Origin of the sequence: Variovorax sp. Varisp41, assembly GCF_047325085.1 — a bacterium.
Taxonomy (GTDB): Bacteria; Pseudomonadota; Gammaproteobacteria; order Burkholderiales; family Burkholderiaceae_C; genus Variovorax.
This window is the reverse complement of sequence record NZ_CP168540.1, coordinates 5,241,232-5,295,373: the sequence shown is the minus strand read 5'-3', so window position 1 is coordinate 5,295,373 and position 54,142 is coordinate 5,241,232. Positions and strand designations below refer to the sequence as shown.

Annotated in this window: 54 protein-coding genes, 1 tRNA gene and 1 riboswitch (1 of these 56 cut by a window edge); of the genes, 32 read left to right on the top strand and 23 right to left on the bottom strand. The window is 71.0% G+C overall.

Annotation, left to right across the window (positions count from 1 at the left end; translation table 11 throughout):
* Window positions 1–800 carry the final stretch of a M61 family metallopeptidase gene (locus ACEN9J_RS24470; protein ID WP_413762292.1) on the top strand. Its footprint begins 1,075 nt before the window's first position, so only the last 800 of its 1,875 coding nucleotides appear in the window; the start codon falls outside the window, past its left edge; it ends in the stop codon at window positions 798–800.
* Here ACEN9J_RS24470 and ACEN9J_RS24465 read toward each other — a convergent pair.
* Entirely contained in the window at window positions 797–1,408 is a 612-nt protein-coding gene (locus tag ACEN9J_RS24465; protein ID WP_057590885.1) for a DUF2325 domain-containing protein, read from the bottom strand. The genes ACEN9J_RS24470 and ACEN9J_RS24465 overlap by 4 nt on opposite strands.
* A gap of 157 nt (window positions 1,409–1,565) precedes the next feature.
* Between ACEN9J_RS24465 and ACEN9J_RS24460 the strand changes: the two genes are divergently transcribed.
* Window positions 1,566–2,345 carry an enoyl-CoA hydratase gene (locus ACEN9J_RS24460; RefSeq protein WP_019656299.1) on the top strand — a complete coding sequence of 260 codons (780 nt, stop codon included), beginning with the start codon at window positions 1,566–1,568 and terminating at the stop codon, window positions 2,343–2,345.
* Window positions 2,346–2,396: 51 nt separating this feature from the next.
* Here the strand turns inward: ACEN9J_RS24460 and ACEN9J_RS24455 are convergent, their stop codons facing one another.
* Both ACEN9J_RS24455 and ACEN9J_RS24450 read right to left on the bottom strand, forming a co-directional pair.
* Complete coding sequence (locus tag ACEN9J_RS24455) at window positions 2,397–3,497, bottom strand: hypothetical protein (RefSeq protein ID WP_413762291.1); 1,101 nt, start codon at window positions 3,495–3,497, stop codon at window positions 2,397–2,399.
* Complete coding sequence (locus ACEN9J_RS24450) at window positions 3,494–4,180, bottom strand: sigma-70 family RNA polymerase sigma factor (protein WP_413762290.1); 687 nt, start codon at window positions 4,178–4,180, stop codon at window positions 3,494–3,496. Before ACEN9J_RS24450 ends, ACEN9J_RS24455 begins: the two co-directional genes overlap by 4 nt.
* 140 nt (window positions 4,181–4,320) lie before the next feature.
* Here ACEN9J_RS24450 and ACEN9J_RS24445 point away from each other — a divergent pair, with 140 nt between their 5' ends.
* The gene (locus ACEN9J_RS24445; RefSeq protein WP_413762289.1) at window positions 4,321–5,832 is read left to right on the top strand and encodes a vWA domain-containing protein; all 1,512 of its coding nucleotides are present in this window, start codon (window positions 4,321–4,323) and stop codon (window positions 5,830–5,832) included.
* Between the two features lie 35 nt (window positions 5,833–5,867).
* A tRNA-Met gene (locus ACEN9J_RS24440) sits at window positions 5,868–5,944 on the top strand.
* Between the two features lie 89 nt (window positions 5,945–6,033).
* Here the strand turns inward: ACEN9J_RS24440 and ACEN9J_RS24435 are convergent.
* Complete coding sequence (locus ACEN9J_RS24435) at window positions 6,034–6,264, bottom strand: hypothetical protein (protein ID WP_057598046.1); 231 nt, start codon at window positions 6,262–6,264, stop codon at window positions 6,034–6,036.
* A 186-nt stretch (window positions 6,265–6,450) separates the two neighbouring features.
* Between ACEN9J_RS24435 and ACEN9J_RS24430 the strand changes: the two genes are divergently transcribed.
* Window positions 6,451–6,666, top strand: a complete 216-nt coding sequence (locus ACEN9J_RS24430) for a hypothetical protein (RefSeq protein ID WP_057596915.1) — start codon at window positions 6,451–6,453, stop codon at window positions 6,664–6,666.
* A gap of 15 nt (window positions 6,667–6,681) precedes the next feature.
* Here the strand turns inward: ACEN9J_RS24430 and ACEN9J_RS24425 are convergent, their stop codons facing one another.
* Window positions 6,682–7,383, bottom strand: coding sequence for an SDR family NAD(P)-dependent oxidoreductase (locus ACEN9J_RS24425; RefSeq protein WP_413762288.1), 702 nt, complete (start codon window positions 7,381–7,383; stop codon window positions 6,682–6,684).
* 131 nt (window positions 7,384–7,514) lie between these two features.
* Between ACEN9J_RS24425 and ACEN9J_RS24420 the strand changes: the two genes are divergently transcribed.
* Window positions 7,515–8,438 carry a LysR family transcriptional regulator gene (locus ACEN9J_RS24420; RefSeq protein WP_413762287.1) on the top strand — a complete coding sequence of 308 codons (924 nt, stop codon included), beginning with the start codon at window positions 7,515–7,517 and terminating at the stop codon, window positions 8,436–8,438.
* A gap of 12 nt (window positions 8,439–8,450) precedes the next feature.
* Here the strand turns inward: ACEN9J_RS24420 and ACEN9J_RS24415 are convergent, their stop codons facing one another.
* Entirely contained in the window at window positions 8,451–9,320 is an 870-nt protein-coding gene (locus tag ACEN9J_RS24415; RefSeq protein ID WP_057596912.1) for a UDP-2,3-diacylglucosamine diphosphatase, read from the bottom strand.
* A 94-nt stretch (window positions 9,321–9,414) separates the two neighbouring features.
* On the opposite strand from ACEN9J_RS24415, the gene ACEN9J_RS24410 reads away from it, so the two are divergent.
* Window positions 9,415–11,145, top strand: coding sequence for a lysoplasmalogenase family protein (locus ACEN9J_RS24410; protein WP_413762286.1), 1,731 nt, complete (start codon window positions 9,415–9,417; stop codon window positions 11,143–11,145).
* A gap of 21 nt (window positions 11,146–11,166) precedes the next feature.
* Here ACEN9J_RS24410 and dmeF read toward each other — a convergent pair whose 3' ends face one another.
* Window positions 11,167–12,129: a CDF family Co(II)/Ni(II) efflux transporter DmeF gene (gene dmeF / locus ACEN9J_RS24405; RefSeq protein ID WP_057590786.1), complete on the bottom strand. Its 963-nt coding sequence runs from the start codon at window positions 12,127–12,129 to the stop codon at window positions 11,167–11,169.
* A gap of 13 nt (window positions 12,130–12,142) precedes the next feature.
* Window positions 12,143–13,207, bottom strand: coding sequence for a Holliday junction branch migration DNA helicase RuvB (gene ruvB, locus ACEN9J_RS24400; protein ID WP_057590785.1), 1,065 nt, complete (start codon window positions 13,205–13,207; stop codon window positions 12,143–12,145).
* A gap of 180 nt (window positions 13,208–13,387) precedes the next feature.
* On the opposite strand from ruvB, the gene ACEN9J_RS24395 reads away from it, so the two are divergent.
* The 7 genes from ACEN9J_RS24395 to ACEN9J_RS24365 are packed head-to-tail and all read left to right on the top strand — an operon-like array spanning window position 13,388 to window position 19,926.
* Window positions 13,388–14,032 (top strand): CDP-alcohol phosphatidyltransferase family protein, encoded by a 645-nt coding sequence (locus tag ACEN9J_RS24395; RefSeq protein ID WP_057590784.1) that lies wholly within the window; start codon window positions 13,388–13,390, stop codon window positions 14,030–14,032.
* A complete protein-coding gene (locus ACEN9J_RS24390; RefSeq protein ID WP_261211549.1) occupies window positions 14,029–15,834 on the top strand; it encodes a bifunctional alpha/beta hydrolase/class I SAM-dependent methyltransferase in 1,806 nt (601 codons plus the stop codon). The genes ACEN9J_RS24395 and ACEN9J_RS24390 overlap by 4 nt, the downstream gene beginning before the upstream one ends.
* A gap of 8 nt (window positions 15,835–15,842) precedes the next feature.
* Entirely contained in the window at window positions 15,843–17,207 is a 1,365-nt protein-coding gene (locus tag ACEN9J_RS24385; RefSeq protein ID WP_413762285.1) for a phosphatase PAP2/dual specificity phosphatase family protein, read from the top strand.
* Window positions 17,200–17,640 (top strand): hypothetical protein, encoded by a 441-nt coding sequence (locus ACEN9J_RS24380; RefSeq protein ID WP_413762284.1) that lies wholly within the window; start codon window positions 17,200–17,202, stop codon window positions 17,638–17,640. Before ACEN9J_RS24385 ends, ACEN9J_RS24380 begins: the two co-directional genes overlap by 8 nt.
* Entirely contained in the window at window positions 17,637–18,350 is a 714-nt protein-coding gene (locus ACEN9J_RS24375; RefSeq protein ID WP_413762283.1) for a lysophospholipid acyltransferase family protein, read from the top strand. The genes ACEN9J_RS24380 and ACEN9J_RS24375 overlap by 4 nt, the downstream gene beginning before the upstream one ends.
* Window positions 18,347–19,303: a phosphatidate cytidylyltransferase gene (locus ACEN9J_RS24370; protein WP_057590780.1), complete on the top strand. Its 957-nt coding sequence runs from the start codon at window positions 18,347–18,349 to the stop codon at window positions 19,301–19,303. The genes ACEN9J_RS24375 and ACEN9J_RS24370 overlap by 4 nt, the downstream gene beginning before the upstream one ends.
* Window positions 19,300–19,926: a YdeI/OmpD-associated family protein gene (locus ACEN9J_RS24365; RefSeq protein WP_409976536.1), complete on the top strand. Its 627-nt coding sequence runs from the start codon at window positions 19,300–19,302 to the stop codon at window positions 19,924–19,926. The genes ACEN9J_RS24370 and ACEN9J_RS24365 overlap by 4 nt, the downstream gene beginning before the upstream one ends.
* Before the next feature lies 1 nt (window position 19,927).
* On the opposite strand, the gene ACEN9J_RS24360 is transcribed toward ACEN9J_RS24365, so the two are convergent.
* Window positions 19,928–20,542, bottom strand: a complete 615-nt coding sequence (locus tag ACEN9J_RS24360; protein ID WP_261211554.1) for a Crp/Fnr family transcriptional regulator — start codon at window positions 20,540–20,542, stop codon at window positions 19,928–19,930.
* A gap of 270 nt (window positions 20,543–20,812) precedes the next feature.
* On the opposite strand from ACEN9J_RS24360, the gene ACEN9J_RS24355 reads away from it, so the two are divergent.
* The 10 genes from ACEN9J_RS24355 to ACEN9J_RS24310 all read left to right on the top strand — a co-directional run bounded on the left by ACEN9J_RS24355 (window position 20,813) and on the right by ACEN9J_RS24310 (window position 34,685).
* On the top strand, window positions 20,813–21,877 hold the full coding sequence (locus ACEN9J_RS24355) for a porin (protein ID WP_057590778.1): 1,065 nt from the start codon (window positions 20,813–20,815) through the stop codon (window positions 21,875–21,877).
* A 20-nt stretch (window positions 21,878–21,897) separates the two neighbouring features.
* Complete coding sequence (locus ACEN9J_RS24350; RefSeq protein WP_413762282.1) at window positions 21,898–24,033, top strand: acetate--CoA ligase family protein; 2,136 nt, start codon at window positions 21,898–21,900, stop codon at window positions 24,031–24,033.
* Window positions 24,030–25,004 carry a Bug family tripartite tricarboxylate transporter substrate binding protein gene (locus ACEN9J_RS24345; protein ID WP_261211557.1) on the top strand — a complete coding sequence of 325 codons (975 nt, stop codon included), beginning with the start codon at window positions 24,030–24,032 and terminating at the stop codon, window positions 25,002–25,004. Before ACEN9J_RS24350 ends, ACEN9J_RS24345 begins: the two co-directional genes overlap by 4 nt.
* 47 nt (window positions 25,005–25,051) lie before the next feature.
* Window positions 25,052–26,440, top strand: coding sequence for a DUF1254 domain-containing protein (locus tag ACEN9J_RS24340; RefSeq protein WP_413762281.1), 1,389 nt, complete (start codon window positions 25,052–25,054; stop codon window positions 26,438–26,440).
* A gap of 4 nt (window positions 26,441–26,444) precedes the next feature.
* The gene (locus ACEN9J_RS24335; RefSeq protein WP_413762280.1) at window positions 26,445–27,782 is read left to right on the top strand and encodes a DUF1254 domain-containing protein; all 1,338 of its coding nucleotides are present in this window, start codon (window positions 26,445–26,447) and stop codon (window positions 27,780–27,782) included.
* Window positions 27,779–29,035 (top strand): alkyl sulfatase dimerization domain-containing protein, encoded by a 1,257-nt coding sequence (locus ACEN9J_RS24330; RefSeq protein ID WP_413762279.1) that lies wholly within the window; start codon window positions 27,779–27,781, stop codon window positions 29,033–29,035. Before ACEN9J_RS24335 ends, ACEN9J_RS24330 begins: the two co-directional genes overlap by 4 nt.
* Before the next feature lie 22 nt (window positions 29,036–29,057).
* Window positions 29,058–30,041 (top strand): Bug family tripartite tricarboxylate transporter substrate binding protein, encoded by a 984-nt coding sequence (locus tag ACEN9J_RS24325; RefSeq protein WP_261211562.1) that lies wholly within the window; start codon window positions 29,058–29,060, stop codon window positions 30,039–30,041.
* Window positions 30,042–30,168: 127 nt separating this feature from the next.
* A complete protein-coding gene (locus tag ACEN9J_RS24320) occupies window positions 30,169–31,131 on the top strand; it encodes a helix-turn-helix domain-containing protein (RefSeq protein WP_057590771.1) in 963 nt (320 codons plus the stop codon).
* Between the two features lie 72 nt (window positions 31,132–31,203).
* Complete coding sequence (tynA, locus tag ACEN9J_RS24315; protein ID WP_413762278.1) at window positions 31,204–33,507, top strand: primary-amine oxidase; 2,304 nt, start codon at window positions 31,204–31,206, stop codon at window positions 33,505–33,507.
* An 11-nt stretch (window positions 33,508–33,518) separates the two neighbouring features.
* Window positions 33,519–34,685 carry a serine hydrolase domain-containing protein gene (locus tag ACEN9J_RS24310; RefSeq protein WP_413762277.1) on the top strand — a complete coding sequence of 389 codons (1,167 nt, stop codon included), beginning with the start codon at window positions 33,519–33,521 and terminating at the stop codon, window positions 34,683–34,685.
* A gap of 3 nt (window positions 34,686–34,688) precedes the next feature.
* Here ACEN9J_RS24310 and ruvA read toward each other — a convergent pair whose 3' ends face one another.
* On the bottom strand, window positions 34,689–35,261 hold the full coding sequence (gene ruvA, locus ACEN9J_RS24305; RefSeq protein ID WP_261211569.1) for a Holliday junction branch migration protein RuvA: 573 nt from the start codon (window positions 35,259–35,261) through the stop codon (window positions 34,689–34,691).
* 103 nt (window positions 35,262–35,364) lie between these two features.
* Between ruvA and ACEN9J_RS24300 the strand changes: the two genes are divergently transcribed.
* The 3 genes from ACEN9J_RS24300 to ACEN9J_RS24290 are packed head-to-tail and all read left to right on the top strand — an operon-like array spanning window position 35,365 to window position 37,386.
* Window positions 35,365–36,318 (top strand): PhoH family protein, encoded by a 954-nt coding sequence (locus ACEN9J_RS24300; RefSeq protein ID WP_261211570.1) that lies wholly within the window; start codon window positions 35,365–35,367, stop codon window positions 36,316–36,318.
* Between the two features lies 1 nt (window position 36,319).
* Window positions 36,320–36,778 carry an rRNA maturation RNase YbeY gene (gene ybeY, locus ACEN9J_RS24295; protein WP_057590767.1) on the top strand — a complete coding sequence of 153 codons (459 nt, stop codon included), beginning with the start codon at window positions 36,320–36,322 and terminating at the stop codon, window positions 36,776–36,778.
* Between the two features lie 14 nt (window positions 36,779–36,792).
* Entirely contained in the window at window positions 36,793–37,386 is a 594-nt protein-coding gene (locus ACEN9J_RS24290) for a class I SAM-dependent methyltransferase (RefSeq protein ID WP_413762276.1), read from the top strand.
* Between the two features lie 18 nt (window positions 37,387–37,404).
* On the opposite strand, the gene dtd is transcribed toward ACEN9J_RS24290, so the two are convergent.
* Window positions 37,405–37,845, bottom strand: a complete 441-nt coding sequence (gene dtd, locus ACEN9J_RS24285) for a D-aminoacyl-tRNA deacylase (RefSeq protein ID WP_057590765.1) — start codon at window positions 37,843–37,845, stop codon at window positions 37,405–37,407.
* Window positions 37,842–38,771, bottom strand: a complete 930-nt coding sequence (locus ACEN9J_RS24280; RefSeq protein ID WP_413762275.1) for a cation diffusion facilitator family transporter — start codon at window positions 38,769–38,771, stop codon at window positions 37,842–37,844. Before ACEN9J_RS24280 ends, dtd begins: the two co-directional genes overlap by 4 nt.
* 147 nt (window positions 38,772–38,918) lie before the next feature.
* Between ACEN9J_RS24280 and ACEN9J_RS24275 the strand changes: the two genes are divergently transcribed.
* Window positions 38,919–39,434: a FecR domain-containing protein gene (locus ACEN9J_RS24275; protein WP_261211573.1), complete on the top strand. Its 516-nt coding sequence runs from the start codon at window positions 38,919–38,921 to the stop codon at window positions 39,432–39,434.
* Window positions 39,434–40,063, top strand: a complete 630-nt coding sequence (locus tag ACEN9J_RS24270) for an OmpA family protein (protein WP_057590792.1) — start codon at window positions 39,434–39,436, stop codon at window positions 40,061–40,063. Before ACEN9J_RS24275 ends, ACEN9J_RS24270 begins: the two co-directional genes overlap by 1 nt.
* Window positions 40,064–40,126: 63 nt before the next feature.
* Here ACEN9J_RS24270 and tyrS read toward each other — a convergent pair whose 3' ends face one another.
* On the bottom strand, window positions 40,127–41,359 hold the full coding sequence (gene tyrS, locus ACEN9J_RS24265) for a tyrosine--tRNA ligase (RefSeq protein WP_413762274.1): 1,233 nt from the start codon (window positions 41,357–41,359) through the stop codon (window positions 40,127–40,129).
* Window positions 41,360–41,517: 158 nt separating this feature from the next.
* On the opposite strand from tyrS, the gene ACEN9J_RS24260 reads away from it, so the two are divergent.
* Together ACEN9J_RS24260 and ACEN9J_RS24255 are read left to right on the top strand one after the other, a co-directional pair.
* The gene (locus ACEN9J_RS24260; protein ID WP_057590762.1) at window positions 41,518–42,867 is read left to right on the top strand and encodes a M23 family metallopeptidase; all 1,350 of its coding nucleotides are present in this window, start codon (window positions 41,518–41,520) and stop codon (window positions 42,865–42,867) included.
* Window positions 42,868–42,929: 62 nt separating this feature from the next.
* Complete coding sequence (locus ACEN9J_RS24255) at window positions 42,930–44,060, top strand: anhydro-N-acetylmuramic acid kinase (protein ID WP_413762273.1); 1,131 nt, start codon at window positions 42,930–42,932, stop codon at window positions 44,058–44,060.
* Window position 44,061: 1 nt separating this feature from the next.
* Here the strand turns inward: ACEN9J_RS24255 and mdtD are convergent, their stop codons facing one another.
* From mdtD to ACEN9J_RS24225, 6 genes are all read right to left on the bottom strand, one after another.
* Window positions 44,062–45,504 carry a multidrug transporter subunit MdtD gene (mdtD, locus tag ACEN9J_RS24250; protein ID WP_413762271.1) on the bottom strand — a complete coding sequence of 481 codons (1,443 nt, stop codon included), beginning with the start codon at window positions 45,502–45,504 and terminating at the stop codon, window positions 44,062–44,064.
* Between the two features lie 88 nt (window positions 45,505–45,592).
* Window positions 45,593–45,958 carry an iron-sulfur cluster insertion protein ErpA gene (gene erpA / locus ACEN9J_RS24245; RefSeq protein ID WP_007827949.1) on the bottom strand — a complete coding sequence of 122 codons (366 nt, stop codon included), beginning with the start codon at window positions 45,956–45,958 and terminating at the stop codon, window positions 45,593–45,595.
* Between the two features lie 203 nt (window positions 45,959–46,161).
* A complete protein-coding gene (gene rpsI, locus ACEN9J_RS24240; RefSeq protein ID WP_057590759.1) occupies window positions 46,162–46,554 on the bottom strand; it encodes a 30S ribosomal protein S9 in 393 nt (130 codons plus the stop codon).
* Between the two features lie 12 nt (window positions 46,555–46,566).
* Window positions 46,567–46,995, bottom strand: a complete 429-nt coding sequence (gene rplM, locus ACEN9J_RS24235) for a 50S ribosomal protein L13 (RefSeq protein WP_057590758.1) — start codon at window positions 46,993–46,995, stop codon at window positions 46,567–46,569.
* Window positions 46,996–47,172: 177 nt separating this feature from the next.
* Entirely contained in the window at window positions 47,173–48,393 is a 1,221-nt protein-coding gene (locus ACEN9J_RS24230) for a S1C family serine protease (protein ID WP_413762270.1), read from the bottom strand.
* Window positions 48,390–48,980 carry a hypothetical protein gene (locus tag ACEN9J_RS24225; protein WP_413762269.1) on the bottom strand — a complete coding sequence of 197 codons (591 nt, stop codon included), beginning with the start codon at window positions 48,978–48,980 and terminating at the stop codon, window positions 48,390–48,392. Before ACEN9J_RS24225 ends, ACEN9J_RS24230 begins: the two co-directional genes overlap by 4 nt.
* Window positions 48,981–49,147: 167 nt before the next feature.
* Here ACEN9J_RS24225 and ACEN9J_RS24220 point away from each other — a divergent pair, with 167 nt between their 5' ends.
* A complete protein-coding gene (locus ACEN9J_RS24220) occupies window positions 49,148–50,098 on the top strand; it encodes a 23S rRNA (adenine(2030)-N(6))-methyltransferase RlmJ (RefSeq protein ID WP_057590757.1) in 951 nt (316 codons plus the stop codon).
* Between the two features lie 5 nt (window positions 50,099–50,103).
* Here the strand turns inward: ACEN9J_RS24220 and ACEN9J_RS24215 are convergent, their stop codons facing one another.
* Genes ACEN9J_RS24215 through ahcY form a run of 4 tightly spaced genes read right to left on the bottom strand, consistent with a single transcriptional unit; the run spans window position 50,104 to window position 53,898 of the window.
* Complete coding sequence (locus tag ACEN9J_RS24215) at window positions 50,104–50,772, bottom strand: septal ring lytic transglycosylase RlpA family protein (RefSeq protein WP_413762268.1); 669 nt, start codon at window positions 50,770–50,772, stop codon at window positions 50,104–50,106.
* 53 nt (window positions 50,773–50,825) lie between these two features.
* Window positions 50,826–51,650 (bottom strand): methylenetetrahydrofolate reductase [NAD(P)H], encoded by an 825-nt coding sequence (metF, locus tag ACEN9J_RS24210; RefSeq protein WP_057590756.1) that lies wholly within the window; start codon window positions 51,648–51,650, stop codon window positions 50,826–50,828.
* A 10-nt stretch (window positions 51,651–51,660) separates the two neighbouring features.
* Complete coding sequence (locus ACEN9J_RS24205) at window positions 51,661–52,449, bottom strand: TlyA family RNA methyltransferase (protein WP_057590755.1); 789 nt, start codon at window positions 52,447–52,449, stop codon at window positions 51,661–51,663.
* A gap of 9 nt (window positions 52,450–52,458) precedes the next feature.
* Window positions 52,459–53,898 (bottom strand): adenosylhomocysteinase, encoded by a 1,440-nt coding sequence (gene ahcY / locus ACEN9J_RS24200; protein ID WP_057590754.1) that lies wholly within the window; start codon window positions 53,896–53,898, stop codon window positions 52,459–52,461.
* Between the two features lie 70 nt (window positions 53,899–53,968).
* A riboswitch (S-adenosyl-L-homocysteine riboswitch) is annotated at window positions 53,969–54,037 on the bottom strand.
* Window positions 54,038–54,142 lie beyond the last annotated feature (105 nt).

The window sequence follows — 54,142 nt, the reverse complement described above, 5'->3', positions numbered from 1 at the left end:
GCGCCGGACTGATCGACGACGCGGCCTACCTGCGGCTGGTCAACAAGACCATCAACCAGGTGCAGCAGACGCCGGGGCGCCAGGTGCAGTCGGTGGCCGACGCGAGCTTCGACGCCTGGGTCAAGTACTACCGCCAGGACGAGCAGACGCCCAACGGCACCGTCAGCTACTACACCAAGGGCGCGCTGGTCGCGCTGTGCCTCGACCTCAAGCTGCGCGCCGAGGGCCGCGGCTCGCTCGACGACGCGATGCGCCACCTGTGGAGTGCGAGCGGCGGCGGGCCGGTGAGCGAAGCCGATATCGCGGCCGCGCTCGAGGCCGCCGGCGGCCGCTCGTATGCGGCCGAGCTCGCGGCCTGGGTGCATTCGACCGCCGAGCTGCCGCTGTCCGAGCTGCTGCGCCTGCACGGCGTGGCCACGCTCGACGATCCCTCGCAGCCCGCGCAGACGCTGGGCCTGCGCGTGGCGGAAAGCGGCGGCAGCGTGCAGGTCAAGGTGGTGCTGCGCGGCGGCGCGGCCGAGAAGGCCGGCTTCGCGGCCGGCGACGAATGGATCGGCATCGAGCTGCCGGCCGCGGGACGCAAGAGCGCGCAGGGCTGGCGCATCGGCCGGCTCGACGATCTCGCGCTCTACCTCGGCGCGGGCAAGCGCTGCACCGCGCTGGTCGCGCGCGACCGCAAGCTGGTGAAGCTGCCGCTGGTGCTGCCCACGGGTGTCACGACCTGGCGCCTGCTCGCGCAGGACACGGGCCGGGTCTCGAAGTGGCTGGCGCCGGTGGCGATCGCGGCGACGAAGGCTTAGCCCGCGGGCAAGGCCCGTTCGGCCGCGGCCTCCTCGGCCGTCTCGCGGCGCACGAAATGGATGGGCTGCGGCTCGCCCACCATCACGCAGGGCTTGCCGGTGCGGCGGCAATGGTCCTGCACGCGCCAGCAGGCATCGTGGCTCAGGCAACCGGTCTGGCAGATGACGAGGTCGGCCGCGCGCAGGCTGGCCTCGAACGCGGGATCGTCGGTGCCGTCCGCGCCTTCGAGGTGCAGGAAGCGGCCGCCCGCGATCTCGACCAGTTGGCGCGCGAGCGAGGGCGTGCGCTCGTCGCCGCCCACGCAGAGCACGGACTTCTCGCGCAAGTCGGCGGGCACCGGTGCCTGCACCGGAACGGCCAGGCGGCGCGCGGCGCCCGGCGCGAGCAGCGCATGCAGCCGCTTGGGCAGGGCCGCGCCGACGGCCGCGCGCGCGGCCAGCTCCTCGCGCACCATCGCCATCGCCGAATCGCGCGCCACCAGCGCGCCACGCAGGCGCACGATCTGCGCCTCCAGCCGCTCCACCAGCGCGGCCTGCTCTGCCAGCAGCTGCGAGCAGCGCTCCTGCACGCGGGCATAGGCCCGCAGCAACACGGCATGTTCTTGCATCGGGAACTCCATGGCCGCGGATTCTAGTTGAGAACAATTCTCAACAAAGCCATGCAGCGGGAAGGGCGAAGGCCGCGGCCAGCAGCCCCGTGCCACGGTGGCGCACGGCACCGTGGGTATAGTGAAGCGCGTTTTTCTTCCCTTCCCCGGAGACACCATGAGCTACGAGAACATCGAAGTGCGGACCGAAGCTGGCAAGGTCGGCATCATCACCCTCAACCGCCCGAAGGCGCTCAACGCGCTCAACGACGCGCTGATGACCGAGCTGGGCCAGGCCCTGAAGGCCTTCGACGCCGACGACGCCATCGGCTGCATCATCCTCACCGGCAGCGAGCGCGCCTTCGCGGCCGGCGCCGACATCGCGGCGATGGCCAAGTACAGCTTCATCGACACCTACAAGGGCGACTACATCACGCGCAACTGGGAGACCATCCGCTCGATCCGCAAGCCGGTGATCGGCGCCGTGGCCGGCTTCGCGCTCGGCGGCGGCTGCGAGCTCGCGATGATGTGCGACTTCATCATCGCGGCCGACAACGCCAAGTTCGGCCAGCCCGAGATCAAGATCGGCGTGATCCCCGGCGCCGGCGGCACGCAGCGCCTGCCGCGCGCGGTGGGCAAGAGCAAGGCCATGGACATGGTGCTGACCGCCCGCATGATGGACGCCGCCGAAGCCGAGCGCGCGGGCCTCGTGAGCCGCGTGGTGCCGTTCGAGAAGCTGGCCGACGAGGCGCTGGGCGCCGCGCTGGTGATCTGCGGCTTCTCGCAGATCTCGGTGATCGCGGCCAAGGAGTCGGTCAACCGCGCCTTCGAGAGCGGCCTGAGCGACGGCGTGATGTTCGAGCGCCGGCTGTTCCATGCGCTGTTCGCGACGCAGGACCAGAAGGAAGGCATGGACGCCTTCCTGACCAAGCGCCAGCCGGACTTCAAGAACGCCTGAGGGCGGGCGGGCCGGACGGCCCGCTTTTTTTTGCCCCGAAACCCGACGCCTTCAACGCCGCGGCGTCGAAGGCATTTCGCGTGCGCGCTCGAGCGCGGCGCGCAGCGAGGCGAGCGCCTGCGCGGGCGGCGTGCCGACGAAGGCCGCGCCGCCGGGCTGCGGCGACCAGCGCACCTGGTCGCCCGCGATCTCGAGCACCGCGACCAGGCTGCGGCCGCGATGGAGCGCGATGCGCGTCTCGACCGGCGCGGCCAGCGGCGCATCGGGCGCGGTGGCCGAACGCGCGACCGCGCCCAGCAGCGCGGGGAAGGCCTCGATGGCATCGCGGGCGTGGCCGCCGGCGGGGTCGTCCGTCGTGGACCAGGTGGTCCAGCGCTCCAGCACGGCAAAAGGCGTGGCGCTCGGCGCGGCCGCCAGGCGTGCTCGCGGCGCCGCCGAAGGCGCAGCGAGTTCGGCCTGCGGCGCCGGCGCGTACGCCAGGGGCGGCGGAGGCGCGGGCCGCGCGAGGGCGCCGGCCGCGTCATCGGCATCGCGACGGACGGCGGCGCGTTCGCTCTCGCTCTTGCGGAACGACTCGGCCGCCAGCGGAGCGGTCTCGGCGGCCGGTTCGCGCGGCTTGGCCGCCGGCTCGTCCGGTGCGCGCCGCTTCTCGGGCAAGGGCGTCGGCGCACGCCGAGGCGCCACGGCCGATTCGGCCTGCTTGCGCACCGCGTCGGCGGTCGGTGCCTCGGGCGCCGGGCTTGGGGCGTCGACGGAAGCGGCAGGCTCGGCGGGCGCGGCGGCATGCGCGGGAGGGGGCGCCGACGGCGCTTCCGCCGCCGCGCCACCCACGCGCGCCTCGCCATCGAGCCGCGCATCGGGCACCGGCTCCTGCCGCCACAGCACGGTGACGAAGCCGACCACCAGCAAGGTCGCGAAGGCCGCGTTCCATGGCATGCGACCGCGCGGGCCGCCGCCGCCGAAGAGCCGCCGCCACCAGGGCTGTGCCGTGGGCGCGGCGGCCGGCGGCGTCGCTGCCACGAGGTTGTGCGCCATCTTGCGGATCGCCTCGCGCGTGCGCGGATCGGGCAGCGCCCCGGCGTCCGGCGCATGCTCGAGCGCGCGGCGCAGGCGCGCGTCGCGCAGCTCGTCGTCGTCGAATCCCGTGCTCATCGCGCGCCCTCCAGCACCGCGAGGTAGCGTTCCATGCAGCCACGCAGCTTCTGCAGCCCGTAGCGCAGCCGGCTGCGCACCGTCTCGAACCCGATCTGCAGGCTGGCGGACAGCGCCTCCACCGTCAGGCCGTCCTCGTGGTGCAGCAGGAAGGCCGCGCGCTGCTCGGCGGGCAGCTCGTCGAGGCAGGCCAGCAGGCGCCGGCCCGCGGCGCGCCAGAACGCGAGCTCCTCGGCCGAGGGATGGGTGGCCACGTCGTCCGAAGCACCGTGCACGCCGCGCTCGAGCGCCGGAATGGCCTCGTCGTCCTCGCCCGCGTGGCCGTCGAGCGCGACTTCGCGCCCGCTCACGCGCAGCCGGTCCATCGCGAGGTTGTGCGCGATCGTGAAGGCCCAGGTGCGCCAGGCCGCGCCCTGCGGCGAGAAGCTCTCGCGCGCCGTGATGATCCGCACCCAGGTGTCCTGGAACACCTCGTCGGCCTGCGACGCGAGTCGCGCGCCCAGCAGCCGCCGCACGAAGCGGAACAGACCGCCCTCGTGGCGCGCATAGAGCACGTCGAAGGCGGCGGCGTCGCCGCGCGCGTAGGCCAGCATCAGCTGATCGTCGGGCATGGCGTCGCGGCCGGTCGCATCGGGCGCGGCCGGGCTGGCGGTGGCGGAACGGGCGCGGGGCAGCGCGGACATCGGTGGATTCTCACCTCGACTTGTACGCATGGCTGCGCGGCGCGGGGTTGGCGCGGCCCGAAAAAAGATGCAACGGCTTAACCCCGCTGGCGGCGGCGGGCCGTAACAGCCTGCACCGATCACTCCACGGAGCCGCTTTCATGATCCCGATCCGAGCCTCTCGCCTTCGCCGCCCCCTCGTCGCGCTGTTGTGCGCGTCGCTGTTCCTGGGCGCCTGTGGCGCCACCGAAGCGCCCATCCGCCGCGACGACGGCGCCACCGCCGCGCGCTGGCCGGCCCCGGCCGTGCCGGCGACCGAAGCGGCGACCCCGGCGCGCCGCATCGAACCGGCGATGCCGAACTTCGAGGCGCCATCGGCGAAGCATTGCGCGCGGCCGATCCAGACCAGCGAGACGCCGGGCACCGGCCGGATCGCGCAGCACCGGCCCGTCGTGGGAGCTGTCGCCAAGCCGGCGCTGCGGTCCGCGCCCGCCATGGAAGCCCTCGCGTCCAGAACGGCGCCCATGGCCGACGCCAGCGCCAGGCTGGCAAGCCCGTCGACCATGGAAGCCCCGCCGCCGCCCGCCCCGGCCCCGATCGCCGTCGCCCCACGCCCCGCGAACGAGCCCGTCACGGCAGGCATGGTCGACGACAACGCCGACTTCGGCGAGTACCTGGCCTTCCGCCAGCGCACCCGGGTCGCGCACCGCGAGCGCGACGTCGGCGAGCGCTACCTGCTGCAGGTGCGCGATGCGCAGGGCAACGTGGTGCCCGATGCCGAGGTCGCCGTGCAGGCCGCGAACGGCGCCGCGATGTGGGCCCGCACCGATGCGGGCGGACGCGCCTGGCTGCATCCCAGGGCCTTCGATGCCGAGCCGAGCGCGGTCTACGAAGTGACCGTGCGCAAGAACGGCCGCCAGGCGAGCTCGTTCCTGCGCCGCGGCCAGAAGAACGCGGTCGACGTGGTGCTCGAGCGCCCCGGCGCCCGTCCCGCGCGCGCGCAGCTCGACCTGGTGTTCCTGATCGACGCCACCGGCTCGATGGGCGACGAGATCGCCCGCCTGCGCAGCACGCTGCGCGACATCGCCGGCCAGGTCGCGCGCCTGCCGAGCCGGCCCGACACCTGCTTCGGCCTCGTCGCCTACCGCGACATCCACGACGAGTTCGTGGTGCGCCGGCACGACTTCACCAACGACCTCGATGCCTTCCAGGGCGTGCTCGACGCGCTGCAGGCCGCGGGCGGCGGCGACTATCCCGAGGCGATGAACGAGGCCCTGCACGAGACGGTGCAGCGCATGAACTGGCGCGGCGACGACACCACGCGGCTCGTGATGCTGCTGGCCGACGCGCCGCCGCACCTGGACTATCCCGGTCCGCAGTACGACGACAGCATGGTCGCCGCGCTCGGCAAGGGCATCAAGGTGCTGAGCGTGGGCGCCTCGGGCCTCGACAGGCAGGGCGAATACATCCAGCGCCAGATCGCGCAATACACCGGCGGGCGCTTCGTGTTCCTGACCTACCGGAACGCCGCCGATCCCGCGAGCGGCCCGGGCACGCAGACCGTGCACGACGTGGGCAACTACTCGGTGCAGACGCTCGACAAGCTGGTGGTGCGGCTGGTGTCCGAGGAGCTCGGCAAGCTGCCGGGCGCACAAGCTTCGCGCGGTGGTTGAACTGTGCGAAAAGCCTGGGCTATAATCACAGGCTCGGCTCTTTAGCTCAGTCGGTTAGAGCGATGGAATCATAATCCACAGGTCCGCGGTTCGAGTCCGTGAAGAGCCACCACACAAAGCAAAGCCCGCTGTCCATTGGACAAGCGGGCTTTTCCTTTGCGGGGTTCTTTGGGGGCTTTTTCCTCGGCGCCTGCCGGCGCGTCAACTCATGTCGGGACTGCGCTTCGACGCATCGCCAAGGCCCTGGGATTTTCGATCGACGGGGCGTCCCCCCGAATGGCGCGCAACCCTCGAGGTATGCGCCGCCAGCGCTTCGTCGACCGCCCGCTTCGACAGCAGCTGAACCTTGCCGCAGCGGCTGCACTGGTAGGCGCGCAGCCAGGGAAAGAAACGCATCCAGGTGCTGCGCTGGATCCGGTTCAGGTGGGTCACACTGCATTGGCAGCAGGTAAAAACCGACATTTGTTGATACCTGCGTATTAATGGTGAACCCGTATTATTGCGCCACCATGTGACAAAAGTCACGGCATGAATGCCATCCAGACGTAAAGTCTGTTTCGCGACGCTCGAGTCACTTTTCGTGCATTCGGTCTGTGTCACAGCCTTGGAGACCTGAAAATGCCCATGGAGCTTCTTCGCCGCATCGAAGACGCCTCGTTCCCGCTGGTCATCGCCGACGAGAAGGACGTCCGCAGCGCCATCGTCCTGGAGGCCGCCGGGATGATCAAGGCGCAGTTGCCGAGTCCGGAACGGCCGGATGGCCGCCCCGCGGTGATCTTTGCCATCACGCCGCTGGGACGTCGCAGGCTCAACGAAGGCAGCGCGCAACCCTAGCGCGGCGCACCCGCCTCACCACGCCACCGTGCGCCCCCGGTAGTCCAGGTACTCGAGCCCGGGCCGCCCACGCTTCGCGAGCATCACTTCGACCAGGCTCGGCACGCTCTGCTCGATCGTCAGCCGGCCCTCGGGCCCGCCCAGCTCGGTGCGCACCCAGCCGGGCGCCATCGCCAGCAGGGCACGCGGCGTTCCGGCCTGCCGCGCGGCGAAGCTGCGCAGCAACTGGTTCAGCGCCGCCTTGCTGCCGCGATAGACCTCGCGCTGGCCCGTCTCGTTGTCGGCGATGCTGCCCTGCCCCGACGACATGACGCCGATCAGGCCGTCCGGCGGGACGTTGCCCGCGAGGCTTTCGACCACCCGCATCGGGCTCAGCGCATTGGCGACCATGAGGTTCACGAAGTCCTCGGTCGAGACCTCGCCGATGGTCTGGGTCGGATCGGGATTGGTGGTGCCGGCATTGACGAACAGGATGTCGAACCGGCGGTCGGCCAGCCGCTCGCGCAGGGCCTGGATCTGCCCGGGGTCCGTGATGTCGAGCGACTCGATCTCGACGCGGCCGGGATGCGCATCGGCCAGATCGTGCAGCAGGGTGCGGGCCGTTCCCCGGACCGTGCCCATGACCTTCCAGTCCTTCTTGAGGAATTCGGCCGCGATGGCATGACCGAGGCCGCGCGAGGCGCCGACGACGAGGATGCTGTGTGGTGGGTGGGACATGAGGCGTGCTCCTTGTTGGCTGCGATGCCTCGAATTCTGGGAACGCCCTGTCATTTGCACCAGACGCCTGGACTGCAACCAATGATTGCGCCAGACGCCACGCATGGCCGCTCCTGCCCTATGCTGGCGCCATGCCCCGCGTCGACCTCAACCTGTTGCCCGCCCTCGATGCCCTGCTGACCGAGGGCAGCGTGACCGGCGCGGCGCGGCGGCTCGAGCTCAGCGTGTCCGCCATGAGCCGCACGCTCACGCGCCTGCGCGAGGCCACGGGCGACCGGCTCTTGCTGCAGGCCGGCCGCGGCCTCGTGCTCACGCCCTACGCGATGCGGCTGCGCGAACGCATCCCGGCGCTGGCGCGCGAGGCACAGGCCGCGCTGGCCCCGGCCGACCATGCGCTGCAGATCGCCACGCTCGACCAATGCTTCACGCTGCGCGCCGGCGAGGGCTTCATCGACCTGCTCGCCGCGCCCTTGCTGGCGCGGATCCGGCAGGCCGCGCCGCGGGTGCGGCTTCGCTTCGCGCCCAAGCCCGACTGGGACGCCCGGCCGCTGCGCGAGGGCGGAATCGACCTGGAGCTCGGCACGGTGAAAACCACGGCGCCCGAACTGCGCACGCGCCGGCTGTTCCGCGACCGCTACGTGGGCGTGTGCCGCAGCGGCCATCCGCTGCTCGACGAGACGGAGATCGCCGCCGAACGCTATGCGGCCTGCGGCCACGTGGTGGCCTCGCGCGCCGGCGAGATGGACCATCCGGTCGACGACGCGCTGGCCGCGCGCGGCCTGTCGCGGCAGGTGGCGATGGTGGTGCCGGCCTACACCCACGCGATGCAGGTCGCGCGGCAGTCCGACCTGCTGGCCGTTGTCCCGCACTCCTGCCTCGGCAATCCGTTCACGCCCGGCCATGCCGCGGCCCTGGGCCTGCGGCACTTCGAGCTGCCCGTGCCGACACCGCCCTTCAACGTCTCGGCGATCTGGCATCCGCGGCTCGACCAGGATGCCTCGCACCGCTGGTTGCGCGGCGAGGTGCTGGCGCTGTGCGAAGCCGCCTATCCCTGAACGGGACGGGTCTCAGGCCGCCACGGCCTCGCGCGCCGGCGCGACCTTCGACGGCACCGGCATGTGCGCCGACCATTCGATGATCTCGAGCTGTCCATCGGCATGCTCGGCCAGCGCCGTGAGGCTCTCGACCCAGTCGCCGTCGTTGCAGTAGAGGATGCCGTCGATGTCGCGCATCTCGGCATGGTGGATGTGGCCGCAGACCACGCCCTGCGCGCCGCGGTTGCGGGCCTCGCGCGCCACGGCGTTCTCGAAGTCGCCGACGTAGCTCACGGCGCGCTTGACCTTGCCCTTGAGGTACTTCGACAGCGACCAGTACGGCAGCCCCAGGCGCGCGCGCAGCGAGTTGAGGTGGCGGTTGAGCTTGAGCGTGAATTCGTAGAGCGAGTCGCCCACGTAGGCCAGCCACTTGGCGCACTGGATCACGCCGTCGAACAGGTCGCCGTGGATGATCCAGAGCTTGCGGCCGTCGGCGGTCTCGTGGATCCATTCCTCGGCCACGTCGATGCCGCCGAAGTTGTGATTGAGGTACTTGCGCGCGAACTCGTCGTGGTTGCCCGGGATGAAGATCACGCGCGTGCCCTTGCGCGCCTTGCGCAGCAGCTTCTGGATCACGTCGTTGTGCGCCTGCGGCCAGTACCAGTGCCGCTTGAGCTGCCAGCCGTCGATGATGTCGCCGACCAGGAACAGGGTCTCGCACTCGGTGTGCTTGAGGAAGTCCAGCAACGCCCGCGCCTGGCAGCCTGGCGTTCCGAGGTGCAGGTCGGAGATCCACAGCGTCCTGAAACGCTGAACCGGACGCGAAACGTCCTCGTCCTCCGCCTCGGGGGGCTGGACCGCGGTGTCGCGCCATGCGCGCAGAAAAGCATCGTCGCGTTGCATGGACCGATAGATTGGCGGTCCCGCATGACCCGGCCATGGCAAGTGCGTGACATCCCGATGACGTCCCCACGCAGGCGCGGCCCACAATCGCGCGATGCGCCCTGGCCAGATCATCGTCCTCGCGACCCCCGTCTTCTTCCTGCTGATCGCGATCGAGTTCGCGGTCGGCCGCGTGCGCGCGCGCCGCGGCACGGGGCAGGACACCTACCGCCTCGCCGACGCGGTCAACAGCATCGGCCTGGGCATGCTGAGCCAGATCAGCGCGGTGCTCACCGGCCTGCTGCGCATCGGCATCTACACGGCGGTGTACTCGGCCGTGGCGCTGTTCCCCGACACCGACTTCTGGACCACCTGGTACGGCTGGCTGCTGGCGCTGGTGTTCTACGACTTCTGCTACTACTGGCTGCACCGCATGGGCCACGAGTCGGCCGTGCTGTGGGCCGCGCACGTGGTGCACCACCAGAGCCAGCACTACAACCTCTCGACCGCGCTGCGCCAGACCTCGAGCGGCGCGCTGCTGGGCTGGATCTTCTACCTGCCGATGGCGGCCGCGGGCGTGCCGCCGCTGGTGTTCGCCGTGGTCTCGCTGGTCGACCTGCTCTACCAGTTCTGGGTCCACACCGAGCAGGTCGGCAAGCTCGGCTGGTTCGACCGCTGGTTCTGCTCGCCCTCGAACCACCGCGTGCACCACGCGGTCAACGACCGCTACCTCGACCGCAACTACGGCGGCATCCTGATCGTGTGGGACCGGCTGTTCGGCAGCTTCAAGGAAGAGGACGAGCGCTGCGTCTACGGCACGCGCAGCCCGCTCGCGAGCTGGGACCCGCTGTGGGCCAACGCCGAGGTCTACTGGGGCCTGGCCAGGGATTCATGGCATGCGCGCAGCTGGGCCGACAAGCTGCGCGTGTGGCTCAAGCCGCCGGGCTGGCGGCCGGCCGACGTGGCGGCGCGCTTTCCGAAGCCGGCCTTCGACATCGCGCAGGTGCGGCGCTACGAGCCCGAAGTGGGCCGCGGCGCGCAGTGGTTCGCGGGCGTGCAGTTCCTGCTGCTGCTCGCGGCCGTGGCGGTGTTCCTGTGGTTCTCCGACGGCATGCCGCTCTCGCGTTCGAGCGTGTGGCTGGCCGCGCTCACCGCCGCGCTGTGGGCCATCGGCGGCGTGCTGCAGGGGCGGCTCTCGATCGCCGAGGCGCTGCTGGTGGAAGCCGCAGCGCTGGCCACCGCGAGCGCCGCGCTCGGCCTGCCCTGGCTGCACCACGCGACCAAGCCGCTGGCGCTCGCGATCGCGGTCTTCATCGCCGCGCGGCGCGCGCTGGCGCGGCCCGGCGGCATGACGCGCTTCGACGCGCTGCTGGTCGCGGGCCTGGTCGGCTCGCTCGCGGGCGACGTGCTGCTGATGGGCCCGGCCTCGCTGTTCGTGCCCGGCCTCGTGTGCTTCCTGCTCGCGCACCTGGCCTACATCGGCGTGTTCCGCCTCGGCGTGGGCTTCTTCCCGCGGCCGACGGCGCTGGCGGTCACGCTGGCGATCGGCGCGGCGATGTACGCCTTCCTGTGGCTGGGCGGATTGCCGGCCGCGCTGCGCATCCCGGTCGCGCTCTACGTGCTGGTGATCGCCTGCATGGCGGCCCAGGCGCTGGGCCGGGCCTTCGTGCTGCGCGACGCCGCCGCGGGCTGGGTGGCGGCGGGCGCCTGCTTCTTCATGCTGAGCGACTCACTGCTCGCGACCAACCGCTTCGTGGCGCCGCTGCCGCTGGCGCAGCTGTGGGTGCTCGCGACCTACTACGTGGCGCAGACGCTGATCGTGCGGCACGCGCGGCCGCCGGACTGACGCCGTGCGCCGGCGGTCGCGTCAGTCGTGGCAGCGCTGGATCTCGACCGTCGAGTGCCGGATCTCCTCGTGCATCGAGAAGCAGGCCCGCACCTGGTCGGCCGTGAGCGTGGCCGAATGGGTCACCACCGTGAGCGCGCAGGCATAGGCCTCGCGGCCCACGCGCCACACGTGCAGGTCGGCCACGCGCGTGAGCGAATCGGCCAGGCCGGTCTCGATGCCCTCGCGGATCTCCTCGGCCACCGGGTGATCCATCTCGCGGTCGAGCAGCACGCGTCCGGTTTCCTTCAGCAGGTTCTTGGCCCAGACCGCGACCAGCACGGCGCCCACGATGCCCATCGCGGGATCGAGCCAGGCCCAGCCGTAGAACCAGCCGCCGAGCAGCGCCGCGATCGCGAGCACCGAGGTGGCGGCATCGGCCACCACGTGGATGTAGGCCGAGCGCAGGTTCAGGTCGTGGCCATGCTCGCCGTGCGCGTGGTGATGATCATGGTCGTGCGCATGCCCGTGGTCATGCCCATGGTGGTGATGCGCCCCGCCCAGCAGCCGCGCGCAGACCAGGTTGACCAGCAGCCCGAGCACCGCCACCGAGATCGCCTCGGGATAGTGGATCGCCGCCGGCGACCACAGCCGCTCGAGCGAGCCCACCACCATCAGCGCCGCCACGCCCAGCAGCATCAGCGCGCTCGCGAAGCCGCCGAGCACCTCGATCTTCCAGGTGCCGAAGGCGAAGCGCGGGTCGCGCGCATAGCGCCGCGCGGCCGCATAGGCGAAGGCGCTGAGGCCGATGGCCAGCGCGTGCGAGCTCATGTGCCAGCCGTCGGCCAGCAGCGCCATCGAGTTGAACCACCAGCCGGCGCCGATCTCGACCGCCATCATCGCGGCGGTGATCCACATCACGAGCCGGGTGCTGCGCTCCGCGCGTTCGTTGTCGGTGCCGAAGTGGTGCTCGTGCTGCCACGCGCTCAGGTCATGGGTGTGCATGCTGAAAAGTCTCTCAAGTTCCGAAAAGGTCCTGGCCCTCGGCGCGGCCCGAGGGCGGCGCCACGCCGAGGTGGCGGTAGGCGGCCAGGGTGGCGATGCGCCCGCGCGGCGTGCGCTGCAGGTAGCCCTGCTGGATCAGGTAGGGCTCGATCACGTCCTCGATGGTGTCGCGCTCCTCGCCGATGCTGGCCGCGACGTTGTCGAGCCCCACCGGGCCGCCGTCGAAGCGGTGCACCACGGCCTCGAGCAGCTTGCGGTCCATCAGGTCGAAGCCCTGCGGGTCGACGTCGAGCATGGCCAGCGCCTTGTGCGCGATCTCCTCGGTGATGCGGCCGTCGCCCTTGACCTCGGCATAGTCGCGCACGCGGCGCAGCAGCCGGTTGGCGATGCGCGGCGTGCCGCGCGAGCGGCGCGCGATCTCGAAGCCGCCGGCCTCGTCGGTCTCGACCTTGAGCAGGCCGGCGCTGCGGCGCACGATCAGGGCGAGCTCCTCGGGCGTGTAGAACTCCAGCCGCGCGACGATGCCGAAGCGGTCGCGCAGCGGATTGGTGAGCATGCCCGCGCGCGTGGTGGCGCCCACCAGCGTGAAGGGCTGCAGGTCGAGCTTGATGCTGCGCGCGGCCGGGCCCTCGCCGATCATGATGTCGATCTGGTAGTCCTCGAGCGCCGGGTAGAGGATTTCCTCGACGACCGGGCTCAGCCGGTGGATCTCGTCGATGAACAGCACGTCGTTGGGCTCGAGGTTGGTCAAGAGCGCCGCCAGGTCCTTGGGCTTCTCGAGAACCGGGCCCGAGGTCTGGCGCAGGTTCACGCCGAGCTCGGCCGCGACGATGTGCGACAGCGTGGTCTTGCCCAGGCCCGGCGGGCCGAACAGCAGCACGTGGTCGAGCGCCTCGCGGCGCTTGCGCGCGGCGCCGATGAAGATCTCGAGCTGCTCGCGCACCTTGGCCTGGCCGACGTACTCGTCGAGCAGCTTGGGGCGCAGGGCCCGCTCGATCGCCTCCTCGTTGGGCGAGGCGGGCGCGGCGGACACCACGCGTTGCGGGGCGGGGGCGAAGTCGTCGGTCTGGATGGTCATGGGCGCGGGGGGTGCGGCGAGTTTAGTGGCTGCCCCGCCGCCGCGGACGGCCCGCGGCCACGGCGCCACGAGGGCCTTTCGCGGGTTTCCGCGGGCTTTTGCAGGCGGGACCTGCGCCTACAGGAGCGCTCGCCTGCGCTGGCAGAATGCCCCGACCAGAATGAAGAGGGGATCACGACGGTGTCGATCTACGAACTGAAGCCGCGTTTCCAGGCCCTGCTTCGGCCGCTCGTGGTCGGCCTGCATGCACGGGGCGTCACCGCCAACCAGGTCACGCTGAGCGCCTGCGCGGTCTCGCTGGCCCTCGGGCTGTGGCTCTACCTGGCCGCGCCCTCGCTCGCGGCCTTCGGGCTGATCCCGGCCTGGATGTTCGTGCGCATGGCCTTCAACGCCATCGACGGCATGCTGGCGCGCGAGCACCACCAGCAAAGCCGGCTCGGCGCCTTCCTCAACGAACTCACCGACGTGGTCTCCGACGCCGCGCTGTACCTGCCCTTCGTGCTGGTGCAGCCCTTCAGCCCGTTCTGGGTCGGCACCGTGATCGTGCTGGCCGGGCTCAGCGAATTCGCCGGCGCGCTCGGCCCCACGGTCGGTGCCTCGCGCCGCTACGATGGGCCGCTCGGCAAGAGCGACCGTGCCTTCGTGTTCGGCGCGCTCGGCCTCTACGTGGCGCTCGGCGGCCCGCTGCCGGGCTGGACCGCCTGGCTGATGCCGCTGGTGGCGCTGCTCGTGGCCTGGACCGTGGTCAACCGCGTGCGCCGCGCGCTCGCCGAAGCCGAAGGCGCGACCGCCGCCACGCTAAAAGAAACAACAGGGATTCAATGAACGACAACACCACCGATTTCGACACCGGCGCCTCGCCGTCTTCCATCACCCGGCGACCGCTCGCGGAACGCCAGTTCCGCACCCACGACGGCGAGTCGCTGTTCTACCGCCACTGGCCGGCCACCGGCCCCGCGCGGCGCGGCGCCATCGTGCTGTTCCACCGCGGCCACGAGCACGGCGCGCGCATGGCGCACCTGGTCGACGAGCTCGACCTGCCCGACTTCGACTTCTTCGCCTGGGACGCGCGCGGCCACGGCCGCTCGCCGGGCCAGCGCGGCTACAGCCCCAGCTTCGGCACCTCGGTGCGCGACGTGCAGACCTTCGTGCAGCACATCGTCGGCGCGCACGGCGTGGCCGAGCACGACATCCACGTGATCGCGCAGAGCGTGGGCGCGGTGCTGGCCGCGACCTGGGCCCACGACTACGCGCCCAAGGTGCGCGGCCTCACGCTGGCCTCGCCGGCCTTCAAGGTCAAGCTCTACGTGCCCTTCGCGCGGCCGGGCCTGGCGCTGATGCACAAGCTGCGCGGCCTGTTCTTCGTCAACAGCTACGTCAAGGCCAGGTTCCTCACGCACGACCCCGCGCGCATCGCGAGCTACGAGAGCGACCCGCTGATCACGCGGCCGATCGCGGTCAACATCCTGCTGGGCCTGTACGAGGCGGCCGAGCGCGTGGTGGCCGACGCCAACGCGATCACGCTGCCGGTGCAGCTGCTGATCTCGGGCGCCGACTGGGTGGTGCACCACAAGCCGCAGCACCAGTTCTTCGAACGGCTGGGCAGCGCGGTCAAGACCAAGACGGTGCTGCCGGGCTTCTTCCACGACACGCTGGGCGAGAAGGACCGCGCACCCGCGGTGCAGGCCATCCGCGAATTCGTGCTGCGCCTGTTCGACGAGGCGCCCGCGCCGGTCGACCGCCGCGGCGCGCACCTCGAGGGCGAGACCGCCGAGGAATCGCGCGCGCTGGCCGCGCCGCTGCCGGCGCTGTCGCCGCGCGGCCTCTACTGGTCGCTCACGCGCGCCGGGCTGCGCTTCGGCGGCGGGCTGTCCGAGGGCGTGAAGCTGGGCCACGACACCGGCTTCGACTCGGGCAGCACGCTCGACTACGTCTACCGCAACGTCGCGCAGGGCAAGGGCGCCATGGGCCGCGCCATCGACCGCAACTACCTCGATGCCATCGGCTGGCGCGGCATCCGGCAGCGCAAGATCCACGTCGAGGAGCTGCTGCGCATCGCGATGGAGCGGCTGGCCGAGATGCACCGCGAGGTGCGGCTGATGGACATCGCCGCCGGCCATGGCCGCTACGTGCTCGACGCGGTGCTCGCGAGCCCGGTCAAGGCCAGCTCGATCCTGCTGCGCGACTACAGCGAGATCAACGTGCGCGACGGCCGCGCGCTGATCGCCGAGAAGGGGCTGGAGGACGTCGCCCAGTTCGTGCAGGCCGACGCCTTCGACCGCATGAGCCTCGCGAGCGTGACGCCGCGGCCCACGCTGGCGGTGGTGTCGGGGCTGTACGAGCTGTTCCCCGACAACGAGATGGTGCGGCGCTCGCTCGCGGGCGTGGGCGACGCGGTGGAGGACGGCGGCTACCTGGTCTACACCGGCCAGCCCTGGCATCCGCAGCTCGAGATGATCGCGCGCGCGCTCACCAGCCACCGCCAGGGCGAGGCCTGGGTGATGCGCCGCCGCACGCAGGTCGAGATGGACCAGCTGGTGGAGGAGGCGGGCTTCCGCAAGATCGACCAGCGCAGCGACGAGTGGGGCATCTTCACCGTCTCGCTGGCCCGGCGCACCGAGCACTGAGCGACGCCATGCGCGCCTGGTTCGCGGCGAGACCCTGGAAGCGCGCCGCCGGCTGGCTGGTGCTGCTGGGGCCGCTGTTCTACCTGACCTACGGCCTCGCCAACTGGTGGGCCACCACGCGCGCGCAGGTGCCATCGATGGCCTTCGCGTGGGAACGCCAGGTGCCGTTCTGGCCCTGGACCATCTTTCCCTACTGGACCATCAACGTCTTCTATGCGCTGTCGCTGTTCCTCGCGCGCGACCGCCACACGCTCGACCGCCACGGCGCGCGGCTGGTCAGCGCCACGCTGATCGCCTGCAGCTGCTTCGTGATCTGGCCGCTGCACTTCAGCTTCGGCCAGCCCGCGGTCGAGGGCCCGCCGGCCTTCCTGTTCGCGGCGCTGCGCGGCTTCGACCAGCCCTACAACCAGGCGCCCTCGCTGCACATCGCGCTGGCGGTGATCCTGTGGGACTGGTATCGGCAGTTCATCCGGCCGCGCTGGGCGCGCGCCGTGCTGCACCTGTGGGCCTTCGCGATCTGCGCCTCGGTGCTGACCACCTGGCAGCACCACTTCATCGACATCCCGACCGGCGCGCTGCTGGGCCTCTTCTGCATCTGGCTGTGGCCGCTGCGGCGCACGGTCTCGATGCCGCGCGCCTGGCGGCTCGCGCGCGATCCGCAACGCCGGAAGCTCGCGGCCTGCTATGCGCTGGGCGCGCTGGCCTGCCTCGCGCTCGCGCTGTGGGGCGGCGGCTGGGCGCTGTGGCTGGCCTGGCCCGCGGCCTCGCTGGCGCTGGTGGCGCTCAACTACGCGGGCTTCGGCGCGCGCGGCTTCCAGATGGACGGCCAGGGCCGCATGGGCTGGGCCGCGCGCTGGCTGCTCGCGCCCTACCGGCTCGGCGCGGCGCTCAACGCGCGGCTGTGGACGCGCGGCCTGCCGCCCGCGGCCGAGGTGGTGCCCGGGCTCTGGCTCGGTCGCCTGCCCACGCCGGCCGAATGGCAGGCCGCGGGCCGGCCGCGGCTGGTGAGCCTCAGCGCCGAGTTGCAGGTGCCGCGCGATGCCGCCGGCGCGCGCTGCGTGCCGCTGCTCGACCTCGTGGTGCCGCCCTCGCAGCGGCTGCGGCGCGCGGCCGCGGCGATCGAGGGCCAGCGGCGCGCCGCGCGTGGCGGCCCGGTCTGGGTCTGCTGCGCGCTCGGCTTCTCGCGCAGCGCGGCCGCGACCATCGCCTGGCTCGGCACGCATGGCGTGGCCAGTGCCGCCGACGGGCTGGCGACGGCCGAGGCCGCGGTGCGCCGCGCGCGGCCGCAGATCGTGCTGCGGCCGGCCTGGTTCGCCGCGCTCGCGCCGCTCGGCGCTCCCACCGTCACCACCGGAGCAGCGCCCCATGAATGACACCGACCGCGCCACCTGCGCCGCGCTCGCCGGCCTGCTGCGCGCGGCCGGCGTGCTGGCCCTCTGGGGTTTCGCGCTCAGCGCGATCGCGGCACTCGTGCTCGCGCTCACCTTGCGCTCGCTGCCCACCACGCCGAGCATGGCCTTCGGCGCCGTCGCCATCCTCGGCGTGCTCGAGCGCTACTTCGCGTTCCGGCTGCGACTCGACCAGGCACTGTTCGACGACCTCGCGCGCGGCACCATCGCCACGCTCGAGGCGCTCGACCAGGCGCTGGCGCGGCTCGGACTGCGCGCCGACGACGCTTCTTCCGCCGCGCGGCCGCTGGCCGACCGCGCGCAGGGCACCCGCCAGCTGCTGCAGCGCCACGCCATCGTGGTCGCCTGCCAGAGCGCGATGTTCCTGCTCGCCCTCATGACACAGGACCTCACTTGAACGACGCTCCCTCCCCCGAACCTTCGTCCGGCATCGTGCGCCGCGCGCTCGCCGTGGTCGCGGGCAAGCTGATCATCGGCGCCGCGGGCCTCCTGACCGGCGTGCGCGCCATCTGGTCGGGCACCAGCCCCAAGGCCGAGCAGACGCTCTACTTCGCCAACCACACCAGCCATGGCGACTTCGTGCTGCTGTGGGCCACGCTGCCCCCCGACCTGCGCGCGCTCACGCGGCCGGTGGCGGGGCTGGACTACTGGATGGCCTCGAAGCTGCGCCAGTTCATCGGCGCCGACGTGTTCAACGCGCTGATGATCCGGCGCGACGGCTCGGGCCAGGGCGACAACCCGGTCGAGCAAATGAAGGCCGCGCTCGAGGCCGGCGACTCGCTGATCATGTTCCCCGAGGGCACGCGCAACACCGGCGACGAGATCCTGCTGCCGCTCAAGAGCGGGCTGTTCCACCTCGCGCGCGCCTGCCCCAACGTGCGGCTGGTGCCGGTGTGGATCGAGAACCTCAAGCGCGTGCTGCCCAAGGGCACGCTGGTGCCGATCCCGCTGGCCTGCACGGTGCGCTTCGGCACGCCGATCGTGCTGGCCGAGGGCGAGGACAAGCTGAGCTTCCTGGCGCGTGCGCGCACCGCCATGCTCGACCTGCGGCCCGAGTACGACCGCCTCGACGAGACGCCGCAGCCGACCCCGGGGAGCGCCGCATGATCGAGCTCTCGCCCTTCGCGCAGACCACCCTGCAATTGTTCGGCGGCGTGCTCGGCGTGCTGCTGCTGGCCTCGGGCATCGGCGCCGTGCTCAAGTGGCGCGTGGCGCACGGCCAGCCGCATTCGGTGATCGACAACCTCAACGCGCGCGTCAATGCCTGGTGGGTGATGGTGGCGGCGATCGGGCTCGCTTTCGCCTTCGGCAAGGGCGGCGTGATCGTGCTGTTCTACCTGATCTCGTTCTACGCGCTGCGCGAGTTCATCAGCCTGGCCTACACCCGGCGCGGCGACCACCACGCGATCGCGGCCGCCTTCTACATCGGCCTGCCGGTGCAGTACTTCCTGGTCTGGATCGACTGGTACGGCCTCTATTCGATCTTCATTCCGGTCTATGCCTTCCTGGTGCTGCCGATCCTCGCGGCCGTGGGCGGCGACACGCGGCGCTTCCTCGAGCGCACCTCGAAGATCCAGTGGGGCCTGATGGTCTGCGTGTTCTGCATCAGCCACGTGCCGGCGCTGCTCACCCTGCAGATCCCGGGCTTCGAGGGCCGCAACCTGCTCTTGATCGCCTTCCTCGTGATCGTGGTGCAGGGCAGCGACGTGCTGCAGTACATCTGGGGCAAGCTGTTCGGCAAGCGCAAGGTGGCCCCCGAGCTCTCGCCCTCGAAGACCTGGGAGGGCCTGATCGGCGGCATCGCGAGCGCCACCGCGCTCGGCGCCGCGCTGTCGTGGGCCACGCCCTTCAACCCCTGGCAGGCCGCGCTGATGTCGCTGACCATCTGCCTGATGGGCTTCTTCGGCGGCCTCGTGATGTCGGCCATCAAGCGCGACCGCGGCGTGAAGGACTGGGGTTCGATGATCGAGGGCCACGGCGGCATGCTCGACCGGCTCGACTCGGTGATCTTCGCGGCGCCCATCTTCTTCCACGCGCTGCGCTACTGGTGGGTGCCGTGACGGCAGCAAAGAAAGCTCCGGCGAAGAAGGCGTCCACCGCGGCCGAGCGCATCGTCGACGACACGCCGGTCGAATGCGCCGACGCCGCCGCGCTCGCGCGCTGGTACGAGCGCCACCACGCGAGCCATGCCGGCGTCTGGCTGCGGCTCGCGAAGAAGGCCAGCGGCATCGCCTCGGTCGATACCGCGCAGGCGCTCGATCTCGCGCTGTGCCATGGCTGGATCGACGGCCAGCGCAAGAGCGAGAGCGACACGCATTTCCTGCAGCGCTACACGCCGCGCACGAAGCGCAGCACCTGGTCGCAGATCAACCGCGCCAAGGCGCTGCGGCTGATCGAGGAAGGCCGCATGCAGCCCGGCGGCCTGGCCGAGGTGGAACGCGCCAAGGCCGACGGCCGCTGGGAGGCCGCCTACGAGGCCTCGAGCGTAGCAACCGTGCCGCCCGACCTGCGGGCCGCGCTCGACGCCAACAGGAAGGCCGCGAAGTTCTTCGCCGCGCTCGATGCGCGCAACCGCTTCGCGGTGCTGTTCCGCACCCAGAGCGCGAAGAAGCCCGAGACCCGCGCGCGGCGCATCGCGCAGTTCGTCGAGATGCTCGCCAGGGGCGAGAAGATCCACCCCTGATTCAGGTCCCGGCCGCGATGCGCGCGAGCCGCTCGGCGTCGACGATACGGATGCGCTTGTAGCGCATGTCGATCGCGCCCTCCTCCACCAGCCGGCCCAGCTCCTTGTTGACGGTCTGGCGCGACAGCCCGAGCATGGCCGCGAGGTCGGTCTGCGACAGCCGCACCAGCGGCGGCGCGCCGTCCTCGCCCTGGCCGTTGTAGAAGTGGACCAGGTTCATCAGCGCCGCGGCCACCCGGCCGTGGATCGAGTTGAGCATCTGGTTCTGCAGCAGCACGATGCTCAGGCGCTGGCGCTGCAGGCCCAGCCGCGCCACGTCGCGCCACAGCAGCGGCTCGGCATCGAGCACGGCCAGCACCGCGTCGCTCGGCAGGTGCACGATCACCGAATCCTCGTGCGCGTGGTAGTCGTAGGCCAGCGGCACCTCGTCGAGCAGCCGCACCAGCGGCGCCACCTGGCCCGGGCCGAGCAGCGCGTTCACGTACTTGCGGCCGTTGGGGCTCATGCTGCTGATCTCGAGGCAGCCCGACACCACCACCAGCAACTCGCGCCGATGGCGGTCGTGCGCGAGCACCTGCGTGCGGCGACCGTAGCGCTCCAGGCGCGCCGACTTCATGAGCTCGGCGCGCCGCGCGTCGGGCCAGCGCGAGAACAGCTCGTTCCAGCGCAGCGCGCGCTCGAGCAGCGCCGCGTTCTCCTCGGCATCTCGTTCGGCGGTCTTGCGCGGTCGGGTCAGCGGGTTCTCCCTGCGGCGATGTTCGGGAATCTGTCAACGCATTGACAGATTCGGGGGGCGGTCGTTTCTATCGTAAGCACCGGACACCGACAAGCACACAAGCGGCAGCCGCCCTCGACGGGCGGCGAGCCTCACCGGAGACAAGACGACATGAAGAAGACAGCCGCCGCGGGCCTCGCGCTCGCGGCCTCCTCCTCGCTCGCGCTCGCCCAGGGCAGCGTGACGATCTTCGGCACCGCCGACCTCTACCTGGCCCACGCGAAGTCGGGACCGAGCTCCTCGACGCGGCTCGAGGACGGCGGCCAGACCGCGTCGCGCCTCGGCTTTCGCGGCGCGGAGGACCTGGGCGGCGGCTTCGATGCGCACTTCACGCTCGAGGCCGGCTTCGCGCCCGACACCGGCAAGGGCACGCTGGCCGGTCCCGAGATCGCGTTCACGCGCCAGTCCTTCGTCGGCCTGTCGACGCCCTGGGGCCAGGTCGACGCGGGCCGCATGTACACGCCGATGTTCTACACGCTGTTCAAGGCCGATCCCTATGGCGTGAACTCGGTGTTCTCGCCGATCAACCTGGTGGCCGCCACCGACGCGCAGCCCGGCCTGCTGCCCTTCGCGGCGCGCGCCAGCAACATGGTGCGCTACCGCACGCCGGCCATCGCCGATTTCTACGCCGACATCGCCTATGCGCCCGGCGAGGCCAGCGCCGCGAGCCACAGCAGCGGCACGCTCTACGGCGGCAGCCTCAGCTGGGGGCGCAAGCCCTACTACGTGGGCTATGCCTTCCAGCGCGCGCGCTCGGGCTCGGCCGCCGCGCCCGTGGCCGAGCCGAGCACCAGCACCTACCAGGCGCTGAGCGCGGCCTACGACTGGGAGGCGATCGGGCTGCAGCTCTACGCCAACTACGTGCGCAACAGCTCGAGCCTGCCCGGCGTGCCGAGCGCGAAGCTCGCGAGCCTCGGCCTCACCTACAACATCACGCCGGCCTCGAACCTGATGTTCGAGGCCATGCAGCGCAAGGTGGACGCGAGCGAGCGTTCGCAGCTGGCCTGGACCCTGGGCTACGACTACTACCTGAGCAAGCGCACCGTGCTCTACGCGCGCTGGCTGCGGCTGCTCAACCGGCATGGCGCCTCGGCCACGCTCGCCACGGTCGCGGTCGCGCCCGACAGCGGCAACGGCGTGCGCGTGCTCGCGACCGGCATCCGCCACAACTTCTGAAACCCCTCGTCGCCTCTTCCATGGATTTCTTCAGCTCCCAGACCGAATCCCTGTCGGCCCTGTTCGCGCCGCGTTCCATCGCGGTGGTCGGCGCCTCCTCCAACCCGCAGAAGATCGGCGGCATCCCGGTCGACTACCAGCGCCGCTTCGGCTTCGACGGCGCGCTCTACCCGGTCAACCCGAACGCCGAACGCATCCAGGAGCTGCGGGCCTGGCCCAGCCTGCGCGCCATCGGCGAGCCGGTGGACCTCGCGATCCTCTCGGTGCCGGCCGCGCTGGTCGATGCGGCGCTCGACGACGCGATCGAAGCGAAGGTCAAGGGCGTGGTGCTGTTCTCCTCGGGCTTCGCCGAGACCGGCGCCGAAGGCACGGCCGCGCAGGCGCGGCTCGGCGCCAAGGCCCGCGCGGCCGGCCTGCGGCTCATCGGGCCCAACTGCCTGGGCTTCATGAACATCGCGCACAAGGTCTACGCCACCTTCTCGCCCGCGCCCGGCGTGGGCCGCGTGGCGCCGGGGCGCATCGGGCTGGTGAGCCAGTCGGGCGCCTTCGGTGCCTATGCCTACGCGATGGCGCGCGAGCGCGGCGTCGGCCTGTCGCTGTGGGCCACCACCGGCAACGAGGCCGACCTGCAGTTCGCCGACTGCCTGGCCTGGCTCGCGCAGGACCCGGCCACCGACGTGATCATGGGCTACATGGAAGGCTGCCGCGACGGCCCCCGGCTGCGCGCCGCGCTGGCGCTCGCGCAGGCCGCGGGCAAGCCGGTGGTGATGGTCAAGGTCGGCCGCACCGCGCTGGGCGCGCAGGCGGCGGCCTCGCACACCGCGGCGCTCGCGGGCGACGACGCGGTGTACGACGCGGTGTTCCGCCGCCATGGCGTGCTGCGCGCGCGCAGCCTCGGCGAGTTCTTCGACCTGGCGCACAGCGCCGCCGTGGCCGGCCGGCCGCGCGACCGCTCGATCGGGCTGTTCACGCTGTCGGGCGGCGTGGGCGCGCTGATGGCCGACGACGCCTCGGCGCAGGGCCTCGACGTGCAGCCGCTCGGCGAGGCCGCGCAGGCCACGCTGCGCGAGTGGGTGCCGTTCGCGGCGCCGCGCAACCCGGTCGACATCACGGGCCAGGTGACCAACGACATGAGCCTGCTCGAGCGCAGCGCGCGCCTGATGCTCGACGACCGCGGCTTCGCCTCGTGGATGGGCTTCCTCGCGGCCGCGGGCGCGTCGGATGCGTTCTGGCCCACGCTGCGCGCGCTGGTGGCGTCGCTGCGCGCGGCCTATCCCGACACGCTGCTCGCGATCAGCACGCTGCTCTCGCCCGAACGCCGCGCCGAGCTCGAAGGCCTGCGCTGCCTGGTGTTCGCCGATCCGTCGGACGGCATCCGCACCATCGCCGCGCTCGCGGGATTGAAGACGGATGCGCCGCATGCCACCGACACGCGCCCGGCCGGCGATCCGATCGCGCTCGCGCCCGGCGCGATGGCCGAGCCCGCGGCGCTCGCGCTGCTCGCCGCGGCCGGCGTGCCGGTGGTCGCGCACCGCGTGGCGCACAGCGCCGACGAGGCCGCGGCGGCCGCCGAAGCCTTCGGCGGTGCGGTGGCGCTGAAGATCGTGAGCGCGGACATCCCGCACAAGTCGGACGTCGGCGGCGTGGCGCTCGGCCTGCGCGGCGCGGCGCAGGCGCGCGCGGCCTTCGAGCGCACGCGCGACCATGCGCTGAGCGCGCGGCCCGAGGCACGGCTCGAGGGCGCGCTGGTGGCGCGCATGGCGAGCGGCGGCGTCGAATGCATCGCGGGCGTGCTCCGCGACCCGGTGTTCGGGCCGGTGCTGATGTTCGGCCTCGGCGGCATCCACGTCGAGACCCTGCGCGACGTGGCGCTGCGCGTGCTGCCGGTCACGCGCGAGGACACGCTGGCGATGGTGCGCGAGCTGCGCGCCTTCGCGATCCTCGACGGCGCGCGCGGCAAGGCGCCGGTCGACCTCGCGTCGATCGCCGATGCGCTGTGCGCGCTCGCCGACTTCGCGCTGCGTGCCGGCGACTCGCTGGCGAGCGCCGAGATCAATCCGCTGATCGCGCGGCCGCAGGCCGAGGGCGGCTGCGTGGCGGTCGATGCGCTGATCGTGGGCCGCGACCCGTCGCCGGCGGAAGGAGGCATCGCATGACGCTTTCGAAACGACGCCTGCTGCTGTGCGCGCTCGCGGCCTTCGCGGCCGCCGGCGCCCGCGCCGAATTCCCGTCGAAGCCGCTGCGCATCGTCGTGCAGTACCAGGCCGGCGGCTCCTCCGACATCCTCGCGCGGCTGGTCGCCGAGGGCCTGTCGAAGCGGCTGGGCCAGCCCGTGGTGGTCGAGAACCGCAGCGGCGCGGGCGGGATCATCGGCACCGACTACGTCGCCAAGAGCGCGCCCGACGGCCACACGCTGCTGCTGACGGTGCCGGGCCCGGTCACGGCCAACATCGTGCTCTACGGCAAGCTGCCCTACGACCCGCGCACCGACCTGCGCATGGTCTCCGACATCGCCACCACGCGCACCGTGCTCGCGGTGCATCCCTCGGTGCCGGCCAAGGATGTCGCCGGCCTGATCGCGGTGCTGAAGGCCGCGCCCGGCAAGTACGCGATGGGCTCCTGGGGCCCGGGCACGCAACCGCACCAGATCCAGGTCTACATGGACCGCGCCTACGGCCTGCGCACGCTGCACGTGCCCTACAAGGGCGAGAGCCCGATGGCGATCGACCTGATCGGCGGCGTGATCCAGCTGACCGTGGGCTCGATCGCCACGCTGCAGCCCTACATCGCGGCCGGCAAGCTGCGCGCGCTCGCGGTCGCCGGGCCGCGCCGCGCCAAGGCGCTGCCCGAGGTGCCGACCTTCGCCGAGCAGGGCTTCGCCGACGAGGTCTACGCGCTGACCGGGCCGACCTCGCTGATGGCGCCCGCGAAGACGCCCGACGCGGTGGTCGAGCGGCTCGGGCGCGAGGTCGCCGCGGTGGTGCACCAGCCCGAGGTCGCGCGCCGCATCGAGGAACTCGGCGCCGAGCCCGTGGGCAACCTGCCGGCCGAGGCCAGCGCCGCCTACCGCGCCTTCCTGCCCGTGACGCTGCGGCTCACGCAGGCCACGGGCGTGAAGCTCGATTGATTTCTTTCCCCTTCCTTCATCGCCACCAGCCAAGAGGTTTCGTCCCCATGAATGCTCCCGCCTCCCAGGCCACCGTCGACGCCGCGCGCCAGGCGCTCGCGCGCTCGATCGGCCTCGCCGCCTTCGTCTACGGCTATCCGCTGACCGAGACCTATCGCACCTGCGCGCTGCAGACCGCGCCGCGCGCCGAACGCCGCATCGGCACCTCGGCCGGCTCGGACGTGCGCGCGCCGATCAACACGCTGCACCATGCGCCGCGCCCCTCGACCCACGAGGACCGCGACGTGGTGACGCCGGCCAACGACCTGCTCTACACCATCGCCTGGATCCACCTGGCCGACGGCCCGATGCTGCTGAGCGTGCCCGCGGCCGCGCGCCATCCGGGGCGCTATTTCGTGCTGCCGCTGTACGACGCCTACACCGAGAACTTCGAGAACCTCGGGCCGCGCAACTGCGATCCCGCGGGCGAGACCGTGGTGCTCGTGGGCCCCGGCGGCACGGTGCCCGAGGCGCTGGCCGCGCACCGCGTGGTGCGCTGCCCGACCGACCTGGTGTGGCTGATCGGCCGCATCCTGGTCGGCGACGAGGCCGACTGGCCCGCGGCGCGCGCGCTGCAGTCCGAGATCCGGCTCGCGCCCGCGCCCGGCACGGTGCCGCGCGGCCGCCCGGCGGCGATCGAACGCTGGGTCGGCGAACCGGTCGATGCCATGGCGGCCGCCTTCGAGGACGGCGAGCCGGCCGCGCAGGTCGCGCCGCGCTTCTTCGCCAACCTCTGCCAGGCGCTCGCCGAGGCGCCGGGCCGCGTCGAGGACCGCGCGCTGGTGGCCTGGTTCGGCCAGGCCGGGCTGCGGCCCGACGCGGGCTTCGCGTGGGACGCGCTCGATGCGCCGCTGCGCGAGGGCCTGGTCGAAGGCTTCGCCGAGGGCGTGCGCGCGGTCGGCGCGGTGGGCCGGCACCACCGGCCCAAGGCCTGGGCCATGACGCCCGCCACCGGCCGCTACGGCAGCGAGTTCCTCGGCCGCGCGCGCACCGCCTACCTGGGCCTGGGCGCGCTGGCCACCAGCGAGGCCGTGTACGCCGCCTCGCACCACGACGCGAAGCTGGAGCCGCTCGATGGCCGGCGCCGCTATGCGATGCGCTTCGAGGCCGACGACATGCCGCCGGCCGACGCCTTCTGGTCGGTGACGCTCTACGACAGCGACCGCTTCCTCTATCCCAACGCGATCGGCCGCCATGCGATCGGCGACCGCACGCAGGGCCTCGCGCGCGGTGCCGATGGCAGCCTGGAACTGGTGCTGGGCCATGCGCGGCCCGCCGATGCCGCCAACTGGCTGCCCGCGCCCGCCGGCCGCTTCTACCTGATCCTGCGCATGTACCACCCGCGCGAAGGCGTGCGCACCTGGCGCATCCCGGCCCTGCAGCCGCGGGAGGACTGACGCCATGGCCGCCACGATCGATGCCGACATCGACACCCTGGCCGAGGAGGCCGTGGTCTACGCCTGGCCGCTGTACGAGATGTGCCGCATGCGCGCGGCCACCTCGCCGCAACGCTGCGAGACCGCCGGCGAGGCACCGGCGCCGCAACGCTGGTGCAACGTGTTCACCCATGCGCGCAAGCTACTGGGGCCGGGCAAGAGCCGCGTCGTGACGCCGAACAACGACACGCTCTACACCAACGCCTGGCTCGACCTCGGCGCGGGCCCGCTGGTGATCGACGTCCCCGACACCGCGGGGCGCTACTACGTGCTGGGCCTGCTCGACTTCTACACCAACCCCTTCGCCCACATCGGCCAGCGGCTCACGGGCACGGCGGCGCGTTCCTTCGTGCTCGTGCCGCCGGGCTGGCGCGGCGAGCTGCCGCCCGCCTTCGACACGCCCGGCGCGCGCATCGAGGCGCCCACGCGCTGGCTCTGGGTCATCGGCCGCATCCTGGTCGACGGGCCGCACGACCTGCCCGCGGTGCATGCGCTGCAGGACGGCTTCGTGGTGCGCACGCTGGCCGACTGGCAGGCCGGCGCGGCGCCCCGGCCCATGGCCTTCGACCCGGCCTGCGACCCGAAGGCGGCGCCGGATGCCGGGCATTTCGCGGCGCAGGTGCAGCGCGCGCTGCGCGAGAACCCGCCGCCCGCGCGCGATGCCGACCGGCTCGCGCGCTACGCCACGCTCGGCCTGCACCCCGAGGCCGGCGCGCTCGACGGCACGCAGCGCGACCTGCTGCAGGATGCGATCGCCCGCGTGCTGCCGCGGCTGCGCGCCACGGAAGCCGGCCGCGCGGCCGCCAGCGGCTGGGTGGCCATGCCGCTGGTGGAGGCCAGCTTCGGCGACGACCACCGGATGCGCGCGCTGGTCGCGCTCAAGTACATCGGCATGCTCGAGAGCCGCGAGGCCACCTACCCGCTCGCCTGGCACGACGCCGCGGGCCGCGCGCTGCACGGCAGCCACTGCTACACGCTGCGCTTCGGGCCCGGCGAGCTGCCGCCGGTCGAGGCCTTCTGGTCGCTCACCATGTACGACAGCCGCGACTGCATGCTGGTCGACAACCCGATCGACCGCTACGCCATCGGCGACCGCACGCCGGCGCTGCGCCGCGATGCCGACGGTGGCCTCACGCTGCGCATCCAGCATGCGGCGCCCGCGGACGAGGCCGCGCGTGCGAACTGGCTGCCCGCGCCCGCGGGCGCCTTCTACCTCTGCCTGCGCGCCTACGTGCCGCGCGCGGAGATGCTCGACGGCCGCCATGCGCTGCCGCCGCTGGTCCGCATCGGAGACACCGTATGAACAACACACAGGAACAAGAGAAACCCTTCCTCATCGTCGGCAGCGGCACCGAGACGGTAGCGCCGGGCCTGCACATCCTGCGCGGGCAGGGACAGTCCTTCGTGGCCGAGACCGATGTCGGCCTGGTGGTGATCGACGCCGGCCCGGGCGGCTCGGTGACGCAGGGCATGATCGACGCGGTGCGCGAACTCAGCGACGCGCCGCTGCATGCGCTGTGCTACAGCCACGGCCATGTGGGCTACAACGTCGGCGTGCCGATGTGGCTCGCCCATGCGGCGCAGCGCGGCGACGCGCCGCCGCGCGTGATCGCGCACCGCAACGTGCCGCGGCGCCTCGCGCGCTACCGCGAGACCGAGGCGCTGCAGCACCGCATGGCCGAGATCCAGTTCAACCGGCCCGCGGGCTTCTTCGCGCAGCGGCTGTCGATGCATGCGCCGACCGAGACCTTCGACGAGCGGCTGGTCATCGGTCACGGCGAGCGCGCCGTCGAGCTGCGCTGGGCGCCCTCGGAGACCGACGACGCGATCGCGCTGTGGAGCCCCGCGCAGCGCGTGCTCTACGGCGGCGCGGCGCTGATCGACTCGATCCCCAACATCGGCACGCCCTTTCGCACCTTGCGCGACACGGTGCGCTGGGCCGACACGCTCGATGCGCTGGCCGCGCTCGGCGCGCGCAAGGCGGTGCGCGAGTTCGGCGCCACGCTCGAGGGCGAGGACCAGGTGCGGCACGTGCTCACGCACACGGCGCGCGCCCTGCGCTGGCTGCGCGCCGAGGTGGTGCGGCTGATGAACGAAGGCTTCAACGAGCGCGAGCTGCTGGCGCGCATCCGCTGCCCCGACGAGCTGTTCGCGGTCGACTGGATGAAGCCCACCTACGGCGACCCGGCCTACATCGTGCGCGACATCTACCGCTCGGAGAACGGCTGGTGGGACCGCAACCCGACCAGCCTGCATCCCGAGCCGCCCGAGGCCGTCGGCCAGGCCGTGGCCGAGGCCATCACCGACAAGGCCGGCCTGATCGCGCGGGCGCGCGCGCTCGCGCGGCAAGGGCAATGGCAGCTCGCGCTGCACGTGATCGACCTGCTGGCCACCGCGCGCGGCGACGCGCCCGAGCTCGCCGAGGCGCGCGCGCTCAAGGCCGAATGGCTGCGCGAGCGCGCGCGCCAGGTGCCCAGCTACGTGTCGCGCAACCTCTACCGCGTGAGCGCCGACATGCTCGAGCAGGGCACGCAGGCGCGCTTCGGTATCCAATGACTTCCCGAGGACCCGCATACCCATGACCGCATCCCTTCTCCGCACCGGCCTGTTCCTTGCCGGCCTCGCCGGCCTGCTGGCCACGGCCGCCGCGCAGGGCGCCGAGGCCTATCCCGACAAGCCCGTCACGCTGGTCGTGCCCACGGCCGCCGCGGGCGGCACCGACACCATCGCGCGGCTGGTCGCCGACGCGCTGGGCAAGTCGCTCAAGCAGCCCTTCGTGGTCGACAACCGGCCCGGCGCCAACGGCATCCTCGGCACCGAGCAGGTGGCGCGCGCGGCGCCCGACGGCTACCGGTTGCTGTTCACCTACGCCGCCGCGATGGTGGTGAACCCCAGCCTCTACCGCAAGCTGCCCTACGACCCGGTGAAGGACTTCGCGCCGGTGGCGCAGATCGGCCGCGGCGGCAACCTGCTGCTGGTGCGCAACGACCTGCCGGTGAAGACGCTGGCCGACTTCGTCGCCTATGCCAAGGCACGCCCCGACAAGCTCAGCTACTGCTCCTGGGGCAACGGCTCGGGCGGCCACCTGGCGATGGAAAGCCTCAAGAAGCAGGCCGGCCTGGTGATCGAGCACGTGCCCTACAAGGGCAGCGGCCCCTGCGTGCAGGACCTGATGGGCGGCCAGGTCGAGGCGGCCTTCGCCGACATGTCCTCGACGGTGGAACTGGTGCGCGCCGGCCGGCTCCGGGCGCTGGCCAACAGCGGCCCCTCGCGCATCCCGATGCTGCCCGAGGTGCCGACGATGACCGAGTCCGGCTACCCGTTCACCACCTATGCCTGGTACGGCGTGCTGGCGCCCGCGAAGACGCCGCCGGCGATCGTGAAGAAGCTCAACGAGGCGGTGAACCGCGCGCTGCGGGACCCGGCCGTGGTGCAGCGCCTGCGCGAGCTCAACTTCACCGACCTGCCGCAGAACACGCCCGAGCAGTTCGCGGCGACCCTGCGCCAGGACCTGCGCGACTGGGGCGCGCTGGTCAAGGACATCGGGCTCCAGCCCGAATGAGGCGGCGGCCGGACCGAGGGTAAGCAAGATGGTCAAGCGCCCGCGCTTCTTGCAGACTGCGCGCTGATCGGCACGGTTCCTGCTCGTCGGCTCGACGACGGCCGCCGTGCCAGCGTCCGCGCCGACCATGACCGAGCTTCACTTCTCCCGCCACCTGAACGCCGAGGCCCAGGCACAGGCCTCGAGCCTGGACCACTGGGACCAGCACTACGAGCAGCTCTCGAACGGCCGCTTCGAGGGCCTGTCCGAGGACCTGCACCTGGGCTTCGTCCAGGTCTTCCACGAGCATGCGAACCAGACCCTGCTGCAGAACGGCCAGGGCCGCCCGGGCACGGTCTCGTTCGCCGTCACCGAGGTCGCGGGCAGCGGCAGCTGGTACTGCGGCCACGAGATCGAGGGCCGGCGCCTGATCGCGCTGTCGCCGCAGCGCGAGTTCGAACTGCTGGCCGGCGCCGGCATGGACCTGATGGCGGTGTGCATCGACACCGCGCCGCTGGCCGAGCTCGCGGCCACGCTGTTCGGCGCCGACTTCGAGCTGCGCCTGCCCGAGCCGGCGCCGGTGCGCCAGCCGGGCTTCGACGAGAGCGAGCTGTCGAAGCTGCTGGGCGCGGCGCTGTCGCTGGCGCGCGGCAACCTCGCGCAGCTCGAGCAGCCGGCGGCGCGCCACATGCTGTCGCTGTCGCTGGCCGACGCGGTGCTGCACTGCATCGGCTGCGACGCCTTCGAAACCCGGCTGCCGCCCGGCACGGTGGCGCGGCGCCACATCGTGGCGCTGGCGCGCGAGTACATGCGCGCCCATGCCGACGAGGCCATCAGCGTGCCCGACCTCTGCGCGGCCACCGGCGTGTCGCGCCGCGCGCTGCAGTACGCCTTCGAGGACGTGGTGCACCTGAGCCCCGTGACCTACCTGCGCGTGATGCGCCTGAACCGGGTGCGGCGCGAGCTGCAGACGCACCGGCGCGACAGCATCGGCGACGTGGCGGCGCGCTGGGGCTTCTGGCACCTGTCGCGCTTCGCGGCCGACTACAGCCGGCTGTTCGGCGAGCTGCCTTCCGCCACGCGCGCGCGCTGGCTTGCCGAATCCGGCTAACCGCCGTATGGGCCGCGCCCTTAACTTCGTCGTCGTTTCAGACAACACGCGAAGAAAAGGGAAAAGCAGGCCATGCGCAGCAGCCACCATCGAACGCCGGTCCGCGGCACCACCCGCACCCTTCTTGCCACCGCGCTCGCGCTGGCCCTCGGCCCGCTCGCGGCCGGCGGCGCCCAGGCCCATGGCGGCGCGGCCCACATGGTGCCGCTCAAGAAGACGGTCGAGGATTTCGGCGCCACCGTGCGCTTCGACAGCTTCGCCAACGTCTACACGGTGGCGCGCAACGGCACGCTGGTGCGCATCAAGCCCGGCTCGAAGACCGCGCTGATCAACGGCCAGCCGCTGCAGCTCGACGTGCCCGTGGTGCTGCGCAAGGGCGCGGCCTGGGTGCCGCACGACTTCATCAACCAGGTGTTCCAGTCCAGCCTGGACCGCACCTTCGTGGTCGAGCGCACGCCGAATCCGCTCAATCCGCTGTCGGCCGAGGAGATCCAGGCCGCGCTCGAAACGATCAAGGCCTCGGGCAACTACAAGCCCGGCCTGCGCTTCACCGAGATCACCCTGAAGCGCCCGCCCAAGGACCAGGTCTGGGCCTTCGCGCTCTCGGGCCAGCCGGTGCGCGCCGCGCGGCAGGCGAGCTTCGTCGCGCTCGACGGCAAGAAGGTGATCGAGGGCAGCATCGACCTCGCGGCACGCAGGCTGCTCGAATGGAAGCCGGTGGAAGGCGCGCACGGCATGGTGCTGCTCGACGACTTCGCCACCGTGCAGAGCGCGATCGAGGCCAGCACCGACTATGCGAAGGCGCTCGCCACGCGCGGCATCGATGACGTGAAGAAGGTGGTGGCCACGCCGCTGACCGTGGGCTACTTCGACGGCAAGGATTCGCTGCGCCAGGAGGACCGCCTGCTCAAGGTGGTGAGCTACCTCGACGTGGGCGACGGCAACTACTGGGCGCACCCGATCGAGGGCCTGGTGGCGGTGGTCGACCTCGAGCAGAAGAAGGTGCTGAAGATCGAGGACGGCGGCCTGGTGCCGGTGCCGCTCAAGCCCACGCCCTACGACGGCCGCGACCGCGCCGGCACGCCCGCGCCCAAGCCGCTGGAGATCACCGAGCCCGAGGGCAAGAACTACACCATCGCCGGCAACATGCTGCACTGGCGCAACTGGGACTTCCACCTGCGGCTCGACTCGCGCGTGGGCCTGGTGCTCTCGACCGTGACCTACAACGACAAGGGCACCAAGCGCAAGGTGATGTACGAGGGCTCGCTGGGCGGAATGATCGTGCCCTACGGCGACCCCGACACCGGCTGGTACTTCAAGGCCTACCTCGACTCGGGCGAGTACGGCATGGGCACGCTGACCTCGCCGATCGAGCCCGAGAAGGACGCGCCGCAGAACGCGGTGCTGCTCGATGCCACGCTGGCCGACTACACCGGCGCGCCCGTGAAGGTGCCGCGCGCGATCGCGGTCTTCGAGCGCTATGCCGATCCCGAGTTCAAGCACCAGGAGATGGGCAAACCCAACGTGAGTACCGAGCGGCGCGAACTGGTGGTGCGCTGGATCAGCACGGTGGGCAACTACGACTACCTGTTCGACTGGGTGTTCGCCGAGAACGGCACCATCGGCATCAACGCGGGCGCCACCGGCATCGAGGCCGTGAAGGGCGTGAAGTCGCGCACCATGCAGGACGCGACCGCCGCCGAGGACACGCGCTACGGCACGCTGCTCGACCACCACATCGTCGGCACCACGCACCAGCACATCTACAACTTCCGGCTCGACCTCGACGTGGACGGCGAGAACAACTCGCTGACCGAGGTCGACCCGGTGGTGCTGCCCAACACCCGCGGCGGCCCGCGCACCAGCACCATGCAGACGGTGCAGCGCACGGTGGCGACCGAGCGGCAGGCGGCGCAGAAGTTCGATCCCTCGACGATCCGGCTGCTGAGCAATCCGTCGAAGAGCAACAAGGTCGGCAACCCGGTCTCGTACCAGCTCATTCCCTACGCGGGCGGCACGCACCCGATCGCCAAGGGCGCCAACTTCGCGCAGGACGAGTGGATCAACCACCGCCTGAGCTTCATGGATCGCCAGCTCTGGGTGACGCGCTACGACCCCGAGGAGCAGTTCCCCGAGGGCAAGTACCCGAACCGGTCGAACAAGGACACCGGCCTGGGCCAGTTCACCGCCGACGACCAGGCGATCGTGAACACCGACAACGTGGTCTGGCTCACCACCGGCACCACGCACGTCGCGCGCGCCGAGGAGTGGCCGATCATGCCCACCGAGTGGGTGCATGCGCTGCTCAAGCCCTGGAACTTCTTCGACGAGACGCCGACGCTGGGGCTGAACCGGCCGGCGAAGCCGGCAAAGTAGGGAGCTGCCGCATGACGGACACCGAGGCCATCGGCCGGCTCGAGGACCTGATGACGCTGGCGCCCGAGCTGCAGGCGCCCACCTACCGCCACATGGACCGGCTCTATGCGACGCGCACGATCCAGCGCGGCGCGCAGGTCCATCCATTGCCCGCGGGCCCCGCGGTCGACGTGCGCTACCGCGCTGGCGACGGGCAGTTCGGCATCGACGCGTTCATGGCGCGCAACCGCACGGCAGGCCTGCTGGCGATCAAGGACGGCCAGGTGGTGCTCGAGCGCTACGCGATGGGCAACGACGCGGCCACGCGCTGGATGTCGTTCTCGGTCGCGAAGTCGATCGCCTCCACGCTCGTGGGCGCGGCGCTGCACGACGGCCTGATCGCGAGCCTGGACGAGCCGGTCGTGCGCTACGTGCCCGTGCTGGCCGGCTCGGCCTACGAGGGCGTGACGCTGCGGCAGGTGCTGCAGATGAGCTCGGGCGTGGCCTGGAACGAGGACTACCTCGACCCGGCCTCCGACCGCCGCCGCATGCTGCGCGCGCAACTCGACCAGGACGCGGGCGCGGTGCTGGCCTTCATGGCGACGCTGCCGCGCGCGGCACCGGCCGGCACGCGCTTCAACTACAGCACCGGCGAGACCTACCTGGTCGGCAGGATCCTGGCCAGCGCGCTGCGCGAGCCGATCGGCGACTACCTGTCGCGCAAGATCTGGGCGCCCTTCGGCATGGAGGCCGATGCCTACTGGCAGCTCGACGCGCCGGGCGGCCAGGCCTTCGCGGGCAGCGGCGTCAACGCGACCCTGCGCGACTTCGGCCGCTTCGGCCTGTTCATCCTCGGCGGCGGCATGGCCGGCGGACAGCGCGTGCTGCCCGAGGACTGGCTGGGCGAGGCCACGCGCGCCGACCCCGCGCAGCGGCTCGCGCCCGGCACGCTCGAGGGCTACGAGCCGATGGGATACGGCTACCAGTGGTGGACTTTCCCGAGCGGCGCGCAGGCGCTGCCCGAACTCGATGGCGGCCTGTTCGCCGCGCTCGGCATCTTCGGGCAGCAGCTCTACATCCACCCGAAGGAACGGCTCGTGGTCGCGATCCACAGCGCCTGGCCGCAACCGGTGCACGGGCCGAGCCTGGTCGAGACGCACGCGCTGCTGGGCGCGCTGGTGGCAGCGCTGCGCGCCTAGGCCTTACTTCGCCAGCGCCTTCAGCGCCAGCTTGATGCCGTCGCTCACGCTCACGTCCTTCGGCAGTGCCTTGAGCGCGGCGGCCGCTTCCTTGTCGCTGTAGCCCAGCGCCACCAGCGCCTGCAGGATGTCGGCCTGGGCATCGGAGGCCGCGTGCGCGGGCAGGCCGATGTCGGCGCCGAGCTTGCCCTTGAGCTCGAGCAGCAGGCGCTCGGCGATCTTCTTGCCGATGCCGGGCACCTTCACCAGCCGGCCGGCCTCCTGCAGGGTGACGGCCTGCGAGAGCTCGCCCACGCTCATGCCCGAGAGCACGCCCAGCGCGGTGCGCGGGCCCACGCCCGAGATCTTGATGAGCTGGCGGAAGGCCGCGCGCTCCTCGGCGCTGCCGAAGCCGTAGAGGATCTGCGCGTCCTCGCGCACGATGAAGTGCGTGAGCAGCGAGATCCTGGCGCCCACGTTGGGCAGGTTGTAGAAGGTGCTCATCGGCACGTCGACCTCGTAGCCGACGCCGTTGCAGTCGATCACGACCTGCGGCGGATTGCGTTCGGCAAGAATCCCGGTGAGTTTGCCTATCATTGGCGCCCCCCCGACGCTTGCGGCGCTTCCCGCCTTGGGTTGCATTTTCTGGAGCAGGGCCGGTCTTGCATGGGCTACCAATAAAGATGGAAATGGAAACCGCGTGATTCTGCGACACACCTTCGCCCCGCCCAACAACACGCGCCTGGGCCACCTGTGCGGCCCGCTCGACGCCCACCTGCGCCGCATCGAGGAGGCGCTCGCGGTGAAGATCGCGCACCGCCACGAGCAGTTCAAGATCGACGGCCCCAAGGTCAACGCCCAGCGCGCGATGGACGTGCTGCAGGCGCTCTACGAGATCGCCCAGCGACCGATCGACGCGGCGGTGGTACAGCTCACGCTGGCCGGCGACGGCTCGATGGACGAAGACGGCGACGGCGCGATCGCGCTCGCCACCCGGCGCGCCGACCTGCGCGCGCGCACGCCCACCCAGGCCATCTACCTCGACAACATCGCCAAGCACGACATCACCTTCGGCATCGGCCCGGCCGGCACCGGCAAGACCTACCTCGCGGTGGCCTGCGCGGTCGATGCGCTCGAGCGCAGCGCGGTGCAGCGCATCGTGCTCACGCGCCCGGCGGTCGAGGCCGGCGAACGGCTGGGCTTCCTGCCCGGCGACCTGACGCAGAAGGTCGACCCCTACCTGCGGCCGCTGTACGACGCGCTCTACGACCTGATGGGCTTCGAGAAGGTGCAGAAGGCCTTCGAGCGCAACGCGCTGGAGATCGCGCCGCTGGCCTTCATGCGCGGGCGCACGCTCAACAACGCCTTCGTGATCCTCGACGAGGCGCAGAACACCACCCCCGAGCAGATGAAGATGTTCCTCACGCGCATCGGCTTCGGCGCCAAGGCGGTGGTGACGGGCGACGTGAGCCAGATCGACCTGCCCAAGCAACAGTTGAGCGGCCTGATCGACGCCGAGCGCGTGCTGCGGCGCGTGAACGGCATCGCGATCACGCACTTCACGAGCGCCGACGTGGTGCGCCATCCGCTGGTGGCGCGCATCGTCGACGCCTACGACGGCCAGCGCAAGCGCACGGCCGCGGGCGGGCGCTGAGATGGCGCTCCACGCACTCGCCCTGTCGCTGCAGTTCGGCCGCTTCAAGGGCGTGGAACGGCACCGCGCCGCGCTGCCGCGCCACGGCGTGACGCGCTGGATCCGCCATGCGCTCGACGCCGACGCCGAGATCACGGTGCGCATCGTAGATGCCGACGAGGGCCAGCAGCTCAACCGCGAGTTCCGCGGCAAGGACTACGCGACCAACGTGCTGACCTTCGACTATGCGCAGGCGCCGCTCGTCATGGCCGACCTGGTGCTGTGCGCGCCGGTGGTGGCGCGCGAAGCGAAGGAGCAGCGCAAGACGCTGGCCGCGCACTACGCGCACCTGCTGGTGCACGGCACGCTGCATGCGCAGGGCTGGGACCACGAGACCGGCGAGGCAGACGCCGAGGCGATGGAGGCGCGCGAGATCGAGATCCTCGCGGGGCTGGGCATCCGCGATCCCTACAACCGCTGAGGGAACGCGCACCGATGACCGGCGCCGACACCGATCCGTGGCTCAGGCCCTGGCTGCCGCTGCTGGCCGAATGCGCGGGCGCCGACCCGGTGCTCGAGCTGGGCTGCGGCGACGGCCGCGACAGCGCCACGCTGGCGGCCGCGGGGCTGCGCGTGGAGGCGATCGAGTTGTCGCCACGGGCGGCGGACGCGGCGCGCGAGCGGCGCCTGGCGGGCGTGCGCGTGCACAACCAGGATTTCCGCGCGCCCTTTCCGCTGGCCGAGGGGCAGCGCATCGGCGTCGTGCTCGCGAGCCTGTCGCTGCACTACTTCGAATGGGAGCAGACGCTGGAGCTGGTCGCGCGCATCCACGCGGTGCTACGGCCCGGCGGCGTGCTGCTGTGCCGGCTCAACTCGGTCAACGACCGGCACTACGGCGGGCGCGGCCCGGGTCGCTCGGACGAGGACAACCTCTACCTCGTCGATGGCGCGCCGAAGCGCTTCTTCGAGCGCGCCACCGTGCAGCGGCTGTTCGCGCGCGGCTGGCGCATCGCGCAGCTCGAGGAGCTGACCATCGACCGCTACGAGCACCCGAAAGTGGCGTGGGAAGCGCTGCTGCGGCGCGACTGAACGAGGCCCGCGCCGCCCTCAGCTCATCTGCAGCGGAATCGTGACCGGCCCGTCGTTGAGCAGGTGCACCTGCATGTCGGCGCCGAACTCGCCCGTGGCCACCACGGGATGCGCGGCGCGCGCCTGGGCGACGAAGTAGTCATAGAGCCGGCGGCCCTCGTCGGGCGGCGCCGCGAGCGTGAAGCTCGGGCGATTGCCGCCGCTCACGTCGGCCGCGAGCGTGAACTGGCTCACCACCAGCAGGCCGCCGCCGATGTCCTGCACGCTGCGGTTCATCTTGCCGGCCGCGTCGGAAAAGATGCGCAGCTTGAGCATCTTGGCGAGCATGCGGTCGGCCGCGGCATCGGTGTCGCCGCGCTCGGCGCACAGCAGCACGAGCAGCCCGGCGCCGATCTCGCCGACGGTGCGGCCCGCGATGTCGACGCGTGCCTGCGCCACGCGCTGGAGCACTGCTTTCATGGATGGGATTCCTCGAGGGTGTCTGACGGAAGCCGGGTGGCGCGGGCTTCCATGCCCAGCGGCAGCAGCTGGATGGTCACGCGCAGGCCGGGCACGGCGTCCATCAGGGCCTGCTCGAGCGCATCGCGCAGGGCGGCGGCGCGCTCCAGGGTCCAGTCGCCGGGCACGTGCATGTGCAGGTCGGCGAAGCGGCGCTGGCCGGCGCTGCGCGTGAAGATGTCGTCGAAGCACAGCCGCCCGCCCTCGGGCACGCCGGCGGCGAAACGCTCGAGCGTGGCGCGCAGCAGTGCCTGGGTCTCGGGCTCGAGCGCCTGGTCCATCAGGCCCTGCGAGGAGCGCCAGACCAGCTTCGCGCCCTCGCGCGCGATGTTGAGCGCCACGCCGATGGCCAGGAGCGGATCGAGCCAGAGCCAGCCGGTGAAATGCACCGCGACGATGCCCACCAGCACCGCGGCCGAGGTCCAGACGTCGGCCATCAGGTGGCGCGCGTCGGCCTCCAGCGCGATCGAACGGCGGGCCTGGGCGGCGCGGAACAGCAGCCACGCGAGCCCGGCGTTCAGGCCCGAGCTGACGATCGACAGCGCGAGGCCCCAGCCGAGCTGCTCGAGCGGCTGCGGCGCCAGCAGCCGCTGCACCGAGACCCAGAAGATGGCGACGGCCGCGCCCACGATCAGGATGCCCTCGAAGCCCGAGGAGAAGTACTCGGCCTTGTGGTGGCCATAGGGATGGCCCTCGTCGGCCGGGCGCTCCGCGATCGTCACCATGGCCAGCGCGAAGGTGGCGCTCGCCAGGTTGACGAAGGACTCCATCGCGTCCGAGATCAAGCCCATCGAATGGGTGATGTAGCCCGCGAGGCTCTTGAGCACGATCGTGACCAGCGCCACCGCGATGGAGGCCCGCAACAAGGTCTTGGGTGTGAGATTCATGCGAACGCGCAGGGTGATGACGGCGACAGGCGACAGGAAAAACGGTAAAAGGCCGCAGTTAGCCGCCGAATTATCATGTTCGTGTCCAGGTGTAACGCCTTCGCATTAATAATTGTGTCCGCCCCGAAACAGTTCGCGGAAAACCCGATGATGCACAAGAAATTCCTCCTGCCCCTGCTGGGCTGCGCGCTGCTCGGCGCCGCGGCGATTTCGCAGGCGCAGACCGCCCCGTCCACGCCCGCGGCCCCCGCCGCCGCTCCCGCCACGGCGGCCCCCGAGCGCCAGGCCGGCTTCGTGAAGTCGGTGCGCGGCGACGTCAAGCTGCTGAGCGCCGCCGCCGCCGCGCGCAATGCCGTGCCCGGCGACGCCCTGGCCTCGGTCGACCGGATCGTGACCGGCCCCGACTCCTCGGCCGCGGTCGTGCTGCGCGACGACACCACGCTGGTGGTCGGCCCCTCCTCGCGGCTCGACCTCAAGCAGTTCCACTTCGATGCCACCACCCATGAAGGCGGGCTGCTCGTCTCGCTGCTGCGCGGCTCGATGCGCATGATCACCGGCCTGATCGGCAAGACCAACCCCGACGCGGTGCGCGTCGAGACGCAGACGGCGACCATCGGCATCCGCGGCACCGACTTCATCGTCCAGACCGACGGCCAGCCATGATGCGTTCCGGTTCCAGCCCCCTCTTTTTCTCCCGCCTGCGCTTCCTCGGCGCCGCGTTGCTGGTTGCGCTGCTCGCGGCCTGTTCCTCGCCCGCCACCCGCGTGGTGCTGCTGCCGCAGGCCGACGGCACCGCCTCGGCGGTGGTGGTGCGCGCCAAGGACGGCGAGGAGGTGCTCTCGCGGCCCTACCAGCGCGCCACGGCCAAGCAGGGCGCCTCGGGCGCGCCGGTGGTCGACGCCGCCGATCCGGCCAAGGTCCAGGCCGAGAACAAGCCGCTGTTCGAGATGCGCCCGCCGCCGTCGCAGCGCTACACCGTGTACTTCGAGCTCGGCACCATCACGCTGACGACCGCCTCGCAGAAGATCATGGAAGAGGCGCTGGCGGCCGCCCAGGCGCGCCCCGGCGGCGACATCGTCGTGGTCGGCCACACCGACACCAAGGGCACGCTGCAGAACAACGACGCGCTCTCGCTGCGCCGCGCGCAGGAAGTGGCCCAGCTCTTCATCGAGCGCCGCTTCCCGGCCAACCGCATCGAGGCCGCAGGCCGCGGCGAACGCGAACTGGCGGTGCCGACGGCCGACGAGGTCGACGAGCCGCGCAACCGGCGCGTGACGATCGAAGTGCGCTGAGGCACGCCCCTCGAGCAAAAAAGGCCGGGATCGACCCGGCCTTTTTCTTTGGGAGCGCCCGGCTCAGGACAAGGTCACGCGCGCGAACTTGCGCTTGCCGACCTGCACCACGTAGCTGCCGGCCGGCAGCTTGAGACCCTTGTCGCTGACCACCGCGCCATCGATGCGCACGCCGCCGCCATCGATCAGGCGGTTGCCCTCGCCGGACGACGCCGCGAGGTTGGCTTGCTTGAGCAGTTGGCCGATGCCCAGCGGAGCGCCCGCCAGCGCCACTTCGGCGATCTCGTCGGGCACGCCGCCCTTGCTGCGGTTGATGAAGTCCTGCTCGGCCGTGTCGGCCGCCGCCGGGCTGTGGAAGCGCGCCGTGATCTCCTTGGCGAGCGCGACCTTGGCGTCCTTCGGGTTGCGCCCGGCCTCGATCTCGGCCTTGAGCGCGGCGATCTCCTCGAGCGAACGGAAGCTCAGCAGCGTGTACCAGCGCCACATCAGGTCGTCGGAGATCGACAGCACCTTGGCGTACATGGTGTTGGCGTCTTCGCTGATGCCGATGTAGTTGTTCTTGCTCTTGGACATCTTCTCGACGCCATCGAGCCCTTCCAGCAGCGGCATAGTGAGTATGCACTGCGGTTCCTGGCCGTATTCCTGCTGCAGGTGCCGGCCCACGAGCAGGTTGAACTTCTGGTCGGTGCCGCCGAGCTCGAGGTCGCTCTTGAGCGCCACCGAGTCGTAGCCCTGCATCAGCGGGTAGAGGAACTCGTGCACCGAGATCGACTGGCCGGCCTTGAAGCGCTTGTTGAAGTCGTCGCGCTCCATCATGCGGGCCACCGTGTACTTGGCGGCCAGCTGGATCATGCCGCGCGCGCCCAGCGGGTCGCTCCACTCGGAGTTGTAGCGGATCTCGGTCTTCTCGGGATCGAGCACCAGGCTGGCCTGCTTGTAGTAGGTCTGGGCGTTGGCCTCGATCTGCTCGCGCGTGAGCGGCGGGCGCGTGCTGTTGCGGCCCGAGGGGTCGCCGATGGTGGTGGTGAAGTCGCCGATCAGGAAGATCACGCGGTGCCCCAGGTCCTGGAGCTGGCGCATCTTGTTGAGCACCACCGTGTGGCCGATGTGGATGTCGGGCGCCGTCGGATCCAGGCCCAGCTTGATGCGCAGCGGCGTTCCGGTGGCTTCGGAGCGCTGCAGCTTGCGCACCCACTCGTCCTGGGGGAGCAGCTCGTCAGTCCCGCGGAGGGAAATTTCGAGCGCGCGTCCTACACTATTTGAAAGGGCCACGGATGTAACAGATTCGGCGTTCATGGGCTTTTTTTGGCTGACTTTTGGAGTGCGGAAGCTATACTCGCCCGACTTTTTCAAGCGCCGGATTCTAAGCGGCGCTTTTTCCGCACCGTCCCGCCGCCCTGACCGCTCTGGGCTTTGCAGACGGATCTGCAGAAACCTGAGCTGGAATTCATAGTTTGATCAACGGCATTCTTGCCGCCGAGGAGCTTCTCGCTTCTCGCGTGGCCTATACGTTCCGGACCTACCCCAAGCAGATCACCGCGGTCATCGCGGCGGCGCTGCTGAGCGCCGGAACCCTCGCCGTGGCTTCGCTCGGACCCGATGCCTCGGACCTCCCGGTCCACCAGGTGCTCGAAGCCACCTCCGCCCCCCTGTCGTTCGCCGAACAGGCGACGTCGCTCGAGGATTTCAGCTTCACGCTGTTCCGCACCGACGTCACCCGCTCGAGCGACACCGCCGAGGCGCTGCTCAAGCGCCTGGGCATCTCCGATCCGGCCGCCAGCGCCTTCGTGCGCGGCAGCGGCGAGGCCCGCACCGCGCTGTTCGCGCGCGCCGGCCGCACCGTGACCGCCGAGGCCACGCAGGACAACCAGCTCAAGAAGCTCAGCGCGCGCTGGATTCCCGACGGCGACGGCGGCTTCAAGCGCTTCGTGGTCGAACGCACGCCCGTGGGCTTCGTGGCCCTGACCGAGCGCGACACCCTCACGCCGGGCGCCCGCCTGGCCAGCGGCACCATCCGCAGCTCGCTGTTCGCCGCCACCGACGAGGCGCGCATCCCCGATGCCGTCGCCAGCCAGCTGGCCGACATCTTCGCGGGCGACGTCGACGTGCGCCAGCTGCGCAAGGGCGACCGCTTCGCCGTGGTCTACGAGACCTTCGAGGCCGACGGCCAGGCGCTGCGCAGCGGCCGCGTGCTCTCGGCCGAGTTCGAGAACAACGGCAAGGTGCACCAGGCCGTGTGGTTCCAGCCGCCGGGCGCGGGCCAGAAGGGCAGCTACTACCGCCCGAACGGCGACAGCCTGCGCAAGGCCTACCTGGCGACGCCGGTGGAATTCACGCGCGTGTCGAGCGGCTTCGCGATGCGCATGCATCCGATCCTCAACAGCTGGCGCCAGCACAACGGCATCGACTACGCGGCGCCCACCGGAACCGCCGTGCGCACGGTCGGCGACGGCACGGTCGACTTCGCCGGCACGCAGAACGGCTACGGCAACATCGTCATCATCAACCACCGCAACAACCAGCAGACGGCCTATGCGCACCTGAGCCGCATCGACGTCAAGGCCGGCCAGAGCGTGAGCCAGGGCCAGACCGTCGGCGCCGTGGGCTCCACGGGCTGGGCCACCGGTCCGCACCTGCACTTCGAATTCCGGGTCAACGGCGTCTACCAGAACCCGACCTCGATCGCGCAGGAAGGCGGCGCCCCGATCACCGCGGCGATGCGCCCGGCCTTCGAACGCATCGCCGTCGGCGCGCGCACCGAGCTGGCCGCCGCGTTCTCGGTGGTCCAGGCCAGCGCGGACTGAGCGCCGCGCTTCCAGATAGACAGATGAAGCGCCGGAGCCATTCCGGCGGTTTCCCCAGCCCCATGGCCACCGGCGACCTCTACATCGGACTGATGTCGGGCACCTCGCTCGATGGCGTGGACGGCGTGCTCGCCGACTTCTCCGAAGGCGGGATCGCGGTCACCGGCTACGCCAGCGCCACCTTCCCGGTCGGCCTGCGCGGCGAGCTGATGGCCCTCAACACCCCGGGCGACAACGAACTGCATCGCGCGGCGCTCGCCGGCAACGGGCTGGCGCGCGTCTACGCGGGCGTGGTCCGGCAACTGCTGGCCGATGCCGGCCTCGAGCCCGGCGCGGTGCGCGCCGTCGGCGTGCATGGCCAGACCGTGCGCCACCGGCCCGGCGAATTCGACGAGGTCGGCTACACGCTGCAGCTCAACAACCCCTCGCTGCTGGCCGAGCTCTGCGGCATCGACGTGGTGGCCGACTTCCGAAGCCGCGACCTCGCGGCCGGCGGCCAGGGCGCCCCGCTGGTGCCGGCCTTCCACCGGGCGCTGTTCGCCGGACCCGGCGAGCCGATCGCGGTGCTGAACCTCGGCGGCATCTCGAACCTGAGCCTGCTGCCGGCCAGCGACGCACCCGAGGGCGCGGTGGTGCTGGGCTTCGACTGCGGCCCGGGCAACGCGCTGATGGACCACTGGTGCCAGCGCTACCACGGCCAGCCCTTCGACCTCGACGGCCAGTGGGCCGCGAGCGGCCAGGTGCTGCCCGAGCTGCTCGCGCGGCTGCAGGGCGAGCCCTTCTTCGCCAAGGCCCCGCCCAAGAGCACCGGGCGCGACCTGTTCAATCCCGAATGGCTGGCCGCGCACGTGGGCACCGGCGCGGGCGAGGCCCCGGTCGACGTACAGGCCACGCTCGCCGAGCTGACGGCCAGCACCTGCGCCGCCGACCTGCTGCGCTACGGAAAAGAGAGCAAGCTGCTGATCGTCTGCGGCGGCGGCGCGCTCAACGGCCACCTGCTGTCGCGGCTGCGCGCCCTGCTGCCGGGCATCGCCGTGGTGGCCTCGAACGAACGGGGCCTGCCGCCGCAACAGGTGGAGGCGGCCGCCTTCGCCTGGCTGGCGCGCGCCACGGTGCGGCGCGAGAGCGGCAACCTCGCCAGCGTGACCGGCGCCCGCGGCGCCCGCGTGCTGGGCGCGATCTACCCGGCCTGACTCAGCCCTGGCCCGAGACTTCGGGCTGCGCGGGCCGCGATGCCCGCACCTCCGCCGGCAGATGCCAGAAGATGAGCGCCGAAGCCACCGTGATCAGGCCCATGCTGGCGAAGGTCGCCTGGAAGGCATCGAGCGTGCGCACTGCGGTGTCGGTGCCGAACACGCCGTTGTAGCCCGCGAGCACCGCGCCCGCGGCGGCCACGCCCATGCTCATCGCGAGCATCTGCACCATCGACAGCAGGCTGTTGCCGCTGCTGGCCATGCTGCCGTCGAGGTCCTTGAGGGTGATGGTGTTCATCGCGGTGAACTGCAGCGAATTGACCGCGCCGAAGAACAGCAGCTGCAGCACATGCAGCGCGAAGGGCTGGCCTGGCGCCGTGAGGCCGAAGCTGGCCATCGCGAGCCCCACCAGCACCGTGTTGACCACCAGCACCTTGCGGTAGCCGTGGCGCGTGATCAACGGCGTGGCGAAGCGCTTCATCGCCATGCCGGCCAGCGCCACCGGCAGCATCATCAGGCCCGCGCGCAGCGGCGAATAGCCCATCGACACCTGCAGCAGCAGCGGCACCAGGAAGGGCATGCAGCTGCTGCCCAGGCGCGAGAACAGGTTGCCGAGCAGGCCGATGCTCAGGGTCGGCACCTTGAACAGCGAGGGCGCGAACAGCGGCTCGGGCGTGCGCGCCGCGCGCAGCCAGTAGGCCACCACGCTCGCGAAGCCGAAGACCAGCACCACCATCACCCCGCCCTGGCGCAGGCCCAGCTCGGCCACGCCGTCGAGCGAGAGCGAGATCGTCACCATGCCGAAGGCCAGCAGGCCGTAGCCCACGGCGTCGAAGCGCCGCAGCGCGGCGCCGCGCAGGTCGGGCATGAAGCGCAGGGTGGCGATGCAGCCGGCCAGGCCCACCGGCACGTTGATCAGGAAGATCCAGTGCCACGAGGCGTACTGCACCAGCCAGCCGCCCAGCGTGGGCCCGAGCAGCGGGCCGATCAGGCCCGGAATCGCCACGAAGCTCATCGCCTGCAGGAATTCGCCGCGCGGCACGGTGCGCAGCAGCGCCAGCCGTCCCACCGGCAGCAGCAGGGCGCCGCCGAGCCCCTGCACCACGCGCGCGGCCACCAGTTGCCCCAGCCCGTGCGAGAGCGCGCACAGCACCGAGCCCAGCGCGAACAGCACGATGGCCGCGAAGAACACGCGCCGCGTGCCGAAGCGGTCGGCGATCCAGCCCGAGGCGGGAATCAGCATCGCCATGGTCAGCGCATAGGCCACCACCACCGACTGCATGCGCAGCGGACTCTCGCCGAGGCTGGCCGCCATCGCCGGCAGCGCCGTGTTGATGATGGTGGCGTCCAGCGTCTGCATGAAGAAGCCCACCGCCACGAGCCACAGCAGGCTCTTGCGGACGGGGGCGACGGCGGTGTTGGCTACGGCGGTGTCGGGCGGCATGGGCGGGAATGGAGGCGCAAAGCAAAAAGCCGCCCGGAGGCGGCTTCGTGGGGGGACGGTGCGCTGCGGGCAGGCACCATCGGTAGGATCAGGCCGAGAAGCTGGAGCCGCAGCCGCAGGTGCTGGTGGCGTTCGGGTTCTTGATCACGAACTGGGCGCCCTGCAGGTCTTCCTTGTAGTCGATCTCGGCGCCGACCAGGTACTGGTAGCTCATGGCATCGATCAGCAGCGACACGCCGTTCTTGGTCATGGTCGTGTCGTCTTCGTTGGTGATCTCGTCGAAGGTGAAGCCGTACTGGAAGCCCGAGCAGCCGCCGCCCTGGACGAACACGCGCAGCTTGAGGTCGGGATTGCCTTCTTCGGCGATCAGGTCGGCCACCTTGGCGGCCGCACTGTCGGTGAAGACGATCGGTTCGGGCATCTGGGTCTGGATGTTTTCGGCAACGGCGCTCATGAGGGAATACTCCTGGAGAGGGGGCCGGAACATGCGGCCAAGGGAAGGAATGCTACTGCAATGCGGGCCTCGGGGCCGGGACCGCGGGCGGTGCACCCAATGCAAGTGGGGTCGCAGCCACACGAGGGCAAGGCCGGGCCGGGAAGCAGGCCCCATGAAAAAACCGCCCGAAGGCGGTTTTCTCGGCAGGCGAAGGCTGGAGATCAGCGCTTCGAGAACTGCTTGCGGCGGCGTGCGGAGTGCAGACCGACCTTCTTACGCTCGACTTCACGCGCGTCGCGGGTGACGAAGCCAGCCTGGCTCAGCACCGGCTTCAGGGCCGCGTCGTAGTCGATCAGCGCACGGGTGATGCCGTGGCGGGTCGCGCCGGCCTGGCCCGATTCGCCGCCGCCGTGCACGTTCACCATGACGTCGAAGGTTTCGAGGTTGTTCGTCAGCGCCAGCGGCTGCTTGGCGATCATGATCGAGGTTTCGCGGCCGAAGAACGCTTGGATGTCCTTGCCGTTGACCGTGATCTTGCCGGTGCCCTTCTTCAGGAACACGCGAGCGACGCTGGATTTGCGACGGCCGGTGCCGTTGTTCCATTCACCAATCATTCTCAAGGCTCCTTACAGTTCCAGCACTTTGGGCTGTTGGGCGGTGTGCGGATGCTCTGCACCGCCGTACACCTTGAGTTTCTTGATCATGGCGTAGCCGAGCGGGCCCTTGGGCAGCATGCCCTTGACGGCCTTTTCCAGCGCGCGGCCGGGGTGCTTCGACTGCATGTCGCGGAAGTTCGTCGCCGTGATGCCGCCCGGGTAGCCCGAGTGACGGTAGTACACCTTGTCGATGGACTTGGCGCCGGTGACGCGCAGCTGGGCTGCATTGATGATGACGATGAAGTCACCGGTATCGACGTGAGGCGTATAAATGGCCTTGTGCTTGCCGCGCAGACGGAGGGCAACTTCGCTGGCTACCCGTCCGAGGACCTTGTCGGTCGCGTCAATCACAAACCACTCGTGCTTCACGTCAGCGGGTTTTGCGCTGAACGTGGTCATGAGATTTCTCTTTTCGTAAGAGGGTTTGGCGGGCCCTTTTCCACGGTCGGTTTTCCTCTGGTGGGAATCTCTTAGGTGGTGAAATGTCTTCGCCGCGGGGCCACAAAAACGCTGCGAAGCCCGCGATTATATGCTGCGCATCCGCTTCAGTCCAACTTTAGGGTTCGGGTGCCCGATTCAGCGCTGGATGCGGACCAGTTCCACCGCTTCCCTGTTGATGCCGGCCGCTCCACGCCGGTATTCGGCATCGAACTTGACGACACGACCCAGCTCGGCCGAATAGAAAACCGTGGCACTGAAGGGATGCGGCGCCGGCGCCGTGGAACCGACGCCCACGTACATCCAGCCCGTGTAGGCGATGCGCCAGGCCGCCAGCGGCGCGCCCTCCACGCGCAGTTCGGTGGTGCCGAGCACGGCGGCATCGAGTTGGTAGCGCAGGCGATCGCTGCCCGGGCCCACGTAATCGGCGCTCCAGCGCATGCCGGCCGACAGGTCCGGCCGGCCCCAACCGCCCGGCGGCGATGCCGTCTCGAACGCGCCGCCGATCGGTGCGCCGATCGAGACCACGCGCCCGTCGGCTTTCTCGACCCGTCCGCCCTGGTTGAAGGAGACGTTCTCGCCGTCGATCCGGTCCACGCGATAGAGCACGGGCGTCCGGGTGCCCGTGAGGCCGTCGATCAGCACGTATTCGAACACCTCGCCGAGCCGTGGCGCCCCCGGACGGCCGGCCGCGGGCGCGCCGCGGCCGTTGCCGTCGGCGCCGCTGGTGCGTGCTTCCAGCGCGGTCTTCGCGCGCGCCGGCAACTCGGCCAGCCATTCCGCCGGCACCGCGAAATTCAGGCTGCCGCCGTCCTTGGCGGCAAAGGTCGTGATACCCAGCAGTCGGCCTTCGCTGTCGAACAGCCCGCCGCCGCTCGAGCCCGGTGCGATGGCCGCGGTGGTCTGCAGCAGGCGCTCGCCCTCTTCGCCGCGCAGGCCCGACAGGATGCCGTCGCTGAGCGTGTTCTCGAGGCCGCGCGGATTGCCGATGGCATAGACGCGCTGGCCCACGCGCGCGCTGCCCGCGGGCGCCAGCGCCACCGGCGGCGCGGTGAAGTTCGCCACCTTGACCTGGCACAGGTCGCGCTGCGGATCGGGGTACTCGAGAGTGGCGCCGTAGGCCACGTTCTCCTGGCGCACGACGAAGCTGCTGGCCTTGGCCAGCACATGGCAGTTGGTCACGAGCCGGCCGGGCGCGATCACGACCGCGCTGCCGGCGCTGAGCGGCCGGGACTGGGCGTCGAAGGTGCGGATGGCCCAGACGCTGCCCGACACCTTGGCGAACAGCACGTCGGGCTCGAGCGCCGCGGCGGGGCCGGCGGCCAGCAGTGCCGCCAGGCAGAGAACGCGAGTCCTCATGGCTTGGCGGGAAGCAGCGCGCCGAGATCGTCCATCGAAACGCGCGCGCCGACGGCGCGTGGCGCCGGTGGCGGCACGGCGGCCACCGGCGGTGTCGGTGCAGGCGCGGGTGCGGGCGCGACCTGGGGCGGTGGCGTCACCGCGATGGCCGTGGGCGGCGGCGGCACGACGGAGGGCGCCGCCAGCCTGGTCTCGCCGATGCGGGTGCCCGCCAGCGCCTGGTCGCCGGTCTGGCCGCTGCGGTCGAAGCTGCGCACCTCGCCGAACACCAGCTGCATCCAGCTCGGGTAGTTGAAGCCGGCGCCGGTGCCCGAATCGATGGCCGCGCCCAGCACGCCGCCGATCAGGATGTTGCCCACCATGCCCGTGTTGACGCGCGAAATCGCCTGCCCCGTGGCCGGCGCCAGGCCCGGCTGCGTGCATTCGATGTTCAGCAGCGCGCCCGAACGGCGCACCGAGACGCTTTCGCCCGAGCGCATCACGATACCGTTGCGGTCGTTCGTGAGCGTGCATTTGGCACCCTCGACGGTCTTTCCGGCCTCCGTCAGCGTCTCGATCTTCACGCTCTGCTGGGTGCCGTGCGTCACCGACGCACACCCCGTCAAAATGGACAAAACGCCCGCACCCACGCACAGGCCCCAGAATCTCCACCCTGCTCCACGCATTGGCGTCCCTCTTGTTAATTAATGTTTCCGGCGCGCGAGTCTAGCGATCCCACCGGATGCATGCCTCCACCTTTTAGGTATTTCTTCTCATGTTCAGCTACCGCCACGCCTTCCATGCCGGCAATCACGCCGACGTGCTCAAGCACCTGGTGCTGATCGCCACGCTCGATCACATGCTCGAAAAGGAGACCGCGCTGACGGTGGTCGACACCCACGCGGGCGCGGGCCTGTACCGGCTCGATGGCGATTACGCTGGCACCAGCGGCGAGGCCGCCGAGGGCGTGCTGCGCCTGGTCGCCGACCCCAAGGCCACGCCCGCGTCGACTCCCGCGGCGGGCGCCCCCGCCAAGAAGGCCGCCCAGGAAGCCGAGGCCCCGCTGGCCGACGCGCTCGCGCGCTACCTCGAGGTGATCCACGACTTCAATGCCAAGGGCGGCGCCCGCGTCTACCCGGGCTCGCCGTTCATCGTGCAGCACCTGCTGCGCGACCACGACCGGCTCAAGCTGTTCGAGCTGCATCCCACCGACAGCCGCACGCTCACGGCCAACATCGCGCAGCTCGAGGCCGGCCGCCAGATCGCCGTGCTGCACGAGGACGGCTTCGGCAGTGCCACCAAGTTCCTGCCGCCGCCCTCGCGGCGCGCGCTGGTGCTGATGGACCCGAGCTACGAGCTCAAGACCGACTACGGCCGGGTGCTCGACTTCATGGCCGAGGCGCTCAAGCGCTTCGCCACCGGCACCTACGCGGTCTGGTATCCGATCATCCCGCGGCCCGAGGCGCACGACCTGCCGCGCCGGCTCAAGACCATGGCCACCAAGGCCGGCAAGTCCTCGCTCAACGTCACGCTGACGGTCAAGTCGAGCAAGATCACGACCGCGCCCAGCGGCGAAACGCGCCGCCCGGGCCTGCCGGCCAGCGGCATGTTCCTGATCAATCCACCCTACACGCTCAAGCCGCTGCTCGAAGCGGCGCTGCCGCAGCTGGTGCAGAAGCTGGGGCAGGACCGCAACGCGGGCTTCACGATCGACGCCGCGGGCTGATCCGCTCAGCGCCGCCGTGCCGGCGCGCGGCGTACCGGCGCCTTGCGCGTTGCCGCGGGCCGGGCCTGCGGCGGCCGCACCGGCGCCACCTCGAGCGACGGCGCGTCGGCCTCGCCCGGCTCCGCGAGCTCGCCGTCGCAACGCATGCCCTCGCGGTCGATGACGGTCAGCGCCACCTGCTTGATGCCCAGGCTCGCGAGCCCGATGCGGTCGGCCGCGGCGCGGCTCAGGTCGATCACGCGGCCCTGGGTGTAGGGGCCGCGGTCGTTCACGCGCACCAGCACTTCCTTGCCGTTGACGAGGCTGCGCACGCACACGCGCGTGTTGAAGGGCAGGGTCTTGTGCGCGGCCGTCAGGGCGCCCATGTCGAAGCGCTCGCCGCTGGCGGTACGGCGCTGGTGGAACTGGATGCCGTACCAGGAGGCGCCGCCGCGCTCGAACACCTCCCCACGCGGTTCGTCGCCCGGCAGGCCGTCGGCGGGAAGTTCATCGGGCCCGGTCACCGCGAGGTCGTAGCGCACCGAGGGCACGTTCGAACGCGGCTCGGCGCCGGGTGGCACGGTCATCTGGCGCGGGATCGGCGACAGGCTCTCCTGCGCCACGGTGTCCGGCGCCGCGCCGCCCTCGGTCGCCGGCGGCATGGCGCAGCCCGCGAGCGCGCAGGTGCAGGCCACGAGCGCGGCGCGAAGCGCCCCGCGCAGCGAGCCAGGCGCCCGCGCCGCCCCTCTCAATCCAGGCGCTCCAGGACAGCCAGCGTGGCCGCCGACTGGTTCATCGTGTAGAAGTGCAGCGCCGGCACGCCGCCCTCGCGCAGCCGCGCGCACAGGTCGGTCACGACATCGAGGCCGAAGGCCTTGATCGAGGCCGTGTCGTCGCCGAAGGCCTGCAGCCGCAGCCGGATCCAGCGCGGGATCTCGGCACCGCAGGCGTCCGAGAAACGCATCAGCTGCGTCGAGCTGGTGATCGGCATGATGCCGGGCACGATCGGCGTGTCGATGCCGAGCGCTCGCGCCTCGTCGACGAAGCGGAAGTAGGCGTCGGCGCTGAAGAAGTACTGCGTGATCGCCGAATCGGCGCCGGCCTTCACCTTGGCCGCGAAGGCCTGCAGGTCGGCCTCGGGCGAACGCGCCTGCGGATGCACCTCGGGATAGCAGGCCACCTCGATGTGGAAGTCGCGGCCGGTCTCCGCGCGGATGAAGGCCACGAGGTCGCTCGCGTACTGGAACTCGCCGCCCGCGCCGTAGCCGCTGGGCAGGTCGCCGCGCAGCGCCACCAGGCGCTTCACGCCCATGGCCTTGAGCTCGGCGAGCTGCGCGCGCACCGTCTCGCGCGTGGCGCCGATGCACGAGAAATGGCTGGCCGCGTCCACGCCCTCGGACAGGATCTCCTGCACCGCGCCGAAGGTGCCCTGGTGGGTGGAGCCGCCCGCGCCGTAGGTGACCGAGCAGAACTCGGGCTTGCGCGCATAGAGCTGCTGGCGCGCCGCGCGCAGCTTGACCGCGCCTTCGGGCGTCTTGGTCGGGAAGAATTCGAAACTCAGCGGAAGGCGCACCTGCGTCTCCTTAGGAACCGCCCGCGCCCGTCGCGCGCACGGCGTGAATGAAAAACTCGCGGTTGCCGTCGCCGCCGGCGATCGGGCTGTCGAACCAGCGCAGCACGCGCAGCTCGAGCGCGGCGCAGGCATCGCGCAGGCGCTTCTCGACGATCTCGTACATCGCCGCGTCGCGCACGATGCCGCCCTTGCCGACCTGGCCCGGCTGCAGTTCGAACTGCGGCTTGACCAGCATCAGCAGCTGGCCGTCGTCCGCGAGGAACTGCACCACGGCCGGCAGCACCAGCGTGAGCGAGATGAAGGACAGGTCGCCGACGATCAGGTCGAAGCGCTCGACGAAGGGCTCCTCGCCCTCTTCCCGCAGGTCGTCGGCCGAGAGCGCGCGCGCATTGACGCCTTCGATGGCGAGCACGCGCGCGTCCTCGCGCAGCTTCGCATGCAGCTGCCCGTGGCCGACATCGACGCCCACCACCCGGGCGGCGCCGCGCTGCAGGAGGCAGTCGGTGAAGCCGCCGGTCGACTGGCCCACGTCGAGGCACAGCTTGCCGGCGGCATCGACGCCGCTGGCCTCGAGCGCGCCTTCGAGCTTGAGCCCGCCGCGCGAGACATAGCGCGCCTCGGCGGCGTCGTCGAGCTCGAGCTCGGCCGACTCGGGCACCTCGTCGCGGTTCTTCGCGACCGAACGCCACGCATCGGTCGAGCCCGCATCGCGCCAGCGCATGCCGCCGGCAATGAGCCGCACGGCCTGCGAGCGCGAGGCGGCGAGGCCGCGTTCCACCAGCAACTGGTCGGCTCGCATGCGCGGCGATCAGTAGCGGTAGGTGTCCGGCTTGTAGGGGCCGTTCTTGCTCACGCCGATGTAGGCGGCCTGGGCGTCGGTCAGCTCGGTGAGCATGGCGCCGACCTTCTTCAGGTGCAGGCGCGCGACCTTCTCGTCGAGGTGCTTGGGCAGCACGTAGACCTTGCCGGCCTGGTAGGCGTCGGGCTTGGTGAACAGCTCGATCTGCGCGATGGTCTGGTTCGCGAACGACGAGGACATCACGAAGCTCGGGTGGCCCGTGCCGCAGCCCAGGTTCACCAGGCGGCCCTTGGCCAGCAGGATGATCTTCTTGCCGTCGGGGAAGGTGATGTGGTCGACCTGCGGCTTGATCTCTTCCCATTCGTACTTCTCGATCGACGCGACGTCGATCTCGTTGTCGAAGTGGCCGATGTTGCAGACGATGGCCTGGTCCTTCATGGCGGCCATGTGCTCGTGGCGGATCACGTCCTTGTTGCCGGTGGTCGTCACGAAGATGTCGGCCTTGTCGGCCGCGTACTCCATCGTCACGACCTTGTAGCCTTCCATCGCGGCCTGCAGCGCGTTGATCGGGTCGATCTCGGTGACCCACACCTGCGCCGACAGCGCGCGCAGCGCCTGGGCCGAGCCCTTGCCCACGTCGCCGTAGCCGGCCACGCAGGCCACCTTGCCGGCGATCATCACGTCGGTCGCGCGCTTGATGCCGTCGACCAGCGATTCGCGGCAACCGTAGAGGTTGTCGAACTTGCTCTTGGTGACCGAGTCGTTGACGTTGATGGCGCGGAACAGCAGCGTGCCCTTGGCGCTCATCTCGTTGAGGCGGTGCACGCCGGTGGTCGTCTCTTCGGTCACGCCGATGATCTCGGCCGACTTGCGCGTGTACCAGGTGGCATCGACGGCCAGCTTGGCCTTGATCGCGGCGAAGAGAATGCGCTCTTCCTCGCTGCCCGGGTTGGCGATCACGCCCAGGTCCTTCTCGGCGCGCTGGCCCAGGTGCATCAGCAGCGTGGCATCGCCGCCGTCGTCGAGGATCATGTTGGGGCCTTCGCCCTTCGAATCCTTGGGACCGAAATCGAAGATGGCGTGGGTGTAGTCCCAGTAGTCCTTGAGCGACTCACCCTTGATCGCGAACACCGGCGTGCCCGACGCGGCGATCGCGGCGGCCGCGTGGTCCTGCGTCGAGAAGATGTTGCACGAGGCCCAGCGCACCTGCGCGCCGAGGGCCTGCAGCGTCTCGATCAGCACCGCGGTCTGGATCGTCATGTGCAGCGAGCCGGTGATGCGCGCGCCCTTGAGCGGCTGGCTCTTGGCGAATTCCTCGCGGATGGCCATCAGGCCGGGCATCTCGGTTTCGGCGATGCGGATTTCCTTGCGGCCCCAGGCGGCGAGCGAAAGGTCGGCGATCGCCTGGTCGGCGGACGAAACAGGGGTGGGCTTGAGAACAGCGCTCATGTGAAGTGAACTCCAGAACTGTGTTTGAACGAGGCCACTGCGATCGGGGGAAAAGACTCACCGCGAGAACAGCGGATGAGCGTGGTTGCGATGGGTCCGAGCCTCACGCCTGGCGGCGCTGCAACGCTCCTCGGAAGCGGCGGATTGTAGACGTGCCGGACACGGGCGCCAACGGCCGGGGCTTCCCACATCACGGAACGCGCGGAGGCGCCGGCACCCCGCGTCATGCAGGGCTCAGAGTCGG

What these genes read in the sequence shown, in the direction of transcription:
- ACEN9J_RS24230 (WP_413762270.1), bottom strand. Translation starts at nt 48,393, where the DNA reads ATGAGGACTCGCGTTCTCTGCCTGGCGGCACTGCTGGCCGCCGGCCCC.
- ACEN9J_RS24275 (WP_261211573.1), top strand. Translation starts at nt 38,919, where the DNA reads ATGATGCACAAGAAATTCCTCCTGCCCCTGCTGGGCTGCGCGCTGCTC.
- ACEN9J_RS24255 (WP_413762273.1), top strand. Translation starts at nt 42,930, where the DNA reads ATGGCCACCGGCGACCTCTACATCGGACTGATGTCGGGCACCTCGCTC.
- tynA (WP_413762278.1), top strand. Translation starts at nt 31,204, where the DNA reads ATGCGCAGCAGCCACCATCGAACGCCGGTCCGCGGCACCACCCGCACC.
- ACEN9J_RS24450 (WP_413762290.1), bottom strand. Translation starts at nt 4,180, where the DNA reads ATGTCCGCGCTGCCCCGCGCCCGTTCCGCCACCGCCAGCCCGGCCGCG.
- ACEN9J_RS24415 (WP_057596912.1), bottom strand. Translation starts at nt 9,320, where the DNA reads ATGCAACGCGACGATGCTTTTCTGCGCGCATGGCGCGACACCGCGGTC.
- ruvB (WP_057590785.1), bottom strand. Translation starts at nt 13,207, where the DNA reads ATGACCATCCAGACCGACGACTTCGCCCCCGCCCCGCAACGCGTGGTG.
- ACEN9J_RS24270 (WP_057590792.1), top strand. Translation starts at nt 39,434, where the DNA reads ATGCGTTCCGGTTCCAGCCCCCTCTTTTTCTCCCGCCTGCGCTTCCTC.
- ACEN9J_RS24340 (WP_413762281.1), top strand. Translation starts at nt 25,052, where the DNA reads ATGAATGCTCCCGCCTCCCAGGCCACCGTCGACGCCGCGCGCCAGGCG.
- ACEN9J_RS24420 (WP_413762287.1), top strand. Translation starts at nt 7,515, where the DNA reads ATGCCCCGCGTCGACCTCAACCTGTTGCCCGCCCTCGATGCCCTGCTG.
- ACEN9J_RS24290 (WP_413762276.1), top strand. Translation starts at nt 36,793, where the DNA reads ATGACCGGCGCCGACACCGATCCGTGGCTCAGGCCCTGGCTGCCGCTG.
- ACEN9J_RS24310 (WP_413762277.1), top strand. Translation starts at nt 33,519, where the DNA reads ATGACGGACACCGAGGCCATCGGCCGGCTCGAGGACCTGATGACGCTG.
- ACEN9J_RS24355 (WP_057590778.1), top strand. Translation starts at nt 20,813, where the DNA reads ATGAAGAAGACAGCCGCCGCGGGCCTCGCGCTCGCGGCCTCCTCCTCG.
- erpA (WP_007827949.1), bottom strand. Translation starts at nt 45,958, where the DNA reads ATGAGCGCCGTTGCCGAAAACATCCAGACCCAGATGCCCGAACCGATC.
- ACEN9J_RS24385 (WP_413762285.1), top strand. Translation starts at nt 15,843, where the DNA reads ATGCGCGCCTGGTTCGCGGCGAGACCCTGGAAGCGCGCCGCCGGCTGG.
- mdtD (WP_413762271.1), bottom strand. Translation starts at nt 45,504, where the DNA reads ATGCCGCCCGACACCGCCGTAGCCAACACCGCCGTCGCCCCCGTCCGC.
- dtd (WP_057590765.1), bottom strand. Translation starts at nt 37,845, where the DNA reads ATGAAAGCAGTGCTCCAGCGCGTGGCGCAGGCACGCGTCGACATCGCG.
- tyrS (WP_413762274.1), bottom strand. Translation starts at nt 41,359, where the DNA reads ATGAACGCCGAATCTGTTACATCCGTGGCCCTTTCAAATAGTGTAGGA.
- rplM (WP_057590758.1), bottom strand. Translation starts at nt 46,995, where the DNA reads ATGACCACGTTCAGCGCAAAACCCGCTGACGTGAAGCACGAGTGGTTT.
- ACEN9J_RS24325 (WP_261211562.1), top strand. Translation starts at nt 29,058, where the DNA reads ATGACCGCATCCCTTCTCCGCACCGGCCTGTTCCTTGCCGGCCTCGCC.
- ACEN9J_RS24390 (WP_261211549.1), top strand. Translation starts at nt 14,029, where the DNA reads ATGAACGACAACACCACCGATTTCGACACCGGCGCCTCGCCGTCTTCC.
- ybeY (WP_057590767.1), top strand. Translation starts at nt 36,320, where the DNA reads ATGGCGCTCCACGCACTCGCCCTGTCGCTGCAGTTCGGCCGCTTCAAG.
- ACEN9J_RS24320 (WP_057590771.1), top strand. Translation starts at nt 30,169, where the DNA reads ATGACCGAGCTTCACTTCTCCCGCCACCTGAACGCCGAGGCCCAGGCA.
- ACEN9J_RS24205 (WP_057590755.1), bottom strand. Translation starts at nt 52,449, where the DNA reads ATGCGAGCCGACCAGTTGCTGGTGGAACGCGGCCTCGCCGCCTCGCGC.
- ACEN9J_RS24465 (WP_057590885.1), bottom strand. Translation starts at nt 1,408, where the DNA reads ATGCAAGAACATGCCGTGTTGCTGCGGGCCTATGCCCGCGTGCAGGAG.
- ACEN9J_RS24220 (WP_057590757.1), top strand. Translation starts at nt 49,148, where the DNA reads ATGTTCAGCTACCGCCACGCCTTCCATGCCGGCAATCACGCCGACGTG.
- ACEN9J_RS24410 (WP_413762286.1), top strand. Translation starts at nt 9,415, where the DNA reads ATGCGCCCTGGCCAGATCATCGTCCTCGCGACCCCCGTCTTCTTCCTG.
- ACEN9J_RS24460 (WP_019656299.1), top strand. Translation starts at nt 1,566, where the DNA reads ATGAGCTACGAGAACATCGAAGTGCGGACCGAAGCTGGCAAGGTCGGC.
- ACEN9J_RS24350 (WP_413762282.1), top strand. Translation starts at nt 21,898, where the DNA reads ATGGATTTCTTCAGCTCCCAGACCGAATCCCTGTCGGCCCTGTTCGCG.
- ACEN9J_RS24280 (WP_413762275.1), bottom strand. Translation starts at nt 38,771, where the DNA reads ATGAATCTCACACCCAAGACCTTGTTGCGGGCCTCCATCGCGGTGGCG.
- ACEN9J_RS24330 (WP_413762279.1), top strand. Translation starts at nt 27,779, where the DNA reads ATGAACAACACACAGGAACAAGAGAAACCCTTCCTCATCGTCGGCAGC.
- ACEN9J_RS24335 (WP_413762280.1), top strand. Translation starts at nt 26,445, where the DNA reads ATGGCCGCCACGATCGATGCCGACATCGACACCCTGGCCGAGGAGGCC.
- ACEN9J_RS24360 (WP_261211554.1), bottom strand. Translation starts at nt 20,542, where the DNA reads ATGAAGTCGGCGCGCCTGGAGCGCTACGGTCGCCGCACGCAGGTGCTC.
- ACEN9J_RS24430 (WP_057596915.1), top strand. Translation starts at nt 6,451, where the DNA reads ATGCCCATGGAGCTTCTTCGCCGCATCGAAGACGCCTCGTTCCCGCTG.
- ACEN9J_RS24425 (WP_413762288.1), bottom strand. Translation starts at nt 7,383, where the DNA reads ATGTCCCACCCACCACACAGCATCCTCGTCGTCGGCGCCTCGCGCGGC.
- rpsI (WP_057590759.1), bottom strand. Translation starts at nt 46,554, where the DNA reads ATGATTGGTGAATGGAACAACGGCACCGGCCGTCGCAAATCCAGCGTC.
- dmeF (WP_057590786.1), bottom strand. Translation starts at nt 12,129, where the DNA reads ATGCACACCCATGACCTGAGCGCGTGGCAGCACGAGCACCACTTCGGC.
- ACEN9J_RS24445 (WP_413762289.1), top strand. Translation starts at nt 4,321, where the DNA reads ATGATCCCGATCCGAGCCTCTCGCCTTCGCCGCCCCCTCGTCGCGCTG.
- ruvA (WP_261211569.1), bottom strand. Translation starts at nt 35,261, where the DNA reads ATGATAGGCAAACTCACCGGGATTCTTGCCGAACGCAATCCGCCGCAG.
- ACEN9J_RS24370 (WP_057590780.1), top strand. Translation starts at nt 18,347, where the DNA reads ATGATCGAGCTCTCGCCCTTCGCGCAGACCACCCTGCAATTGTTCGGC.
- ACEN9J_RS24455 (WP_413762291.1), bottom strand. Translation starts at nt 3,497, where the DNA reads ATGAGCACGGGATTCGACGACGACGAGCTGCGCGACGCGCGCCTGCGC.
- ACEN9J_RS24380 (WP_413762284.1), top strand. Translation starts at nt 17,200, where the DNA reads ATGAATGACACCGACCGCGCCACCTGCGCCGCGCTCGCCGGCCTGCTG.
- ahcY (WP_057590754.1), bottom strand. Translation starts at nt 53,898, where the DNA reads ATGAGCGCTGTTCTCAAGCCCACCCCTGTTTCGTCCGCCGACCAGGCG.
- ACEN9J_RS24345 (WP_261211557.1), top strand. Translation starts at nt 24,030, where the DNA reads ATGACGCTTTCGAAACGACGCCTGCTGCTGTGCGCGCTCGCGGCCTTC.